This window comes from Pseudomonas sp. SWRI51 (assembly GCF_014268825.1).
Taxonomy (GTDB): Bacteria; Pseudomonadota; Gammaproteobacteria; order Pseudomonadales; family Pseudomonadaceae; genus Aquipseudomonas; species Aquipseudomonas farsensis.
Genome location: NZ_JABWRG010000032.1, coordinates 1 through 45294, shown reverse-complemented (window position 1 = coordinate 45294; position 45294 = coordinate 1). Strand labels below are relative to the sequence as shown.

At 65.3% G+C, this 45294-nt stretch carries 34 protein-coding genes and 1 pseudogene; 17 read left to right on the top strand and 18 right to left on the bottom strand.

Features of this window, described 5'->3' with window-relative positions:
- Positions 1 to 112 precede the first annotated feature (112 nt).
- From HU720_RS12200 to cpaB, 8 genes are read right to left on the bottom strand one after another with little or no spacing between them, the layout of a single operon-like run.
- Entirely contained in the window at positions 113 to 367 is a 255-nt protein-coding gene (locus HU720_RS12200; protein WP_186520182.1) for a DUF3613 domain-containing protein, read from the bottom strand.
- A 12-nt stretch (positions 368 to 379) separates the two neighbouring features.
- Complete coding sequence (locus tag HU720_RS12195) at positions 380 to 1081, bottom strand: tetratricopeptide repeat protein (RefSeq protein WP_186520181.1); 702 nt, start codon at positions 1079 to 1081, stop codon at positions 380 to 382.
- Positions 1082 to 1092: 11 nt separating this feature from the next.
- On the bottom strand, positions 1093 to 1980 hold the full coding sequence (locus HU720_RS12190) for a type II secretion system F family protein (protein WP_186520184.1): 888 nt from the start codon (positions 1978 to 1980) through the stop codon (positions 1093 to 1095).
- Between the two features lie 2 nt (positions 1981 to 1982).
- Positions 1983 to 2864: a type II secretion system F family protein gene (locus HU720_RS12185; RefSeq protein WP_186520183.1), complete on the bottom strand. Its 882-nt coding sequence runs from the start codon at positions 2862 to 2864 to the stop codon at positions 1983 to 1985.
- Positions 2861 to 4117 (bottom strand): CpaF family protein, encoded by a 1257-nt coding sequence (locus HU720_RS12180; protein ID WP_186520180.1) that lies wholly within the window; start codon positions 4115 to 4117, stop codon positions 2861 to 2863. The genes HU720_RS12185 and HU720_RS12180 overlap by 4 nt, the downstream gene beginning before the upstream one ends.
- Positions 4114 to 5304, bottom strand: a complete 1191-nt coding sequence (locus HU720_RS12175; RefSeq protein ID WP_186520179.1) for a pilus assembly protein — start codon at positions 5302 to 5304, stop codon at positions 4114 to 4116. Before HU720_RS12175 ends, HU720_RS12180 begins: the two co-directional genes overlap by 4 nt.
- Positions 5301 to 6542, bottom strand: coding sequence for a type II and III secretion system protein family protein (locus HU720_RS12170; RefSeq protein ID WP_186520178.1), 1242 nt, complete (start codon positions 6540 to 6542; stop codon positions 5301 to 5303). The genes HU720_RS12175 and HU720_RS12170 overlap by 4 nt, the downstream gene beginning before the upstream one ends.
- A gap of 18 nt (positions 6543 to 6560) precedes the next feature.
- The gene (gene cpaB, locus HU720_RS12165; protein WP_186520177.1) at positions 6561 to 7508 is read right to left on the bottom strand and encodes a Flp pilus assembly protein CpaB; all 948 of its coding nucleotides are present in this window, start codon (positions 7506 to 7508) and stop codon (positions 6561 to 6563) included.
- Between the two features lie 286 nt (positions 7509 to 7794).
- On the opposite strand from cpaB, the gene HU720_RS12160 reads away from it, so the two are divergent.
- Positions 7795 to 7977 (top strand): Flp family type IVb pilin, encoded by a 183-nt coding sequence (locus HU720_RS12160; protein WP_186520176.1) that lies wholly within the window; start codon positions 7795 to 7797, stop codon positions 7975 to 7977.
- Positions 7978 to 8001: 24 nt separating this feature from the next.
- Positions 8002 to 8403, top strand: coding sequence for a response regulator (locus HU720_RS12155; RefSeq protein WP_186520175.1), 402 nt, complete (start codon positions 8002 to 8004; stop codon positions 8401 to 8403).
- Between the two features lie 261 nt (positions 8404 to 8664).
- Here HU720_RS12155 and HU720_RS12150 read toward each other — a convergent pair whose 3' ends face one another.
- From HU720_RS12150 to pbpC, 3 genes are all read right to left on the bottom strand, one after another.
- Positions 8665 to 10335 carry a ShlB/FhaC/HecB family hemolysin secretion/activation protein gene (locus HU720_RS12150; protein WP_186520174.1) on the bottom strand — a complete coding sequence of 557 codons (1671 nt, stop codon included), beginning with the start codon at positions 10333 to 10335 and terminating at the stop codon, positions 8665 to 8667.
- 90 nt (positions 10336 to 10425) lie between these two features.
- Entirely contained in the window at positions 10426 to 11877 is a 1452-nt protein-coding gene (locus HU720_RS12145; protein WP_186520173.1) for a collagen-like triple helix repeat-containing protein, read from the bottom strand.
- A 233-nt stretch (positions 11878 to 12110) separates the two neighbouring features.
- Positions 12111 to 14459: a peptidoglycan glycosyltransferase PbpC gene (gene pbpC, locus HU720_RS12140; RefSeq protein ID WP_186520172.1), complete on the bottom strand. Its 2349-nt coding sequence runs from the start codon at positions 14457 to 14459 to the stop codon at positions 12111 to 12113.
- A gap of 59 nt (positions 14460 to 14518) precedes the next feature.
- Between pbpC and HU720_RS12135 the strand changes: the two genes are divergently transcribed.
- Positions 14519 to 14812: a hypothetical protein gene (locus HU720_RS12135; protein ID WP_186520171.1), complete on the top strand. Its 294-nt coding sequence runs from the start codon at positions 14519 to 14521 to the stop codon at positions 14810 to 14812.
- A 51-nt stretch (positions 14813 to 14863) separates the two neighbouring features.
- Here the strand turns inward: HU720_RS12135 and HU720_RS12130 are convergent, their stop codons facing one another.
- Complete coding sequence (locus HU720_RS12130; RefSeq protein WP_186520170.1) at positions 14864 to 19768, bottom strand: alpha-2-macroglobulin; 4905 nt, start codon at positions 19766 to 19768, stop codon at positions 14864 to 14866.
- A 305-nt stretch (positions 19769 to 20073) separates the two neighbouring features.
- Between HU720_RS12130 and HU720_RS12125 the strand changes: the two genes are divergently transcribed.
- Complete coding sequence (locus HU720_RS12125) at positions 20074 to 21411, top strand: MATE family efflux transporter (RefSeq protein WP_186520169.1); 1338 nt, start codon at positions 20074 to 20076, stop codon at positions 21409 to 21411.
- 288 nt (positions 21412 to 21699) lie between these two features.
- Here HU720_RS12125 and HU720_RS24320 read toward each other — a convergent pair.
- The 5 genes and pseudogenes from HU720_RS24320 to HU720_RS12105 form a co-directional block, all read right to left on the bottom strand.
- Positions 21700 to 22155 (bottom strand): annotated as a pseudogene (locus HU720_RS24320) (transposase).
- Positions 22156 to 22319: 164 nt separating this feature from the next.
- Positions 22320 to 24233, bottom strand: coding sequence for an arginine decarboxylase (speA, locus tag HU720_RS12120; RefSeq protein ID WP_186520168.1), 1914 nt, complete (start codon positions 24231 to 24233; stop codon positions 22320 to 22322).
- A gap of 150 nt (positions 24234 to 24383) precedes the next feature.
- Positions 24384 to 24755, bottom strand: a complete 372-nt coding sequence (locus HU720_RS12115) for a translation initiation factor Sui1 (RefSeq protein WP_186520167.1) — start codon at positions 24753 to 24755, stop codon at positions 24384 to 24386.
- Positions 24756 to 24966: 211 nt separating this feature from the next.
- Positions 24967 to 25509, bottom strand: a complete 543-nt coding sequence (locus tag HU720_RS12110; RefSeq protein ID WP_186520166.1) for an NUDIX hydrolase — start codon at positions 25507 to 25509, stop codon at positions 24967 to 24969.
- Position 25510: 1 nt separating this feature from the next.
- On the bottom strand, positions 25511 to 26578 hold the full coding sequence (locus HU720_RS12105) for a DUF2333 family protein (RefSeq protein WP_186520165.1): 1068 nt from the start codon (positions 26576 to 26578) through the stop codon (positions 25511 to 25513).
- A gap of 249 nt (positions 26579 to 26827) precedes the next feature.
- Between HU720_RS12105 and HU720_RS12100 the strand changes: the two genes are divergently transcribed.
- From HU720_RS12100 to accC, 6 genes are all read left to right on the top strand, one after another.
- Entirely contained in the window at positions 26828 to 28444 is a 1617-nt protein-coding gene (locus HU720_RS12100; RefSeq protein WP_186520164.1) for a PleD family two-component system response regulator, read from the top strand.
- Between the two features lie 172 nt (positions 28445 to 28616).
- Positions 28617 to 30581 carry a methyl-accepting chemotaxis protein gene (locus tag HU720_RS12095; RefSeq protein ID WP_186520163.1) on the top strand — a complete coding sequence of 655 codons (1965 nt, stop codon included), beginning with the start codon at positions 28617 to 28619 and terminating at the stop codon, positions 30579 to 30581.
- 187 nt (positions 30582 to 30768) lie between these two features.
- Positions 30769 to 32520: a protein-disulfide reductase DsbD gene (locus tag HU720_RS12090; RefSeq protein ID WP_186520162.1), complete on the top strand. Its 1752-nt coding sequence runs from the start codon at positions 30769 to 30771 to the stop codon at positions 32518 to 32520.
- A 175-nt stretch (positions 32521 to 32695) separates the two neighbouring features.
- A complete protein-coding gene (gene aroQ, locus HU720_RS12085; protein ID WP_011535870.1) occupies positions 32696 to 33148 on the top strand; it encodes a type II 3-dehydroquinate dehydratase in 453 nt (150 codons plus the stop codon).
- 100 nt (positions 33149 to 33248) lie between these two features.
- The gene (gene accB / locus HU720_RS12080; protein WP_186520161.1) at positions 33249 to 33707 is read left to right on the top strand and encodes an acetyl-CoA carboxylase biotin carboxyl carrier protein; all 459 of its coding nucleotides are present in this window, start codon (positions 33249 to 33251) and stop codon (positions 33705 to 33707) included.
- Between the two features lie 17 nt (positions 33708 to 33724).
- The gene (gene accC / locus HU720_RS12075) at positions 33725 to 35080 is read left to right on the top strand and encodes an acetyl-CoA carboxylase biotin carboxylase subunit (RefSeq protein WP_186520160.1); all 1356 of its coding nucleotides are present in this window, start codon (positions 33725 to 33727) and stop codon (positions 35078 to 35080) included.
- 65 nt (positions 35081 to 35145) lie between these two features.
- Here accC and HU720_RS12070 read toward each other — a convergent pair whose 3' ends face one another.
- Positions 35146 to 36996 (bottom strand): sigma-54-dependent Fis family transcriptional regulator, encoded by a 1851-nt coding sequence (locus HU720_RS12070; RefSeq protein WP_186520159.1) that lies wholly within the window; start codon positions 36994 to 36996, stop codon positions 35146 to 35148.
- A 280-nt stretch (positions 36997 to 37276) separates the two neighbouring features.
- Between HU720_RS12070 and HU720_RS12065 the strand changes: the two genes are divergently transcribed.
- The 7 genes from HU720_RS12065 to HU720_RS12035 all read left to right on the top strand — a co-directional run bounded on the left by HU720_RS12065 (position 37277) and on the right by HU720_RS12035 (position 45096).
- Positions 37277 to 38332, top strand: coding sequence for an NAD(+)/NADH kinase (locus HU720_RS12065; RefSeq protein WP_186520158.1), 1056 nt, complete (start codon positions 37277 to 37279; stop codon positions 38330 to 38332).
- A gap of 22 nt (positions 38333 to 38354) precedes the next feature.
- Positions 38355 to 39332, top strand: coding sequence for a thiamine pyrophosphate-dependent dehydrogenase E1 component subunit alpha (locus HU720_RS12060; RefSeq protein ID WP_186520157.1), 978 nt, complete (start codon positions 38355 to 38357; stop codon positions 39330 to 39332).
- Positions 39333 to 39365: 33 nt separating this feature from the next.
- On the top strand, positions 39366 to 40388 hold the full coding sequence (locus HU720_RS12055; RefSeq protein ID WP_186520156.1) for an alpha-ketoacid dehydrogenase subunit beta: 1023 nt from the start codon (positions 39366 to 39368) through the stop codon (positions 40386 to 40388).
- Positions 40385 to 41491, top strand: coding sequence for an acetoin dehydrogenase dihydrolipoyllysine-residue acetyltransferase subunit (locus HU720_RS12050; protein WP_186520155.1), 1107 nt, complete (start codon positions 40385 to 40387; stop codon positions 41489 to 41491). Before HU720_RS12055 ends, HU720_RS12050 begins: the two co-directional genes overlap by 4 nt.
- Positions 41492 to 41547: 56 nt before the next feature.
- On the top strand, positions 41548 to 42612 hold the full coding sequence (locus HU720_RS12045; protein ID WP_225917318.1) for a 2,3-butanediol dehydrogenase: 1065 nt from the start codon (positions 41548 to 41550) through the stop codon (positions 42610 to 42612).
- A 231-nt stretch (positions 42613 to 42843) separates the two neighbouring features.
- Positions 42844 to 43728 carry a 50S ribosomal protein L11 methyltransferase gene (gene prmA / locus HU720_RS12040; protein WP_186520153.1) on the top strand — a complete coding sequence of 295 codons (885 nt, stop codon included), beginning with the start codon at positions 42844 to 42846 and terminating at the stop codon, positions 43726 to 43728.
- Positions 43729 to 43764: 36 nt separating this feature from the next.
- Positions 43765 to 45096, top strand: coding sequence for a DUF3426 domain-containing protein (locus HU720_RS12035; protein WP_186520152.1), 1332 nt, complete (start codon positions 43765 to 43767; stop codon positions 45094 to 45096).
- The last annotated feature ends 198 nt before the right edge of the window (positions 45097 to 45294 follow it).

Sequence of the window (45294 nt, the reverse complement as noted above, 5' to 3'; positions counted from 1 at the left end):
ACACAAGGCCGCTCCTACAGACGAACGCGACCTCCTGTAGGAGCGGCCTTGTGTCGCGAAAGGGGTGCGAAGCGCCCCCGGCGATCTAGCAGGACATAGCCAATACCAACCCTCAGTTGTTCGACGAATTAACCTTGGTCCACCGGTAAAAATCCGGTATCGCATACTTGTAGCTGTCCAACCAGCGCTGCATCGCCTGATCGCGCTCTTTATCGGTTTGCACCTGCGGCACAGGCGATGCCTGGCGATTGCTCGCCTGTACCTTCAGCCACGCCTCGGTGGCCGTTTCAGCCGGCCGCTCCGGCTCCTGCGCCAACACCATCAGCGGCACCACCACACAAGCCAGCACACCCCAGCGTCTGTTCATGCCCACCCCCTTTCAGTTAACCAGCGCCGCCGGCTGCGCTGCGGCGGCCAGCGGGCCACGTGCGCCAGCCTTGAGCCGGGCTGCCCGCGCCTGAGCCTCGGCAAACTGCGCAGCGCCCAGATGCAGGCGCCGCACCAGGTCCTCGGCCTGGTTCCAGTTGTCCTGCACCAGCAGCAGCGTCACCAGGTTGATCGCCGGTAGCGGGTTGTCATCCTTGAGCTCGATGGCGGTCAGAAACTCAAAGCGTGCCTGGGCATGCTGACCAAGGTTCATCTGCACCACGCCCAGGTCGTTGCGCACTTTTTCATCGGTGGGCGCCAGGCGCACGGCGCGCTGCAAGTGGCGCAGCGCCTGCTGGTCGTCGCCGCGCGCCGAGGCAATCTGCCCCAGGCCATGTTCGCCCTCGGCTGCCAGGCAGCCACCGAGCAAGCTGCGGTACAGCGGCTCGGCCTCGTTGCGCCCCAGCAGGCGCAGCACTTTTGCCTTGCGCAGGCGCACCTGATCCAGGCGCTCGGGCAATTGCTCAAGGTGGGCAAGCCCGGCATGCGGGCGGCCTTCGTTGATCATCTGGTCGGCCATGTCCAGGCTCAGTTGCTGGTCGGCATCGGGCTTGCTGCAACTGCCACCACCGAGCAGGCGGCTCAAGCCATCGGGCTGCTGGCCGGCACACCCTCCCAGCAGCAACAGGCCGGTGAACATCAAGATTGCTCGCATCGCGTTCTCCTTCACGACCCCAATGCCCGCGCCAGCGCGGAAAACCCAGGCCCGGCCAGCACAATCAGCAAGGCCGGAAACAGAAACACCATCATCACCGCCGACATTTTTGCCGACATTTTCGACACCCGCTCCTGCAAGCCGGTAAGCCGCCGGTCATCGAGCAGGTCCTTGAGCGCCTGCAGCGACTTCATCGAGCCACTGCCCTGCACCAGCAACTGCTGCAGGATCACGCAGGTATCGACGAACTCGTCCACCGCCAGCAGCCGCGCGGCCTTTTCCAGCTCGGGGCCGAGTGCCAGGCCCGAGTCGACGCGCTGCAACACCAGGCGCAATTCGGCACTGATGTGCGGCACCAGCGTGCGCCCCTCGTGCGCCAGCACCCGCAGGGCCTGCTCCACCGCAAGCCCAGTCTCGAACAGAATGCGCAGCAGCGGGATCAGCAACCCCACTTCAGCGCTGATGGTGCGTTGGCGCCGGGCAGCGGCCGCTGCCAGCAGGCGCTTGGGCAGCAGGTAACCGGCGCCCAGCGCGCACAGCACCATCACGCCCCAGCGCGCGCTGCGCTCACCGGGCAGGCCATGCACCAGCAGCAATGCCGCCCCGGTCGCCAGCAACGGCAGGCCCAGTTGCACCGCCGCAAACAGCGCCCGCTGGCGGGTGCGGCGCCAACCCAGGCGGTCGAGCAGGGTTTGGGTTTCGCTGTCCAGCCGTTGCAGGCGCAGGCCCAGCGGGCTGCTGCCCAGCCAGTGCAGCCAGTCACCGAGGCGCTCATCGCGGCCCAGGCGGCCCTGCAAACGCCGCGTCACCCGTTGCCGCGCCCGCCACTGCCGCGCCCCCTGCAGCGCCAGCAGGGCAAAGCCTGCCAACAGGCATAGCGCGCAGGCCAGCAAGGCGATGTTCACAGGCTTCTCATCATGCGCCACAACACCACGCAGCCAACGGCTTGCAGGGCGAAGGCGAACAGCAGCATGGTCTGGCCATGGCGGTCTTGCCACATGGCCAGCAGATAACCGGGGTTGGCGAACATGAAGTAGCCGACCATGGCCAACGGCAAGGCGCCAAGAATCCATGCGGTGATGCGCGTTTCACCGGTCATCGCTCGCAACTGGCGGCCGCCCTGCTCGCGCTCGCGGATCAGCTTGATAAGGTTTTCCAGCAGCTCGCTGGCGTTGCCGCCATGGCGCTGGTTGATACGCAGGCCCAAGGCAAACAGGCGCAGTTCATCCTGGCGATACAGCTCGGCCAGTTCATTGACCGCAACGTCCAGCGCCACGCCCAGTTGCACATTGCGCCGCACCCGCAGCATGGCCGAGCGCAGCGGCTCGCGGGTGCTGTCGATGCCGCCGAGCACCGCATCGTTGAGGGTGCGCCCGGCCTTGAGGCTGCGCACGCTGTAATCCAGCAGGCCGGGCAACTGCTGGATGATCTGCCGCAACCGCCGCCGGCAGCGCCAGATCAACCCGAGCCAGGCCAGCACCGGCACGCCAAGCAGCGCCAGCAGCCCACCGGCCGCACCTGCGCCCACGGCGGCCAGCAGCACCAGCCCCAACCAGGCGAACACCCAAGGGCGCAACTTCAACTCGCCCTGGGCGAAGCCTGCACGCAGCAGCATAGGGTCGAGCCAGTCGCGGCGAACCGCGACACTGCGCACCGCCAGGTAGGCGCTGCCCAACCGCTGCACGATGCGCTCCTGGCCCCGCTTGAGCAGGCCCAGGCGCACCAGCAGCAGCGCAACGCCCAGCAGCAGCGGCGCCAGTGCCAGCAGCAGCGGGCCCATCAGCGCAGGCCCTCGTGGCGCAGTTTTTCACCGGCAGGGTTCGGCGCTTCGCGCAGGAAGCCCTCGCCGCCACGCCGGTCGAGGCGAAACAGCACGTTGGTGACGTAGACATCGTCACGCACCCCGACCACTTCGAGAATTTCACTGACACAGCGCCGGCCATCGGCCAGGCGGGTCAGCTGGATGACTACATCGAGCGCTGCGCAGACCATCTGCCGCAAGGTCTTTTCGGCCACCTGGCGCCCGGTCAGGCCCACCAGGGTTTCCAGCCGCAGCAAGGCGTCCTGAGCACTGTTGGCGTGCACGGTACTCATCGAGCCGTCGTGCCCGGTGTTCATCGCCGTCAGCACATCGACCACCTCGGCCCCGCGAATCTCGCCAAGGATGATGCGGTCCGGGCGCATGCGCAGGGCGTTGCGGATCAGCTCGCTGGCTTTGATTTCGCCATTGCCCTCAGCGTTCGGCGGACGGGTTTCCAGGCGCACCACATGGGGGTGGTTAAGCTGCAGCTCGGCAACATCCTCAATGGTCACCAGGCGCTCCTGGGGGGCGATCATCTGGCTGAGAATATTCAACAGCGTGGTCTTGCCGGTACCGGTGCCGCCACTGACCAGTACATTGCAGCGCTGGCTGACGGCCAGTTCAAGGAAGTCGAAAATCGCTTGGTCGATCGCCCGCGTGGCCAGCAGGTCGGCGCTCTTGAGCATGTCCTGGCGGAACTTGCGGATCGACAGGCACGGCCCGTCCAGGGCCACGGGCGGGATGATCGCATTGACCCGGCTGCCGTCGGGCATGCGCGCATCGACCATCGGCGACGACTCATCCAGGCGCCGCCCCAGGGGCGCCAGAATGCGCTGCATCACCCGCTCCACATGGTGCGCATCGATGAAGCGCAGGTCGGTCTGTTGCAGCAGCCCGCCGCGCTCGATGAACACCCGGTACGGGCCGTTGACCAGAATCTCGGTGACACTGGGGTCGCGCAGCAGCACCTCCAGCGGGCCATAGCCGGTCAGCTCATCGACGATTTCCTCGCCCAGGCGCTCCATTTCGTAGCGCGACAGGGCCAGGCGCAGGCGCCCGACATAGTCGCCAACCTGTTCCAGCACGAACTGCGCCAGCGCTGGCCGCGCGCCTTCGAGCAGGTTGCGCCCGCTGTCTTCAATGGCATCGATCACATGGCGGTGCAGTGCTCGCTTGAGCACCTGCGGGTCGTTGCCGGCGTGGCGGGTACCGCCAAAAGGTTGCTCTTGGCTCATCGGCTACCCCACAAACGGCGCAGCCAGGTGGTGCTGGGCGGGGCCAGGTTTTCCGAGCGCCGCGCCAGGCGCTCGCCGAGGCTGCGCAGGGCTTGGGTGAGGCTTTCGCGCGGGGCCAGCTCGAACAGGCTCAAGCCCTGGTTCTTGGCGTTCAAGCGCACTTCAGGGCTGTACGGCAGCACCCGCAGCAGCGGCAGGCCGTAGCGCTTGGCCAGGGCTTCGGCGTCCGGGGCAACCTGGCGCAGGAAGCGGTCGACCAACAGGCTGGCGTGCTCAAGCTTGATGCCACGGTCGCGCCACTGTTCAAGTACATCAAGGTTGCGCCGGCAGTCGATGATGTTCTGGTCGGTGTAGATGATCAGCTTGTCGCAGTGGCTGACGATGGTGCGCAGTGCCTCGCTGTCGGCCTGCCCGGTCAGGTTGACCACGATGTGCTGGAAATGCTGGCGCAAAGCGCTGAGCAGCATGTACAGCTCGGCGGCGCTGGTCTGCGTGAGCGCCTCGTCGGTGCCGGCATAGGCGAGGATGCGCAGGCCGCCTTTGTCGCCGGTGAAGGCACTGTCGATCAAGGTTGCATCAAGCCTGCGCAAATGGCGCAGCGCGTCACCGAAATGGAACGAGGCTTCCAGGCCCAGCAGCGCCAGGCTGTCGCCACGGGGCAGGCCCAGGTCGAGCAGCAAGGTCTGCTGGCCGCTTTCTTGTACTACCCGCGCCAGATGGGTGGTCAGCAAGGCGCCGTCGGCACTGCGCTGGGCGCCGTAGAGCACGGTCAGGCCGCCCAGGCTCGGGCTGTTGGCCACCGTCGGCAGGCGCTTGCCCAGGCGCCGCACCAGCCCGGCCACTTCGCTGGCCCGCGAGCCGTAGGCGACGAAGTCGCGGGCGCCGGCGCGCATCGCGTGCAGCACCAGCTGGTTATCCATGCCATCGCCCAAGGCAACGATAGCCAGCATCGGCTTGGCTTCCAGCATGCCTTCGATCAGCGCGCACTGGCCCACCAGTTGCTCGCGGTCCAGGCCGATGAACACCAGGTTGCTGAAGGTCATGTCGACCAGCGCCAGCAGCTCATCAAGGCTGCCGCCGCTGGCGCCGATCACTTGGCCAAGCGGCGCCAGGGCGCCCTGCAGCCATTGCAGGTCGTCCTCGTTGCGGGTCAGTGCCAGGTAGGTGTGGTTCAGGCTTTCAGTCATTGGGATAACCCGCCACGGCCTTCGAAGTTGCCGTTTTCCAGAAAGAACAGCCGCCCCCAACTGGGGTCGTAGGTGCGCAGCGCCTCGCCGGGCAGCTCGGGCAGGCGCGCATTGGCCGCCAGCGGTTGCACCAGGTGCGGGGTGACGATCATCAGCAGTTCGGTTTCCTCACGGTTGAGGCTGGACTGGCGGAAGAACGCACCGATGATCGGCAGGTTGCCCAGGCCCGGCAGCTTGTCGACGCTGGAGCGCACGTTGCTGCTGATCAGGCCGCTGATGATGAAGCTCTCGCCATCGGCCAGGGAAATACTGGTATCGGTGCGCCGTACGTTGAGCGCCGGGACCCGCGTGCCAGCGATGGTCACCGCGTTGTTGTAGTCCAGCTCGCTGACCTCGGGCGCCACCTTGAGGGTGATGCGGTTGCCGCTGACCACGGTCGGGGTCAGGGCCAGGCGCACGCCGAACTCCTTGTACTCGATGGACACGTTGTCGCTGCCGCTGCTGGGCACCGGGATCGGCACCTCGCCGCCGGCCAGAAAACTTGCGGTGAGGCCGCTGAGCACGGTCAGGCTGGGGCGGGCCAGGGTGTAGGCGAAACCGCTGTTCTCAAGGGCGTTGATCATCGCCAGAAAGCGGCTGCTGCCGCCGCCCCAGACAATGTTGAAGGCGTTGTCGTCAAGGGGGATGCTGCCCTGCACCAGCGGCACGTCGCCGGGACGTACCGTGGTGCCGGGCACAGTACCGGGTGAGCCGACCAGGCTGTTGTTGGAGCCTTTGAAAAACAACCTGGCGCCGGCCTCCTTGTACTTGACCCGGCGTACCTCGACGAAGCGGATGTCGGCCTGCACCTGGGTCGGCAGCTCGGCCTGGCCTGCGGGCAATGCAGCCACCTCGGCCATGTCGGCACTGGCGCGGCCCTTGACGAACAGCATGGCGCGGTGCGGCGCTGCGCTGCAGGCGGTCCACAGCATCAGGCTGGTGCTGCCCTGCCCCACCGCCGTCAGCAGCACGGCCTGGGTGCCGCTGGCCTGCACGTCGGCGACCCTGGGCTCGCCGACGGCGGCGCGGGTGATTGCCACCGGCAAGCGCAGTTCCTGCTGCAAGCCTTGGTCGAGCTCGATCACCGAGGGCAGCCGGGTAAAGTCGGCGCAGCCCTTGCTCGCCGCCTGCGCCGTCGGCAGCAGGGCAAGGCACAAGACAGTCCAGAGCGGCACAAGACGACGCAACGTACGACGCATAAGTGCATCCTTGCTCGGTCAGGGTGTGGGGGTGGCAGCGCCCGCCTGGGCACCGCGGATAATCTGCATGGCCGGCGCGCCTGAAGGTGCGGCGGCGCCGGCCACCGGCACCTGGGACAGCTGGCTGAAGCGGTACAGGTCACGGCTGGCGGCAAGCACTTGGGTATCGGCCTGCTGGCCTGCCCAGTAGCGCGCCAGCAATTGCTCATCGGCGCTGCGCACCGCCAGGCGCAAGGTGCCGGCCTGGGCCGCCAGCATCAAGCGGCTGGCCAGCGCGGCGGGCACAGCCAGGCCGACGGTGCGCGTGGCAGCCCCGCTCATCGACTGCTGCTCGCGGCGTGCTTTCACGTCTTCGGCGCTTTGCGCAGGCCGGCCATCATTGGCCAGGCCCGTCTGCGAGTCGACGCTAAGCACGCGCAGCGCCGGCAGCACCACTTGCGCCGAGGCCTGCGGGTTGCTGTTCTCTTCGCGCAGAAACAACAACACGTCCACGTAATCGCCAGGGCGCAGTTGCCCGGCGGCGCCAATCACGTCATCAACCGCGACCGCCACGGCGCGCTCGTGGGGGCGGATCATCCGTGCCAGCGGGCCGCCGGCGTGGAAGTTCGACTCCTCAAGCCAAGTGCCAGCAGACAGCGGGCGGGGGCTGCTGCGGCCAAGCACCTGCTCGGGGCTGTGGAACGCTTCGCCCGGCACCACCTGCAGTTGCTCAACCAGCACATCATCGGCCGTGATCGGGGTATTGGCAGCGACCGCCTTGCGCAGCACCACGATGGGCGAGCGTGCAGGCTCCGGCGGTGCGGCGGGTGTGGGCGCTTGCTGCGGCGCCGCAGCACTGGCATCCACAGTTGGCGAGGGCACAGCAACCGGTTCGGCCAAGCGGCTCAGACGCAGCCCCCAGTAACCGGCGAGCAGCGCGGCGACGAGGAAAAAGCCAGCCAGAATCATGGTCAAGCGACTGCTCATTTACGCCCTCCCTGAGCCCGGCCGAATACTGGCAATAAGTAACTATTTGGCTATTTCACCGTAGCGCAGGCCTGCCAATTCGCCATTAAGTGGCCAGCGTTTTTCAAGCCAGTAAATTGACAGTTCGAGAAAACAGGAACTTACGGACGCTGACCCAAACCACTACTTTTGCACTAATACCTTCTTACATTTGCAGCCTTCCCCAAGCCAGCGATGCTCTGATGGCAAAGGGGCAGTACTGACCTGGCCCCACGAGCGGCGCCCTCAAGTGCGCAAGGAGCAAACCATGCTGCTGCAACAAGTGATCTGCTACTGCAAAACATTCCTGCAACGCGAGGACGGTGCTTCGGGTATTGAATACGCGGTCATTGCGGCGATGGTCGCAGTGGTGCTCGCAGGCTTCGTGACGCCCATCTCGACCGAGGTGAGCGCCATCATGACAACCATCAAGAACGCTATCACCCAGTGACCTTCAAGCTTGAGGTAGCCGTCCATGCAGACCCTGCGTCAACAGATACTGCTGGTCGACGATGAGCAAGAGGCGCTGGAGGAGCTGGCAGAAATGCTCGAAAGCCAGGGTTTCTGCTGCCATACGGCAAGTTCGGTGAAGGCCGCCTTGCAGCAGCTCACCCGCCACCCTGATGTGGCGCTGGTGATCACTGACCTGCGCATGCCCGAAGAAAGTGGCATAGGCCTGATACAGCGCCTGCGTGACCATACAGCGCGCCAGCACCTGCCGGTGATCGTGATGTCGGGGCACGCGGATATGGACGATGTCAGCGACCTGCTGCGGTTGCAGGTACTGGACCTGTTTCGCAAGCCGATCTATCACGCGCGGTTGCTGGAAACCTTGGATAACCTGTTCCCGCGGGTGTTGTTGCAGGCGGTGAAGTAGCGCGTTCGGAGTTCGGGGGGCAGACCCGCATACGAAGGCCGCGCCGGGCATCATTGTCGCGTGTGGGCGCCATTCTCTGTAGGAGCGGCCTTGTGTCGCGAAAGGGCTGCATAGCAGCCCCGCCGATATCAGCGTGGGGCAGAAATTATGGGGGCGCTTCGCACCCCTTTCGCGACACAAGGCCGCTCCTACGGAGAACGCGCACAGCCGCGGTATTGAACCCTGGCCCGATTCCAGTTCGCGCCAACAACGACCTTTACTTCACAGCTGATAACTAAAACTCAGGTTCACCCGCGGCCGTCGATTGAAGCTGTCCAACGCGATGTCGGACATAGGCTTGGCCACCTCCACGGCGATGTTGTAATAGCGCATGTCGCCCAAGCGCAGGCCAACCGCTGCCGACGACATGCGCGCCTTCTGCACGTCCAGCTCGTTGAACCACGCCCGCGCCGCATCCAGCACCACATAGGGCTGCAGCACCTTCACCCAGTCGCCTTCGCGGCGCAGGCTGTAGTTGATCTCGTAGGCCACCCCCCAACCTTTGTCGCCGGAGGCCTGGTCGCTGGGGTAGCCCCGCCCGAACGTCTGCCCGCCAAATACAGCGCGTTCGCTGTCAGGCAGGCTGTCGTTGCTCCAGTACCCCGCCGCCGAGGCTACGCCCTGCCACTGCTCGGTGAAGTTGTCGCTCTGCATGCCGGCAACCCGCAAGCGCAGAAAGTCCAGGTCGAGGTCGGCGTTGCTGCGGGCGCCGAGCCGGTCAAGGCCTTGGTAAACCCCGGCACTGAGGATGCGCAGGCGACGGGCTTCGGCCTTGCGCCAGTCCGCTTCGAACGACAGTGCGCGGATGTCGGTCTGGCTGTCGAATTGCAGCGGCGCATTGGCCACCTGGTAATCGATGCGATCGTTCACGGCATAGAACCGCCCGAGCACCTCGAACCATTCATTGGGTGAGGCAATCAGCACTTGGCTCAGGCCAATGGCGTAGCGCTCGTTCTCGCGGTGCTGGCTGAGCTGGTTACCATCTGCGAGGAGGATGCGCGCCCGCGGGTCACTGCGGTAGCGCGCCGCTGACAGTTGCAACCGCGAGCCTTCGTCATCGATGAACTGGCTGTAGTCGACCCGAAGGTAGTGCTCTTTGTCCTCGCCCGGCGGCACCAGCACGTTGGCGCTGAGCTGCTCGCCATAGCGGGTCTGCGCATTGCTGCTGGCGCCCAGCAGCGCCTGCAGGTCGTCGCGGCTGCTTTCGTTGAGGCTGAGGGTCGTGGTGAACGGCTTGCGCGCAGCCACCGCCACCAAGCGGGTGGCGCCATCGGTGGTGCCGGGTGGCGGCACCTCGGCACCGAAGGTCACGCCCGGTATGCGCGTCACCAGGCTGGTGTAGCGTTCGAAGGTCTTGCGGGTAAGGGGGCGCTCGGCCTTGAGCTTGTTCAGCAGCCGGTCGAGGTAGGCGCGCGACGAACCAATATCGCCCTCCACCTGCACGTCGCGAACGTAGCCCTCCACCAGCACCACCCGCACCCGGCCATCGGCGAAGTCCTGGGGCGGCAGATACGCGTAGGAAAGCAGGTAGCCGTCATCCTGATAACGCTGGGTGAGGCGTCGGGTCAGCTCGATCAGGTCGGCCAACGGGATCTCGCGGCCGATGACCGGCTGATAGTGGTCGCGCAGATCACCAAGGGGGTAAACGGTGCCGCCCTCGAAGCGCACCTTGCGCACCTGCACCCGCGTGCTCATCAGCAACGTCTGTTGCGCTGCGCTGGCTGGGGCTGGCACCTGCAAACCCGCCGCGCCTGGGCGGTAGGCATCTACGGGCAGGTTGTTGCTGGGTAGCCGGCGCTCGGTGTCGTTACTGTTGAGAAAACCCGGCAGGGGTTCGGCCCAGGCCAGCTCGGCCCCGGCCAGCATCAATAAGGTCACGGCCATTCGGCGCATGCGGACACTCCATGATCCGGTTGAAGCAGGGACGCCCCCCGGCGTCCCTGGCACTGTTGCAAGCGTAGGTGCTGAGCTGGCTTACGGCCACTAGCGAGAAGCGCCAAGCAGACCACCCAGTCCGCCTAGCCCTTGGCCAGAGGCGCCGCCATTGACCAAGCTGCCGGCCTGGCCAACGGTGCCGCCCAGCGCGCCCACGGTGGTGCCGAGCTGGCTGACAACCGGGTTGCTGCTGGCGCCGCCCAATTGCGTGCCGACATGACCCACCGCTCCGCCGACCTGGTTCAGCACACCGGCCACTGGCGTACCGAGCCCGGTGCTGGCGCCGACTTGGCGGGTGACGCTGGCGACACCGCCGACCACCGGATTGAGGCCACCGCCCACTTGCTGGGTGAGCGCCGCAACCGGGGCGCCAGCGGCGTTGTTGGTCACGCCATTGCCGCCAAGCACGGTGCCCAACCGAGCGACAGTGTTGCCCACTTGCACGGTGCTGCCGGCGGCGCTGGCCACTGCGCTGTTGCTGGTGCCGAGGCCAAGCCCGCTGCCCGCCCCTGCCACTACACCGCCGACGGTTTCCAGCAGGCCGGTACGCGCCTGGCCACCGGTCGGAGAAAGGCCCGCACTGGTGCCGACCAAAGCGCCGAGGTTACTGACCAGTTGCCCCGTGGTGTCGGTCACAGGGTTGCCGTTACCGGCGCCCGCAACCTGCTGGCCGGCCTGGCCGAGGGCATTGCCTACGCCATCGAGGGCCTGGTTGAGCGGGCCGGCAAGGCCGGTCTGGCGCGTGGCGTTGGCGGTGGTGTTTTCTACCAGCGAGACCACCGGCACCAACGCATCGCTCACGCCTTGGGTAGCACCAGAAAACGGCCCACTGGTGCCGATTGGGGTCAGCGTGTCGCCCAGCATGGTCACCGCCTGGCCCACCTGGTCAACGCCTTGCCCCGCGCCTGCGACCACCTGGTTGACCAGTGGCACCTGCTCGACCGGCGAGCCGCTGGCCAATGCCTGCAAGCCTTGGCCGAGCCCGGAAACACCGGTGCCGAGGTCGCCGGTGGCTGCGCCGACAACGCCCACCGTGGTGCCGACTGCGTTGTTGCCGCTACCGAGTTGGCCAAGGCCATCGCTCAGCCCGCTGCCAACCGTGTTCAGCGCAGTGCCCGTAGAGGACACCAACGCCCCCACCCCGCCCGTCAATGCCGTGCTGCCGGCGATGGGCAGGGCGCCGATGGCCTGGCCCAGATTGCTTACACCATCGCCGAGCCCCGACACCGTGGTGCCGGCCTGGTCAACGATCTGCGCGGTTACCAGGCCGCCACCAGTTCCTCCACCGACACTGCCATTGCCGCCGCCAGCGCCTGGCCCGCCGCCGGTTCCGCCACCGCCACCGCCCCTGCCACCACCACTGCCGCCGCCAGAGCTTCCCGAGGACGAGCCGTCCACCGCGCTGTGGCTGCCACCGCCGCCGCTACTGCATCCTCCAAGGCCCAGCGCCATGACTATCGTCAGCGCCGTAGCCGCCTTCATCCACGGTTGGTTGTTCATGGGAAGACTCCTGCTGCTACGTTGTTGTTGGAAAGCGCGGCGCTTGATTGCGCCGACTTATCCCTACAGTCAGCAGTGAAGTCCCCGAGGTTCGAAACCGATAGGTCCCAACTTGGTATTAACCCTTGCGTTGGGTGCCTGTACAGGGTGCAAAAAGGTTGGTGTTTCAGACGCTTACAAAACGCAGGTCAGGGCCTACCACCAAGGGTGTAGGCCCAAGCGACTAGTCACCTTCACTCGCTGACCTGAAACTCAACGCGGGCCGTCTCGCCGCTCTCGTCCAGGGCGCTCAGTTCGATGCGGCCGGCCTGCTCGAAGTGCACCAGCAGGCTGTCCTGGCCCTGGGTCTCCCCCAATGGCTGCCCGTTGAGGAACCACCAGCGCCGGCCATTGCCACCCAGCGCCGAGACGTGCAATTGCAGCGGTTCGCTGGCACTGGCCGGGCGGCGCAGGTTGTCGCCGCTGCGCACGCCGACAATCGCCAGCGGCGGCGCGCTGCCGGTAAGTTGCGGCGGGCAAGCAGGGTCAAGCGCAGGCAGGCGCGCACTGCGCCGTTCTGCCTTGGGCAGCCAGGGCTCAAGGGGCGCCGGCCACAGGGCGATGTCACGGGCAACGGCGCCTGGGCAACTGGCATCGACCCGCAACCCCTGCGCATTGACGTAGACCGTATCGCGCAGGCCAAGCCCAAGCGGCTGGTCGGCAGCCTGCAGGGTTGGCGGCGTGGTGCCGTCCAGCGTCCAGGCAAACCGCTGGCGCCGGCAGTTGGGGTCCTGGCGGTTCATGGGCTGGCCCAATGGCCAACAGATCGCCGCTACCCCGACCGAAGCCGGCACCGGTTCCACCGGCACCCGGATGCCACGCTGGGCATCGCGGTTGCTGAGCAGGTCGTGCACCTGCAGCATCAATGGCGCCGCCGAAGCCAGGCCGAATTGCCCCGGTACCGGCGTGCCGTCCGGGCGGCCGATCCACACGCCAATCAAGTAACGCGGCCCGACGCCCACCGACCAGGCATCGCGAAAGCCGTAGCTGGTGCCGGTCTTCCAGGCCAGTTGCGGGCGCTGCACCAGCTCGGCATTGGGGTCACGGTCCGGGCGCGCCTGGCCGCTGAGAATGCGCCGGGTAATCCACGCCGAGCCCGGCGACAGCAGGCGTTGCTCAACCAGAGGGTCCTGCGGTTGCAGGCGAATTCTGGCGCTGCGCCCTTCGCGGGCCAGGGCTGCGTAGCCGCCAACCAGTTCGTCCAGCCGGCTGCCGGCCCCGCCCAGAATCAACGAAAGGTTGGGTTCGGCCAGCGGCGGCAGGATCAACGGCACCCCGCCCATGCGCATCTGCGCGGCAAACCGCTTGGGCCCATAGGCTTCGAGCAGTTGCACAGCCGGCAGGTTGAGCGACAGCGCCAGCGCGGAACTGGCCGACACCGGGCCGCTGAAGCCCATCGAAAAGTTGCCCGGCCGGTAGTCGCCATAACGCCTTGGCACATCCTGCAGCAGCGACTCGGAGTGGATCAGACCTTCGTCCATGGCCATGGCATACAGGAACGGCTTGAGCGTCGAGCCCGGCGAACGCAGCGCGTGGACCATGTCGACATGGCCAAAGCGGCGTTCATCGGCAAGGTCGATGGAACCCAGGTAAGCGCGCACCGCCATGTTCTGCGTCTCGACCACCAACAGCGCCGCCGAGGTGCGCTCAGGCAGGCGCGCGCGCCAGCCCAGCAGCAGGTCCTCCAGGCGCCGCTGCAACGCAGCATCGATGGTGGTGCGAATCAGGGGTGGGCTATTGGCGCTGTTCAAGCGCCGCGCCAGCAAAGGCGCCAGCGCCGGTTCCTGGCGCGGAGCCAGCAGCAGCGGTTCTTCGCGGGCCTCGGCGATGCGCGCAGCTGGCCACACGTGGTATTCCTCCAGGCGTTGCAGCACCTTGTCGCGTGCACGCTGGGCGCGCTCGGGGTGGCGGTCCGGGCGCAGCCGGCTCGGGGCCTGTGGCAATACCGCAAGCAGCGCAGCTTCCGATGGCGTAAGGTGCATCGGCGACTTGCCCAGGTACGCCCAACTGGCAGCGGCCACCCCCTGCAAGGTGCCACCGAATGGCGCGCGATCAAGGTACAGCTGCAGAATCTCGCGCTTGGACAGGTGCCACTCCAACTGCGCGGTACGCCACAACTGGCGCAGCTTGCCGGCCAAGGTGCGGTCGTGCGGGTCGAGCAGGCGTGCCACCTGCATCGACAGTGTGCTGCCCCCCGACACCACGCGCCCGCCCCGCAGGTTCAGCCACGCCGCACGCGCCAGGGCCATCGGGTTGACCCCGGGGTGCTGGTAGAACCAGCGGTCCTCGTACGCCAACAACGCCTCCAGGTACAACGGCGACACGTTCTCCTGGGTGACCGGATAGCGCCACACACCCTCGGCATCGGCAAAGCGCCACAACGGCGTACCGTCCTCGGCAAGCACCACGCGGGCAAGATCATCGCCGGGCATCGGCAACGGCCAGATACGGTCCGCGGCCCATAGCAGCCCCACCGCCAGCAAGGCGCCGATGGCGATACGCCGGAGCATTCTTTTAACCTGCGGGCGGGCTAAGCTTGGCATCGGGAACTGACCGGGCCGGGTAATGGCCAAAGGCTTGAAGTGATCATCAGGAAGCGACTATGCACGTAGAAGGGTTTTTCGATTGGCTGGGCCAGGTGCTGGGGTCGGTGATCCGTTTCATCGTCGACGGCCTGAGCGGGCTGTTCAACCTGCTGGCCAATGCCGGCGGCAATTTCATCGATGGCCTGGCGCGGGCGCTGGGGATGGATACTTCGCTGGTCAGCATCCTGGCGTTGATCGTCGGGCTGCTGTTGCTGTATTCGGCGGTGCGCGCGTTCATGCGCGCATCGATCATCCTGGGCATCATCTGGGCGGTGCTTGGGTTGTGGGTGTTGAGCTGGGTGGTGCATTGATAGCCCGGGGGCGGTACTGCGCCGCCCCCGAGCAAGGTTGATACACGCCCGTTAACGGCCGCGCACCACCATCTCACCCTGGCTGCTGCCCACCGCTTGCAGGTTAGGCCGATACATCGACTCCACCTGCGGCGGCGGAATGCGGTAGCTGCCAGGGGTCACGGCACGGGCCAGGTACAGCAGGTGCGTGGTGCTGTAGCCGTCCAGTTTCAGCGCCGCGACGTAACGGTCATCGCGGTACTCCTGGTGCACCACGCTTGCGTTCTGCATCGAGTCGCGCCACTCCTTCACCGCCGAGCTGGCGTTGTCCAGGCTGGCAGCGCTTTGCGCAAGGTTCTGGTTTTCAAGCTCAAGGCCGGCCGGCAGCAGGTCGACCACCAGCGCGTCTGGCACGCTGTCCTGCGAACGCAGTGCAAGGTGCACCAGCACCAGGTCGCCGCTACGCAGGTTACGCACATCCAGTGCCTGGCCGTTCATGCCCAGGTACTCGCGGCGGATCTCCATGCCATTGCCACTGGCAGGCGGGGCCTGGCGTGGGTAGCCAGAGACGGTCAGTTGCTGGTAGATGGTGTCGCTGCCTTGGTTCTGTACGGTCAGCGGCGAGGCCAGCAACGGGCCTTCAAGCTTCATGCCCGAATCGGCATTGTCGAAATCGCGCACTTCACCGGCGCTGTCCAGGCGCGCTTTCCAGCTGCTTTCAGGCTTGCCCAGCAGGCCACGGCCAGCGAGGAACAGCGCGTTACGCTCCTGGGTCGACAACCAGCGGTTGGCGGCCAGCTCATCGGACAACGCGAACAGGCGCTGGTCGACCTGATTGGCCGCCAGGTTGTTTTCTTGCAGCAGCGCCAGAATCAGCGCCTGGTCACGCAGGGCGCTGCCATAGTCGGACAGCCAGCCTTTGCTGCGGCTGGCGGCAAGGCCGGCCTGCAGCGCCTGCTGCGCACGTGGTTTGTCGCCCATCTTGTCCAGGGCCACCGCCAGTTGCACCAGCGGCAGGCCCGACCGGGCGTCGGCGCGACGCTCGAACAGGCTGCGCAGCGCACCCAGCGGCGCCTGCTGACTACGCGCCAGCACCAGCGCCGCATAGGCCTGCACGGCAAAACGGCTGTGGTCGGCGTTCTGGGTGTAGCTCAACTCGATCAGGTTGCGCTCCTGCACATAACGCAGCAGGCGCTCGTTGGCCTTTTTCAGCGCATCGGCGGGTACGCCGTAGCCCTGCTCACGGGCGCGCATCAGGAAGTCGGTGACATAGGCCGTCAGCCAGTATTCCTCTTCGCTGTCCGAGCTCCACAGGCCAAAGCTGCCGTTGTAGCGCTGCATGCCCAACAGGTGCTCGATGCCCATCTCGATCTTGCGCTTGCGCACATCGGCCGGCTCGCCCTTGATGCCCAGGCGTTTGAGGCTGTCGGCGTCGGCGTACAGCGACGGGTACAGGCCGCTGGTGGTTTGTTCCAGGCAGCCGTACGGGTAGGCCTCAAGCGCGCGGATCTGCTCGGCAAGGTTCAGCGGTGGGCGGCTCGACAGCGCCAGGCTGGCTTCAAGGCCCGCCGGCTCGAACTCGGCCAGGTCGCTTTCCGGCAGGGTCCAGGGTTGGTCTTTGAGCGCCACGCGGTAGTGCTTGAGCATGGCCGGGTAGGCCGGGCGGATGCCCAGGGTCCACTCGCGCTCGAAGGCTGTCGCGGTTTCGCCTGGCAGTTGCAGGCCGCTGACCTGCACCCGCACCTTGCCTTGGCCGAGGCCGCCCTGGGCCTGTACCGGGATCATCAGCGTGCTGCGCTGGCCTTCGGCCAGGCTGATGGTCTGCTGGGTGCTGCCGGTGAGGCTCAATTGGCCTTCGGTGAGCAACTGCACAGTCAATTGCTGAGCACGCCCGGACAGGTTGGACAGGTCCAGCGCCAGGTTGGTGCGGTCGCCGCCGGCCAGGAAGCGCGGCGCCGACAGCTCGGCAATCAGCGGTGCCGCGACCACGGTCTTGCCCTCGGCCATGCCGAAGTGCTCGTCGGTCCAGGCCTGGGCCATCAGGCGCAGCTCACCGTTGAAGTCAGGGATATCGACCGTTGCCTGGCCTTCACCCTTGTCGTTCAGCGTAACCGGCAGGCTCTGCTGGGCCACGATGGTGACCGTGGTGTTGGGGCGCTTGCCGCCTTTGGCCATCGCCGCATCACCACCGAAGGCAAGGCTGGCCAGACGGCCTTGGCCGGCCTCGATCAGCTGGCCGTAGATGTCCAGTTGGTCGGCGCCATAAGCTTTGCGGCCGAACAGGCTGGCGAACGGGTCAGGGGTCTTGAAGTCGGTGATGTTGAGAATGCCCACATCCACTGCCGACAACAGCACGTGGATCTGCTTGGGCACGCTGCCGTCAGCATTGGCGGCCTTGAACTTCACCGTCAGCGGCTGTTTGGGGCGCATTTTTTCTGGCGCCTGCAGGCTCAGGGCAAGCTTGCGCTCGGCGCGGTCCAGCGGCAGGTGCAGCAAGCCGACCGCGCGTTTCGGCGTGGCGTTGGCCTTGCGCTCGCCCGGGCGGATCACCAGCGCGCTGATGTACAGGTCATGGCGGGTCCATTTCTTGTCGATGTCGACTTCGAAGGTTTTACCTTCGACCGGTACGTCGATTTCCTGCCACCACAGCGGGCCATCGGCGGACTCGACCATCAGGTAGCCACTGCCTGCGGCAGGCGGGGTGATGGTGACTTTGGCGCTGCCGCCTTCTTTGTAGGAAGGTTTGTCCAGGGCGATCTTGACCTGGTCAGGGCGCACGGCGCCGCCTTCGGCGTTGTCCTGGGCGCGCCAGCCAGCCCAGAAGCGCTCGCTGGAAACCAGCCCGGTCTGTGGGTCTTCAACCTCGACGCGGTACGGGCCCCACTCCACCTGGAAGCTCAGCTTGGCAGTGGAGCCGGCCTTGACGCTGAGGGTCTGCTCGTCCTGGGTGAGGAATTTCTCGTTGTAGTTGTAGCTCCAGCCGTCGCTCTGCGAGTAGTTCCAGTAGTAGTCGCGGCGCTCACGGATCAGGCGCACCTTGAGGTTGTTGGCGGCAAGCTTGTTGCCATCACGGTCGGCGACCAGAAACTCGAATTCGACCAGGCCGTTGCTGTCGGTCTCTTCGCCATCGAACAGGCCGCGCAGGCCCGGCAGGCGCTCGGCAGGCCAGATCGGCTGCTCGAGGCGGCGAGTGATCGGGCGGCCACCGGACTCTTGCAGGCTGGCCTGCACGCTCAGTTGCAGCGGCGAGCGGGCCTCGCTCCAGCGGCTTTCGATGTCGATACGTGCCTTGCCGGCCTGGTCGAGGGTCACTTCGTCCAGTTCCAGGTCCTGGTTCAGCTCGGTTTCGGTAATTGCACCGAACTGGTAGCCCGGCAGCGCCTTGACCGCTTCACGCAGCGGGCGCACATAGGCCTGGCCGCTCAGGCGGTTGCCGGCAGCCGGGGCGCCATACAGATAGCGGCCGTTGACCTGGATGGTGGCGGTCTGTTCAGGCGACAGCGGCTTGCTGCTGCCTTTGAGTTCCAGCGCCAGGCGCTCGGGCAAGAAGTCCTCGACGAGGAATTCGTACACCTGCTTGCGCCCGCCGCCGAGGTCGAGCAGCAACTGCCAGCGGCCGGTCGGGGCCTCGGTGGCCAGTTGCAGTTGGTACTGGAACAGGCCGTTGGCATCGGCTTCCCAGACGAACTTGCGGCTGACCTGCTCGTCGGGGCGACGTACTTCGACGTTGACCGGCTGGGCTTTGACCGGCTTGCCATCCTGGTCACGCAGCAAGCCATTGAGCAGCACCGTCTCGCCTGGGCGATAGAGGTCTCGTGGGCCGAAGATGAAGAACTGCAACGGGTTGGCTTGCGGGCCGGTGATGTCGAACTCGGCCAGGTCCAGCGCTGCGGTGTTCAGGCGCAGCAGCGTGGTATGCACGCCCTGGGTTGCAATCAGGGTATCGGCCTTGGCCGTGATCGGCAGTTGCGCATGGCCGTCACTGTCGGTCTTGGCCTGGGCCAGCAGCTTGCCTTTGTCGTCGTGCAGTTCCAAGGTGACGCCGTTCAGCGCCTTGCCGCCTTCCAGCGCCTGGGCGAACACGTCGAGGCGGTCACGGTAGCGGTGCGCCGAGACGCCGATATCACTCAGGGTGAACAGCGTCGCTGGCTGCGAATAGTCGTAGGTCCCCGAGGCGCGCATCACAGCCAGGTATACGCCTGGCTCCTGCAATTGCTTGATGCCGGCAATCGGCAGCAGCACGGTCTCGCGGGTGTTGCGTGCAGGGTTGAGGTCGAAGCGGCCGCCGTAGACCAGCTCGGCCATGTCCAGCAGTTCCTTGGACTGGTAGTAGTACAGGCTGCTGCTGCGCCCCCAGTTGGCCAGGAAGCTGGAGAGCATGTCCGGCTTGACCCGGAAGAACTCGACATCGACCTTGTCGACGTTCAGCGCGATCACCGGCAGGCCTTCGGCCACGCGGGTAGGCAGCAACGAACCGCGGCTGGCGAAGCCGATGGTGGCTTGCATGTCACGGGTTTCAAAACGGCTGACCGACTCGTTCTGCAGGCTGTTGCCGTTGACCGACAGCAGGCCTTTGTCGATGGTCAGGACCATCTTGCGCTGCGGCTCAAGGTGGCGCAGGCGCAGTTCCATCTGGTTTTCGGAGAGTTCCCAGGCGCCGTCGACCTTGCCTTTGACGGTGTCGACCAAGTGCAGCTTGGCGGCAAAGTCCTGGTTGGCATCGAGCGGCGCAGAAACGCTGACCGACAGCGTACTGGCGCCGTCCAGTTGCACTTCCGAGACGTCCAGCACGCTGAGCTCGCGGCCGGCATAACGCTTGGCCAGCACCGCCGGGTCTTCGCGTTTGGCCTGCGGTTTTTCTGCAGGTGCGGCGGCGGCGGGCGTGTCTACGGGGGCCGGCTGCTTGTCCGGCGTGGAGGAATCACAGGCACTAAGCAGGGCCAGCGCACAGGCCAGCAACAATCCTTTGTTGAGCATTTGAGAGAGAACTCTTCGGCAGCGTGTTTTGAGGGCAGCACTATAGCGCAACAACGGCAGGGTTTCCTGCTGATGCGCGGCGATTGAGACCGTGTTCGCGCTGATTGGTTGCCTGGCCGGTACACTGTGTCGGCCATTGCTCGATACGCCTGATCCAGCCCCATCGCAGGCTGGCGCCAGCGCCCACAGGCTGGGAGCCGGCGAAACCTGCGATGGGGCCGGAGAAGGCTGACTGCAAACCCTGAAACGTCCCACATCACCTGTGCGCCCGTGATCGCACAACACACCTTTACGCTGGAGCCCGCATGTCTGCACTGTCCGCCGCCTGGCGCCACCGCCCGACCCACCGCAGGGTCTGGGGCCTGGCCGCACCGATGATCCTGTCGAACGTTTCGGTACCACTGGTGGCGCTGGTCGACAGCACGGTCATCGGCCACCTGCCCCATGCTCACCAGCTGGGCGCTGTGGCGGTGGGGGCGATGATGTTTACCTTCATGGTCGGGCTGATGGGGTTCCTGCGCATGGGTTCCACCGGCTTCGCAGCCCAGGCCGCCGGGCGCGCCGATGGCGCCGCGCTGCGCAAGGTGCTGGTGCAAGGGCTGCTGCTGGCGTTGGGCCTGGCCATGTTGATCGGCTTGCTGGCCATACCCTTCAGCCAGCTCGCGCTCAAGGCCATGCAGCCAAGCGAGGCGTTGCACACCGCCACCGAAGCCTTCTTCCATACCCGCTTGCTCGGTTTGCCCGCGGCGCTGGCCAGCTATGCACTGGTCGGCTGGTTCCTCGGCACGCAGAACGCCCGGGCGCCGCTGGCAATCCTGTTGAGCACCAACCTGCTCAACATCGCCCTTAACCTGTGGTTCGTACTTGGCCTGGACTGGGGCGTGGTGGGTTCAGCGCGGGCCTCGGTGATCGCCGAGTGGAGCGGCGCCTTGCTGGGTCTTGCCCTCACCCGCCCGGCGCTGCGCGCCTACCCAGGGCACATCGCCTGGGCGGCGCTCAAGCGCTGGCAGGCCTGGCGGCCGTTGCTGGCGGTGAACCGCGATATCTTTCTGCGCAGCCTGGCGTTGCAGGTGGTGTTTCTGTTGCTCACCGTGCAGGGCGCGCGGCTGGGCGAGGCCACGGTGGCGGCCAATGCGCTGCTGCTCAACGGCCTGTTGTTGACCGCTTATGCGCTGGACGGCCTGGCCCACGCGGTCGAAGCGCTGTGCGGCCACGCCATCGGCGCCCGCGACCGCCAGGCGCTGGTCCGCTCGCTGGTGGTGGCCTGCGCCTGGTCGCTGATTGTCAGCCTGGGGTTTGGCGGGGCGTTTCTGTTTGGCGGGCATCTGTTCATCGACCTGCAGACCGATATCGCCAGCGTGCGCGCGGCGGCCTACCCGTACTTGCCGTACCTGGCCGTGCTGCCGTTGATTGCGGTGTGGAGCTATCTGCTGGACGGGCTGTTCATCGGCGCCACGCGAGCCCGTGAAATGCGCAACGCGATGCTCGCCTCGGTGCTGATCGCCCTGCCCTTCGCGCTGGCGCTGAAGGGGCTCGGCAACCACGGGCTGTGGCTGGCGTTTCTGGGGTTCATGGCGCTGCGGGCGGTGACATTGGGGTGGATGGGGTGGCGGTTGCAGCGGTGTGGGGGATGGGTGCGTTGAAGCTGGCCGGTAACCCGCCTTCAGGTAGGAGCGGCCTCGTGTCGCGAATGAAGGCAAAGCCCTCACCTGCAGACTCATATCCACAGTGCCTCAACAGTAAATTCGCAATCCAGGCGAGCCGACGTTAGTTCAGTCACGGATACACCCTAGGTGAGGGCTTCGCCCTCATTTCGCGACACAAGGCCGCTCCTACAACAGCAGGCTTGGTACTGACATCGCCGTATCACGCCCACGCGTGTAGGAGCGGCCTTGTGTCGCGAAATGAGGGCAAAGCCCTCACCGGCAGACTCACAGCCACACACAATCCCAATGTGGATAATCCCTGACCTTGCTGACCAATCCGGCACGCAACGGGTTAGCAATGATGTACCGCGCTGCCGCCCTGATATCCTCCTCACGGCGCAAAGCGCGGTCATGAAACCCAGGCTGCCAAATGTGCTGCCGGTCTGCACCGGCACGATACAGCGCACAACTGCTCCGGGATTTAAAAAGCGCACATCAAGCTACTCAGGCTGCCTTGCCCGAGCTCAATCAACCAGTGCAGATGATCGGGCATTAGTACCCAGGCCAATGATCGGCACTCTCCCTCTTCATCGCTCTTACGCAATTCCAGACAACCGCTCTGGCGAAGACGAAATCAGTGAACAGCGGGACGCGTTGACGAGTGATGGTGGTGAGCAGGTATAGACGGCCTAATTCTGACGTCCGACCAATTCGCAGGCGGTGATTACCTTGGCGGTCCATGTTGCACTCCCTTGAATATTGCATTCAAAGGTAGCTGTGAGGCCGAGGCTGGGCGGGATTAGTTCGTTTCTGGATGTGCAGTCGGTGAGGGCTTTGCCCTCATTTCGCGACACAAGGCCGCTCCTGCAAAGGTCGCATTACCTTCGCAGGAGCGGCACGGCCATTTACGAAGACAAATACGAAGACCGGGTCAACCCCAGGCGCAGCGCATCGAGGTACTGGGTGCGCTCGCGGGCGGTGATCTTGGCGCTGGCGACCTTGTCACGGTAATGCGTCATCAACTCCTCCGGCGACAGGTGCACATAGCGCAGCATGTCTTCGATGGTGTCGTGGGTCTCGATGCCGGCGTGGTGCACGCTGCCATCGGCGCTCTGGTAGATGTTCACCGAATCGGTATCACCGAACAGGTTGTGCATGTCGCCCAGAATTTCCTGGTAGGCCCCCACCAGGAACACACCCAGCAGGTAGTCTTCGCCCGCCTTGATCGAATGCACCGGCATGCTGGTCTCGATGCTCTGCTCGTCGACGTACTGGTTGATCTTGCCGTCGGAGTCGCAGGTCAGGTCCTGCAGCACCGCGCGGCGCATCGGCTCTTCGTCCAGGCGGTGCAGCGGAATGATCGGCAGCACCTGGCCAATCGCCCAGGTGTCCGGCAGGCTCTGGAATACCGAGAAATTGCAGATGTACTTGTCGGCCAGCTTGTCGTTGAGCTCGTCCAGCACCTGGCGGTGCGAGCGCTGGCGGGCTTTGAGCGAGTTGTGCAGGCGACGGCACACGGCAAAGTAGCATTGCTCGGCCAGGGCTTTTTCTGCCAGGGTGAGCTTGCCATCGGCATACTGCGCCGCCACGTCACCCATGTAGTGGGTGGCGCGCCAGTAGGTCTCGGTGACCATCTCGATATCGGTCGGGCCAAGCAGGTCGGCCAACCATTGCACGGTCTCGGGCAGCGCCTCTTTGTTCTCGATCACCGGCATCTCGTCGTTATGGCTCTCGACGTCGGTCACCTGGATAACCAGAATCGCGTGGTGGGCGGTCAGCGAACGGCCGCTTTCAGAGAAAATGTGCGGGTGCGGCAGGCCCTGCGCGTCGCAGAACTCCTTGAGCATGCCGACCACAACACCTGCGTAGTCGTCCATGTCGTAGTTGATCGAGCTGGCGTTGCGCGAGTGGGTACCGTCGTAGTCCACACCCAGGCCGCCGCCGACGTCGATATGGTCGACCGGCAGGCCCAGCGCGCGCAATTCGCCGTAATAGCGAATGGCTTCTTTGAAACCGTGCTGGTAGTCGGCCAGGTTGGCGATCTGCGAGCCCATATGGAAGTGCAGCAGGCGGATGCCCTGGTCCAGGCCTGCGTCACGGAAGCGCTCGACCACCGAAATCAGCTGCGCCGCCGACAGCCCGAACTTGGACTTCTCGCCACCGGTGTCGGCCCACTTGCTCGACGCCAGCGACGACAGGCGCACACGCAAGCCAACCTGCGGCTTGACCTTGAGCTCGGCTGCTTCTTCGATCACCAGCGCCACTTCGGACTCTTTCTCGATGACGATGAATACGTTATGGCCAAGTTTCTGGCCCATCAGCGCCAGGCGGATGAACTCGCGGTCCTTGTAGCCATTGCAGACGATGGTGCCGCCCTTCGGTGCCAGTGCCAGCACCGCCAGCAGCTCAGGCTTGGAGCCGGCTTCAAGGCCAATGGAGACGTTCTGCGTGGCGATGATGTTTTCTACCACCGCCTCCTGCTGGTTGACCTTGATCGGGTACAGGGCGGTGTACTGGCTCTGGTACTCAAGGCGCGCAATGTTGGCATCGAAGGCGCCGGTCAGTTGGCGCACGCGGTCTTGCAGGATGTCCGGGAAGCGTACCAGCAGCGGCAGCGAAAGGCCGCTCTGGCGCAGCTCTTCGACCTGTTCGAACAGGTCGATGGGCGAACTGTCCGGGCCGTTGGGGCGCACTTCGACGCGCCCGGCTTCATTGATGGCGAAATAACCCGCGCCCCAATGGCGGATGCCATAAACACTGCGGCTGTCGGCCACGGTCCACTGGCTACCATCGTCTTTGCGTGTGCGTCGTACGGACATTCAAGTCCCCCATAGATAAGTCGAAGACACTGCCCCACAAGGGGCGGGCGCAGTGTAGAAGCTGAAAATGACGATTCGTCCATGCCAGGGGTAGACCCTGCACACGCAACCGAGTTTAGAAAGCGCTGGTCAAAAAAACCCGTTGCAGCCTCAGCCGCCGGACTTTTTCGCCTTGAAGCCTTGTTTGATCAGCTCACCGAGCAACAGCTCGACGTGGTCGCCTTGAATCTCGATGACCCCGTCCTTGAGCGCGCCCCCGGTGCCGCAGCGGCGCTTGAGCGACGCGGCGAGCGCCTTGAGCGGCTCAGCGGCCAGCGGCACGCCGCTGATGGTGGTTACGGTCTTGCCACCACGGCCTTTGCTTTCGCGGCGCACACGGGCGATGCCATCCCCCTCGGGAATGGCCTGCTGGCTACAGATGCAGGCGTCCACGGGTTTGCCACAGTCAGGGCAGTGCCGACCGGCATCGGTGGAATATACGAGGCCGCCAAGGGCGGCGAGGGAAGAAGCTTTCTTGGCCACTTTTGTTCCTCGGTGCTGAGGACAAAAACTGGTCGACGGGAGCCGACCGCGAGGCCCCACTCTGGCAGGGGCGGCGCTACTGGCGCAACATCTGCGACAGCCCGAAAAGGGCGCGCAGTGTAACGATAAATCTGACAGTTGCTAAGTACCGGATTGCGCCATTTTGCGAATGTTTTGCGACCCCCAAGCGGGCTTGCCCCGCGATGAAGCGCTACACGGTGCCCAGGCCAGCCTTGTAGCGCTGCAATGCCGCCAGCGAGTCCGGGCAATACGGCAAGGTCGCGCTATCGCGTTCGGCCTGCGCAACCGTGACAAAACGGGCCTCGATCACCTCTTCAGGCTGCAAGCGCAACGCCCCGTCCCACACCGCCGAAAACACCGCGCACCACATGCGGTTGTCTGGCTGGTCGAAGTAGAACCGTTCGTGAAAGCGCAGCGGCACGCCGCTCACGCCCAGCTCTTCTTCCAGTTCACGGGCCGCAGATTCGGCATAGCTTTCATCAGCACCGACCATGCCCCCGGCGGCGACATCCCAGAACCCGGGGTACAGCGCCTTGCTCAGGGTGCGGCGATGCACGCAGAGCAAGCCTTGGCTATTGAACAACAGGATGAACGTGCAGCGGCCGATCAGGCCGCGCTCGCGCAGGTCGGCCCGCGGCAAGGCGCCGAGGGGCTGGTCGTGCTCGTCCACCCAGACGACCAGCTCGGCATCCGAGGCCGCGCGATGTGCGACCTCGGCGGGGCTGATGGGCACCTCAGCCCTGCGACAGCAGTTGGCGAAGGTCAATCACCGCCGCGTTGGCACGGGAGATGTAGTTGGCCATGACCAGCGAGTGGTTGGCCCACATGCCGAAGCCGCTGCCGTTCAGCACCATCGGGCTCCACAGCGCTTCCTGCGAGGCTTCGAGCTCACGGATGATCTGCCGCACGCTGACCGTGGCGTTCTTCTTGGCCAGCACGTCGGCAAAGTCGACTTCGATGGCGCGCAGCAGGTGCGACAGCGCCCAGGCCTGGCCACGGGCTTCGTAGAACACGTTGTCGATCTGCATCCACGGGGTTTCGACCACTTCCTCGTCAACCTGCGGCGCCTGGCCGGCGATCACGGTGTCAGTCTTGGCGTTGGCGTTGAGCTTGACCCGGCCGACACTTGCCGACAGCCGCTGCGACAGCGAGCCCAGGCGGGTGGCGACATCGCCCAGCCAGTTGTTCAAGTTATCGGCACGGGTATAGAAGATCGCGCCCTGGTCGCCGCTGGCCAGGCGCGCCTGGTAGCGGTTAAGCGACTTGATGCCCTCTTCGAATTCCGATTCGCTGGAAGGCAGGATCCAGCTCTTGTGGTCGAAGTTGAAACGCGGCTCGGCCTTGGCCAGGTCGGCGTCTTCAGTGGACTGCGACTGCGAACGGGCGAAGTCCTTGCGCAGCGCCCGCGACAGGTCGCGCACCTGCACCAGCACGCCGTATTCCCAGCTCGGCATGTTGTCCATCCACAGGCCTGGCGGGAAGCGGTCGTTGGCGATGTAGCCGCCCGGCTTGTCGAGCAAGGTGCCAGCGACGGTCTTGAGGGTTTCGATGGTGGTGTAGCCGATGACCATTTTCTGGCCGTTGCGCTCGGCCGCAGCCTGGGCGTTCTGCTGAACCGGGAACAGGTCGGGTTCCTCGCTCCAGTACCAGCCCAGGCCTATGCAGACCACGAAATAAACCCCCACCAGCACACCCAGGCCACGGCCCCAGAGGCCACCAAGGTAGCGACGGGAAGCAGTTTTGCGCGGTTCGGCCCGCTCACGGGGCGCGCTTTTGGCCTCGCGGTTTTTCCAGTCCAGCATGGCATTGTCCTTAATCAGTCACGACGGTTCAGAGGCTTTGACCACCAACAGTTGTCAGGGTGCCACGGCAAGCCCGAGTGCCAGCACTATAAAGCAGACGCCGCCGTTCGTATAAGCGACCAACGGGTCAGCAACTGAATATTCGGCCCTGAACACTTTGTTGATACGTGGCACTCGCTTGTAGGAAAAGCAGTGCTAGCATAGAGCCATCATCGAACCTGCAATCCTCCTCTAACAAGTAGCCAGGACATGACCCAACCAGCCGAGCCGAGCCACGAGCGCCTCAAGCAGCACTTTGCCCAACGGGTCATCCATCAAGCTCGGCAGATGCTGGAAATATGGCAGCGCCTGCACCGCGGCGAATGGTCGAGTGCCGACCTTGGCGAATTGCACGAGGCCAACCTGCGCCTGCAGCGCTATGCCGAGCGCTTCGAACAGCCCGAACACAGCAGCCTGTCGCAGGCCATCACCCAGACCTTGGGCGCTATCGAGGCCAACAGCGCCCGGCTCAACTCGGCGTTGATCGGCGAACTCAACAACCTCATGCAGCGCCTGTCGCGCACGGGCCTGCGCCGTGGCGACCAACTCGACAACGTGCCCCTGCCGCCGCTGCGCAAGCCGGTGTACATCGTGCTGCAGGACCACGAGCGCGCCGAGCGCCTGGCCCAGCAACTGGAATTCTTTGGCCTGACCGTGCAGGCGCTGTGCAGTGGCGAGGCGTTTCAGGCGTCGATGAGCGAGCGCCTGCCCTCGGCCATCGTCATGGATGTGGACTTCACCGGCCCCGGCATCGGCCTGCAGTTGGCCAGCCAGGCGCAGCAAGGCCTGGAACAGCCAATCCCGCTGCTGTTCTTCAGCCTGCACGACACCGATACCCGCACGCGCCTGGCGGCTGTGCGCGCAGGCGGCCAAGAGTTTCTAACCGGCACCCTGGAGGCGTCCAGCCTGCTTGAGAAGCTCGAACTGCTGACCAGCGCGACCCAGTACGACCCGTTCCGGGTGCTGGTAATCGACGATTCCCGCGCCCAGGCGCTGAACACCGAGCGCCTGCTCAACAGCGCCGGCATCATCACCCGCAGCCTGACCGAGCCGACTCGCACCATGAGCGAGCTGGCTGACTTCCAGCCAGACCTTGTGATTCTCGATATGTACATGCCGGACTGCACCGGCGTGGAGTTGGCCAAGGTGATCCGCCACAACGACCGTTACGTCAGCGTGCCGATCATTTACCTGTCGGCAGAGGACGACCTGGACAAGCAGCTCGATGCCATGAGCGAGGGCGGCGATGATTTTCTGACCAAGCCGATCCGCGCCCGCCACCTGATCACCACTGTGCGCAACCGCGCCGCTCGCGCCCGCCATCTTAAGGCACGCATGGTGCGCGACAGCCTCACCGGCCTGTACAACCACACGCACATTCTGCAACTGCTCGAAGATTGCAGCTTCCGCGCACGCCGCGAGGGGCAGCCGTTGAGCTTCGCCATGCTGGATATCGACCACTTCAAGAAGATCAACGACCGCCACGGCCACCCCATGGGCGACCGGGTGATCAAGAGCCTGGCGTTGTTTCTCAAGCAGCGGCTGCGCAAGACCGACTACATCGGCCGGTATGGCGGCGAAGAATTCGCCCTGGTGATGCCCGACACCTCGCTGGAAGCGGCGTACAAGGTGCTGGACGAAATCCGCCGGCGCTTTGCCGAGATTCACTACCCCGCGCAGCCCCATGACCTGCAGTGCACGTTCAGCGCAGGGGTGGTGCAACTGGATGAACACCTCGATGCACCGACCATGGCCAGCGCCGCCGATGAGGCGCTGTACCGGGCCAAACATGCCGGGCGCAACTGCGTGGTACGGGTCGACCGGTAACGTCAGCATCCCAGGCGCTGCGGCCCGTGCAGGAGCGGCCGCGTGAAGCCTGCGCCAATACAGGCACAGTGCCACTTTTTTTCTGGCGCCAACCCCCCGCCGTCATCACCACGTCACAAAACAGCAATAACTTCAGGCACTTACTTCTCCCCTCCGCAGGAAGTTCGCGGCTATGCGCCTGAAGTGGCTGACCAATTTCAATACCTTGTTGCTGGTAACCGTCTGCATCGCCCTGGGCGCAACCCTGTGGTGGTCGCAGCGCGCATTGGAACGCCCCTATCAACTGATGGAGCGCTACCTGGGCCTGTCGCAGCAATTTCAGAACGACGCGGCGCGCAATACCCAGGCCTACCTGAGCAGCGGTGATGCCCTACGCCACGCGGCCGCCATGCAAGCCAATGAGCGCCTGCAAGCGGCACTCGTCGACTGGCCCGAGGCGCTGGCTGACAAGCTGCGGCCAAGCCTTGGAGACCTGCACGCCTTTACCGCCAACGAACTGCTCGCCGCCGGCAAGCTGGCAGGCGACCCGCAGGCGCTGTTGCTGCAAGCCGAGCGCGAACTGGGCGCCAACTTCGAGCAACTGGCCAACTATGCCCGTGACAGCCGCAGCGCCGATGCCGGCCGCTATCTCGCCCCGCTGCTGGACGCCGCGTTACACCTGGGCCGCCTGTCACTGGCACGCGACAAGCTGGTCAGCAGCGGCCGTGCGGAACTGGCCGGCGAGGTGGACCGCGAGCTGCGACTGATCGCCGCCCAGGCGCAACTCATCGATGCCCTGCCGCTGCTGGGGGTAACCCGCGCCAGCGAATCCGGCGCCGATGACTTTGCCGCAATGATGGGCCTGGCGTCCGAGGCCAGCAGCGCGCAGGAAGACGTGGCCGTGGGCCTGAAACGCGAGCTGCAGAGCCTGGTAAAACGCTACCCCGGCGAGCTGCAACGCACCCGCGAGCAGATCGAACGGCGCACCGCGCTGGCCGCCAGCACCCACCAGCGCCTCGACGCTGTGCAGCAGGCCATCGCCGGCCTTGAGCCCGAGGTGCGCGGCCAACACGCGATTATCGCCGCCGAAGTGCGCATCATCCAGGGCCTGATGATCGGCCTGATCCTACTGATTGCGCTGCTCATCGACACCTTGCAGCGGCGCCTGGCCCGCACCCTCACCAGCCTCGCCCCGGCATTGTCGCGCTGGGCCGAAGGCGATTTTGCCCAGCCCATTGCCTTGGGCAAGACCAACCGTGAATTGCACGACATTCAAGAGTCGCTCAACCGCCTGCGCCAGTACCTGGTGGAACTGGTCGGCACCCTCCGCCACAACGCCGAGCAAGTGGCAGGCAGCAGCCACGCCCTGGCAGGCATGAGCAGCGCGCTGCACGATGGCGCCGAGCGCCAGGCCGGCGACACAGCGCAGATTCGCGATGCCTTGGGCGAGCTTGAGGCGACCATCCAACAGGTGGCCGGCGATGCCAGCGCTGCCGCCGACGCCAGCCGCCACGCAGGCCTGGCTGTGCAACAGGGCCAGGCGGTGATCGGCCAGAGCCTGTCGGGCCTGCGCGCGCTTGTGGATGAGGTGCAAGGCAACGCGCAGATGATCGAGCAACTGGCTGAAGAGTCGGCCACCATTGGCGGGGTGCTGACGGTGATTCGCTCGATTGCCGAACAGACCAACCTGCTGGCATTGAATGCCGCCATCGAGGCGGCTCGGGCGGGCGAGATGGGGCGCGGCTTTGCGGTGGTTGCCGACGAGGTGCGCTCGCTGGCCAAGCGCACCACGGGCGCTACAGGCGAAATCCAGGCGCTGATCGACCGCTTGCAACTGGCAGCGCGGGATTCGGTCGAGGGCATGCGCACGCAGCTTGAACACGCCGAAGCCACCGCTGAGCAGGCGCAGTCCGCCGATGGTGCGCTGGATGAGATCGTCGCGGCCATCCGCACCATTGCCGAGACAGCGGTGCGCATTGCCGATGTGACGGCGCAGCAGACGGGCGCAGTAAGCGAGATTCGCGATCACAGCGAGCGGATTCATGCGCTGGGCGGAGAGAACCTGCAACGTATCGGTGAAGGGCGCGAGCAGGGTGAGCAGTTGTTGCAGCTGGGCGGGGAGCTGAATACGGCGGTGCGGGCGTTCAGGCTTTCATAGCGGGCAGACCCGTTTGTATCAGAACTTCGCGCGCCCCTTGTAGGAGCGGCCCCGATATCTCGGCCTTTTGCAAAGTCGTCGGGGCTGCTGTGCAGCCCTTTCGCGACACAAGGCCGCTCCTACGGGCAAACACCTGGCAGCCTTACCCAGTTATCATCCCCGCCAGGTTCCACCTAGCGAGTTGATCATGCGCCGCCTGTTTTTCCTGCTGCTTCTGCTGCTCTCCAGCCCCACGTTTGCCAACAGCCTGCTCGACAACCGCCCCAGCGCCAGCCTCGGCGCTGCCTCGCTGTCCAACAACGCTGACTTTCTCCCGGTCAACGAAGCGTTCGAACTGAGCCTGGCGCAGGCCGATGCCCACAGCATCAAGTTGCGCCTGGTCGCTACCGACGGCTATTACCTGTACCGCCACCGCTTGCAGTTTCACACCGAGCCTGCCGACATCAAGCTCGATGCCGCGCGCCTGCCCGAGGGCGAAGCCAAGCACGATGAATTCTTCGGCGATGTCCAGGTGTACCTCGGCGTGCTCGACATCGAACTGCCACGCAACGACCCGCGTGCCTTCACCCTGCAGGTGGGCTACCAGGGCTGCGCGGAAAAAGGCCTGTGCTACCCGCCGCAAACCGCAAAACTCAGCATCGACGGCAGTGCAGCGCCCAACACCCATGACTGGAGCTGGAAATCCCTGCTGTTGTTCTTCATTGCCGGCGTCGGCCTGAGTTTCACCCCCTGCGTGCTGCCGATGCTGCCGATCCTCTCGGGCGTGGTGCTGCGCGGGCAGGTCGGAGGGCTGCGCGGGTTCTCGCTGTCGCTCGCCTATGTGCTGCCGATGGCTGCCAGCTTTGCCGCACTTGGCGCGCTGATGGGTATATTCGGCGCCGGGCTCAACCTGCAGGCACGCCTGCAATCGGCCTGGGTGCTGGTGCCGTTTGCGGCGTTCTTCGTGGTGTTTGCCCTGGCCATGTTCGGCCTGTTCGAGCTGAAACTGCCGCAGGCCTTGAGCAACCGCCTGGACCAGGTCGCCAACCGCACCCAGGGCGGTTCGCTACTGGGGGCTGCAGTGCTCGGCGTGGTCTCCAGCCTGCTGGTTTCGCCTTGCGTTTCCGCGCCATTGGCCGGTGCTCTGCTTTATATAAGTGCCAGCGGCGATGCCTTGGGCGGCGCGCTGAAGCTGTTCGCCCTGGGCCTGGGCATGGGCGCGCCACTGCTGCTGGTGGCCACGGGTGGTGCTGCCTGGCTGCCGAAAAGCGGGCCATGGCTGAACACGGTCAAGAACGCCATCGGCGTAATGCTGCTGGGGGTCGCCATAGGCTTGCTCAGCCGGGTACTGCCGGGGCCGGTCACGCTGCTGCTGATCGGTTTTCAGGCAGCAGGCGTGGCGATCTTCCTCGGCGCCCTGGAGTGGGTGGTGAAAACCCCGCGCCAGCGCCTGGCGCAGTTGCTGGGCCTGGCATTGCTGGTATACGCCCTGGCCTGCTGGTACGGCGCCCTCAGCGGCCAGGGCGACCCGCTGCGCCCGCTGCCGCCAGCGCAAGCCGCAAGCACGGCGGCCAGCACCCAGGCCGATGCCTGGCAGACCGTGACCAGCCCCGCCGCACTCGATGCCGCACTGGCCCAGGCCAAGGCCGCCGGGCAACCGGTGCTGCTCGACTGGTATGCAGACTGGTGCATCAGTTGCAAAGTGATCGAGCACGAAGTACTCGAAGCCCCGCAGATCAAGCCGCAACTGGCAGCGTTCAAACTGCTGCGGCTGGACATCACCCAGAGCAACGCCGAACAACGCGCGCTGCTCGACCGCTACCGGCTATTCGGCCCGCCAGCGCTGATGTTCTTTGCAGGCAATGGCAGCGAACTGCGCGCTGAAAGGGTGGTTGGCGAGATAAACGCCGGCGAATTTGCCCAGGTGCTGGCGCGCGTTGGCGGCCAACTGCGTCTATAACTTCCTGCGGGCGGGGAAAACCCGTTGCAAGTGACCAAAATTAATCATCCGGTCACATACTTTGCGTGAATCTCGGGCATCGTGCTGGCTATTGCCGGGAACTGGACACTCAGCGCCGGTTCCGGCATAGTCGCCGCGCTACGTCGAATTGCCCTACAAAACCAAGGAATCACAGATGGCAACACTACTGGTGCTGCACGGCCCCAACCTGAACCTGCTCGGCACTCGCGAGCCTGGCCACTATGGCGCGGCAACCCTGGCGCAGATCAATCAGGACCTGGAGCAGCGCGCTCGCGCCGCAGGCCACCATCTGCAATACCTGCAGAGCAATGCCGAGTACGAATTGATCGACCGTATCCACGCCGCGCGCAACGAAGGCGTGGACTTCATCCTGATCAATCCGGCCGCATTCACACACACCAGCGTCGCATTACGTGACGCGTTGCTTGCGGTGAGCATCCCATTCATCGAAGTGCACCTCTCCAACGTGCACAAGCGCGAACCGTTCCGTCACCACTCCTACTTCTCCGATGTAGCCGTGGGGGTGATCTGCGGCCTGGGCGCCACCGGTTACCGGCTGGCCCTGGAGTCTGCACTGGAACACCTGGCTGCCAACGCACAGCCCTGATGACACAAGGCCTTGGCCCCTGCGGGCCGAGGCCTGAAAGAAACGTTTTCGATACGTTTACAACTTACATCCCTGACCGAACCTTGGGAGTTGCTGATTAATGGATATCCGTAAAGTCAAGAAGCTGATCGAACTGCTGGAAGAGTCCGGCATCGACGAACTGGAAATCAAGGAAGGCGAAGAGTCCGTTCGCATCAGCCGTAACAGCAAGAACGCCGCTCCTCAGCAGTTCTACGCACCCGCCCCGATGGCCGCACCTGTTGCAGCTCCAGTGGCCGCTGCCGCTGCTGCGCCAGTTGCCGAAGCTGCAGCCCCAGCCCTCAAAGGCACCGTGGTTCGTTCGCCAATGGTCGGTACCTTCTACCGCAAGCCATCGCCGACCTCGCCGAACTTCGCTGAAGTTGGCCAGAGCGTGAAGAAAGGCGACACCCTGTGCATCGTCGAAGCCATGAAGATGATGAACCACATCGAAGCCGAGTTCGGCGGTGTGATCGACGCCATCCTCGTGGAAGACGGCCAGCCGGTTGAGTTCGACCAGCCGCTGTTCACCATCGTTTGAACCGCGGAGAGTCAACGATGTCTGGGAAGCTCGAAAAAGTTCTGATCGCCAACCGCGGGGAAATTGCCCTGCGGATCCTGCGTGCCTGCAAAGAGCTGGGCATCAAGACCGTCGCCGTGCATTCCACGGCTGACCGCGAACTGATGCACCTTGGCCTGGCAGACGAATCGGTCTGCATCGGCCCTGCGCCATCCAAAGGTTCTTACCTGCACATCCCGGCAATCATCGCTGCCGCCGAAGTGACAGGCGCTACCGCCATCCACCCAGGCTACGGCTTCCTCGCGGAAAACGCCGATTTTGCCGAACAGGTGGAAAAGTCCGGTTTCGCCTTCATCGGCCCGAAAGCCGACACCATTCGCCTGATGGGCGACAAGGTTTCGGCCAAGGACGCCATGATCAAGACCGGCGTACCGACCGTACCGGGCTCCGACGGCCCGCTGCCGGAAGACGAAGCAGAAGCACTGGCCATTGCCCGTAAAGTGGGCTACCCGGTGATCATCAAGGCCGCCGGTGGTGGTGGTGGTCGCGGCATGCGCGTGGTGCACAAGGAAGAGGACCTGATTTCCTCGGCCAAGCTCACCCGTACCGAAGCCGGTGCAGCCTTCGGCAACCCGATGGTGTACCTGGAGAAGTTCCTGACCAACCCACGTCACGTGGAAGTTCAGGTGCTGTCCGACGGCCAGGGCAATGCCGTTCACCTGGGTGACCGCGACTGCTCGCTGCAGCGCCGCCACCAGAAGGTACTCGAAGAAGCGCCGGCCCCGGGCATCGACGAGAAGGCCCGCCAGGAAGTCTTCAAGCGTTGCGTCGATGCGTGCATCGAAATCGGCTACCGCGGTGCCGGCACGTTCGAGTTCCTGTACGAGAACGGCAGCTTCTACTTCATCGAGATGAACACCCGCGTCCAGGTCGAGCACCCGGTCTCGGAAATGGTCACTGGCATCGACATCGTCAAGGAGATGCTCAGCATCGCCGCTGGCAACAAGCTGTCGTTCCGCCAGGAAGACGTGGTGATTCGTGGTCACTCGCTGGAGTGCCGGATCAACGCCGAAGACCCGAAGAAGTTCATCCCGAGCCCAGGCAAGGTCAAGCATTTCCATGCCCCAGGTGGCAACGGCGTTCGCGTCGATTCGCACCTGTACAGCGGTTACTCGGTTCCGCCGAACTATGACTCGCTGATCGGCAAGCTGATCACCTACGGCAAGGACCGCGACGAAGCCATGGCGCGTATGCGCAATGCCCTGGACGAGATCGTCGTCGACGGCATCAAGACCAACATCCCGCTGCACCGCGACCTGGTGCGTGATGAAGGTTTCTGCAAAGGCGGCGTCAACATTCACTACCTCGAGCACAAACTGGCCAACCAGGAGTGATCGCTGTAGCTGCATGAATAAACCCCGGCCTGGTGCCGGGGTTTTTTATTGCCTGCAATTCATGCTCAAGGCTTCATGCGCGGCATGTCGATACAGTGCTCATGCACCCGCCGATACAAGGTCGCCCGCGAAATCCCCAGCGCCCGCGCGGCATCGGCGGGTTTCCAGCGGTGGCGAATCAGCGCATCGAGCAGCATCTGCCGCGCCGGGCTGGAAACACCCTGCGCAGCCGGTGCGCAATTGGCCCGCAATTCCTCCGGCAAATCCTCAAGGCGCACCTGCCCGCCCTCGCTGACCGCGCAGGCGTAGCGCAGCACCTGGCGCATCTGCCGCAGGTTGCCCGGCCAGCGGTACACCAGCAGCGCCTCCAGCGCGGCATCGGCCAGCACCACCTCGACCCCGCAGGCTGCCGCCTCCTCGCCCAGCATCTGCTGGATCAACGCCAGGCGATCTTCACGCTCGCGCAACGGCGGCAGCTCGAAACGGGCGTTGGCCAGCCGAAAATACAGATCCTCACGAAAACGCCCCTCGCTGACCATCGCCGCCAGGTCGCGGTGGGTGGCGCAGATCACCTGGATATCCACACGCTGGCGCCGCGCTGCGCCCAGCGGCGCCACCTCGCCCTCGGCCAGCACCCGCAGCAGGCGGGTTTGCAGGTTAAGCGGCATATCGCCGATCTCGTCGAGAAACAGCGTGCCGCCATCGGCCTGCTGCAACAGGCCCTGCATGCCCTTGCTCGACGCCCCGGTGAAGGCCCCGGCGACATAACCGAACAGCTCGCTTTCGATCAGGTTCTCGGGGATGGCCGCGCAGTTGAGGGTGACGAAGGGCCCGTCGCCCCGCAGGCTTTGCCGATGCAACTGGCGGGCAAATACCTCTTTACCGGCCCCGGTTTCACCCTGCACCAGTACCGCCAGGTTGCAGTCCTTGACGCGGATGGCCAGGCGCAACTGCTGCTCGATACGCCCATCCTGCGCAAGCTTGAGCGGCCGCGCCGGAGCACGCCGCTGCGGGGCGCTGACCCGGCCATACAAGCCGCCCCAACCGGCCAGGCGCTGGGCCGAAGCATCGTGGGCGCGGCGCAACTGGTCGGGGTCGAACAGCTCGCCGATATGCCCAGGCAAACGCCCGTCGCGCTGCATCAGGTGCTGACGGGCCAGGCTGTTCAGCGCCAGCAGGCGGCCATCCCCGTCCCAGGCCAGCAGGTAGTCCGGCTGGCTCTCCACGTAGCCCGGCGTGCCATGGGCGCGCATCACCCAATGGCCTTGGGCGCTGTGCATGAAAAAGGCGTTTTCGATCTCGCGCGCGGTCTGCTCCACCAGTTGCCGGATCAGGTGCTGGCTACGCCGGTCGTCGGGCGACTGCAAGGCCGACACATCCACCACCCCGAGCAGCTCGCCGGTCGGGTCGAACACCGGCGCGGCGCTGCAAGTCAGGCCGATGAAGGCGGCGCGAAAGTGATCACGCTTGTGCACCGTCACCGGCGCCTTGCTGGTCAGCACCGCAGCCACGCCACAGGTGCCCTCCTCGCCTTCCGACCAGCAGGTGCCCAGGTAAAGGCCGGCCTTGCGGCAGTCGTTGCGGATAGAGGATTCCACCCGGTAGTCGATGGTGCGGCCCTGGGCGTCGGTCAGCAACACGCAGTAGTCGGCGCCACGCACCCGCTCATGCAGGCGCGCCACAGCATCGCTGGCAATACGCAGGAACAGTTCGGCGCGTTCGCGGCACTCGTTGAGCAGGCTTTGCGAAAGGATGCGCGGCCCCTGCTGGGAAGCAGGGTCGAGGCGATAAAGCTCCACCGAACGGCGCCAGGAGTCGAGGATCAGCGGCGGCACGGGAACCTGCGGCTGACGATCGACGTTTTTCAGCACCCGGCTGACGCAGTCGACATGGGCTCGGGAGTTCGCGGCAAGCATTGGGGCCCTCCGGTTCTCATTGTTCTTGTCGTTGTGCAGCCATTAAGCGCCAGGGCAATTGCCCCGACAAGTACTGCGTGATTACCGGCTGGCTTGAGACGCTGCGTCTCAGCGTCTCGCCGCCGGCAGGCCATGGCCGACACCCAGCGTCTCGCAGGGGGGCTGAGCCACGCAGGCCATCGTCACCTTAAAAAGCTCTAGCACGGGCTTTACGAGCGTTATCAGCAAAGCTGGCACCGCGCTTGCTCAAGCCCTGACAAACAACAATTCGAGGTGCGCCATGCCGCAACCCGCCCCGACCGTCGGCATCATCGCCAACCCCGCCTCCGGTCGAGACCTGCGCCGCCTGACCGCAAGCGCCGGCCTTTACTCCAGTACCGACAAGGCCTCTGCCATCCAACGCCTGCTCGCAGCCTTCGGCGCCACCGGGGTCGAGCGGGTACTGATGCCCACCGACATGACCGGTATCGCCGCTGCGGTGCTCAAGGCCTGCGCCGGCCCCAACGCCCGCCAGCAGCACTGGCCGAAGCTGCAACTGCTTGACCTGCCGCTGACCCAGACGGTCGCCGACACGCGCCTTGCCACCCGCCGCATGGTGGAGGCCGGGGTCGCGCTGATTGCCGTGCTGGGCGGCGATGGCACGCACAAGGCGGTGGCCGCCGAAGCCGCTGGCACGCCGCTGCTGACGCTGTCTACCGGCACCAACAATGCCTTCCCGGAACTGCGTGAGGCCACCAGCGCCGGGCTTGCCGGCGGCCTGCTGGCCTGCGGCCGGGTGCCGAGCAGCCTGGGCCTGCGCCGCAACAAACGGCTGCTGGTGGAGGTGCCCGAACAGCAACTGAGCGAATGGGCCTTGGTGGAAGTCGCGGTTTCGCCGCAGCGCTTCATCGGCGCCCGCGCCCTTAGCCACAGTGACGACCTGGTCGAAGTCTTCGCCTGCTTCGCCGAGCCCCACGCCATTGGCCTGTCGGCGCTGCTCGGCTTGTGGAACCCGGTGTCGCGCCAGGCACAGCATGGCGCCTGGATACGCCTGAACCCCGGTGCCGAGCAGGCCCTGCTGGCGCCGGTTGCCCCTGGCCTGGTGCAAGGCTGCGGCATCACCGCCAGCGGCATCCTCAACCCCGGCGTGCCCCATCGCCTGAGCCTGGCCTGCGGCACCTTGGCGCTGGATGGCGAGCGCGAGATCGAGTTCGCCGCCTGCGACACCCCGACCATCACCCTCGATACCTGCGGCCCGCTGACCGTGGACGTCGAGGCGGTGCTTGCGCATGCCGCCCGTCATCACCTGCTGGCGGTCCCCCGGGGCCACCGGCTGCACCCCGCAACCCCGTGTTGAGACAACCCTGGAGAACAACAAGATGTCCACTCACCTGAGCCCTGAACAGCTCCTGCATGCCTATGAAGTGATGCGCACCATCCGCGTCTTCGAGGAGCGCCTGCACGTGGAGTTCGCCACTGGCGAGATCCCCGGTTTCGTCCACCTGTATGCCGGCGAAGAGGCCAGCGCTGCCGGGGTCATGGCGCACCTGCGCCACAGCGACTGCATTGCCTCCAACCACCGTGGCCACGGCCACTGCATTGCCAAGGGCGTCGATGTGTACGGGATGATGGCCGAGATCTACGGCAAGAAGACCGGCGTGTGTGGCGGCAAAGGCGGCTCGATGCATATCGCCGACCTGGAAAAAGGCATGCTCGGCGCCAACGGCATCGTCGGCGCCGGCGCGCCTCTGGTGGCCGGCGCTGCGCTGGCGGCCAAGATCAAGGGCACCGACGACGTCGCCATCGTCTTCTTCGGCGACGGCGGTTCCAACGAGGGCGCGGTGTTCGAGGCGATGAACCTGGCCTCGGTGATGAACCTGCCGTGCATCTTCGTCGCCGAGAACAACGGCTACGCCGAAGCCACGGCCTCCAACTGGTCAGTGGCCTGCGACCACATCGCCGACCGCGCCGCCGGCTTCGGCATGCCGGGGGTGACCATCGACGGCTTCGATTACTTCGCCGTGCACGAAGCCGCAGGCGCTGCCATCGAACGCGCCCGCAGCGGCCAAGGCCCGTCGCTGATCGAGGTCAAGCTCAGCCGCTACTACGGCCACTTCGAAGGCGACGCCCAAACCTACCGCGCCCCGGACGAGGTGAAGAACCTTCGCGAGCAGCGCGACTGCCTGATGCAGTTCCGCAACAAGACCACCCGCGCAGGCCTGCTCAGCCCCGAGCAGCTCGATGCTATCGACGCCCGCGTGGCCGACCTGATCGAGGATGCCGTGGTCCGCGCCAAGGCCGCGCCCAAGCCGCAGCCCGCCGACCTGCTCAGCGACGTCTACGTCAGCTACCCCTGAGCCACAACAACAAGAACAAGCAGGAGAATCATCATGGCAAGAAAGATCAGCTACCAGCAGGCCATCAACGAAGCCCTGGCCCAGGAAATGCGCCGCGACAGCACGGTGTTCATCATCGGTGAAGACGTCGCCGGCGGTGCCGGTGCGCCTGGCGAGGACGACGCCTGGGGGGGCGTACTCGGCGTGACCAAAGGCCTGTACCACCAGTTCCCCGGCCGCGTGCTCGATGCACCGCTTTCAGAGATCGGCTACGTCGGCGCGGCCGTGGGCGCTGCAACCCAGGGCCTGCGCCCGGTATGCGAACTGATGTTCGTCGACTTCGCCGGCTGCTGCCTGGACCAGATCCTCAACCAGGCCGCCAAGTTTCGCTACATGTTCGGCGGCAAGGCCGTCACCCCGCTGGTGATGCGCACCATGTACGGCGCTGGCCTGCGCGCCGCCGCCCAGCACTCGCAGATGCTCACCTCGCTGTGGACGCACATCCCGGGCCTGAAAGTGGTCTGCCCGGCAACCCCCTACGACGCCAAGGGCCTGTTGATCCAGGCCATCCGTGACAACGACCCGGTGATCTTCTGCGAGCACAAGCTGCTCTACAGCATGCAGGGCGAGGTGCCCGAAGAGGTTTACACCGTGCCCTTCGGCGAAGCCAACTTCGTGCGCGATGGCGACGACATCACCTTGGTGACCTACGGGCGCATGGTCCACGTAGCGCTGGAAGCGGCCAACAACCTGGCGCGCCAAGGCATCGACTGCGAGGTACTGGACCTGCGCACCACCAGCCCGCTGGATGAAGACAGCATCCTGGAAAGCGTGGAAAAAACCGGCCGGTTGGTGGTGATCGACGAAGCCAACCCGCGCTGTTCGATGGCCACCGATATCAGCGCGCTGGTCGCGCAAAAAGCCTTCGCCGCCCTCAAGGGGCCGATTGAAATGGTCACCGCGCCGCATACTCCGGTGCCGTTCTCCGACGCCCTCGAAGACCTGTACATACCTGACGCGGCGAAGATCGAAGCAGCCGTGCGCAAAGTGATCGAAGGCACAAGGAGCGCCGCATGAGCCAGATTCTGACCCTGACCATGCCCAAGTGGGGGCTGTCGATGACCGAAGGCCGGGTCGATACCTGGCTGCGCCAGGAGGGCGATGAGATCAATACCGGCGACGAGATCCTCGACGTCGAGACCGACAAGATCAACGGCACGGTAGAGGCGCCGTTCAGCGGCACCTTGCGCCGCCTGGTCGCCCAACCTGACGAAACCCTGCCGGTGGGCGCGTTGCTGGCTGTGGTGGTGCAAGGCGAAGCCGATGAGGCCGAGATCGACGCCGTGGTGCAACGCTTCCAGGCCGAATTCGTCGCCGCCGAAGGCAGTGAGCAGGCCACGGGGCCGGCACCGCAAAAAGCCGACGTAGGCGGGCGCCTGCTGCGCTGGTTCGAGCTGGGCGAAGGCGGCACGCCACTGGTGCTGGTGCATGGCTTTGCCGGCGACCTCAACAATTGGCTGTTCAACCACCCGGCCCTGGCAGCCGAGCGCCGGGTGATCGCCCTCGACCTGCCAGGCCATGGCGAATCGGCCAAGGCCCTGCAACGCGGCGACCTGGATGAACTCAGCCAGGCCGTGCTGGCGCTGCTCGACCACCTCGACATCACCCGCGCGCACCTGGCCGGCCATTCCATGGGCGGCGCGGTGTGCCTGAACCTGGCGCGCCTGGCGCCGCAACGGGTGGCCAGCCTGGGCCTGGTGGCCAGCGTCGGGCTTGGCGAAACCATCAACGGCCAATACCTGCAAAGCTTCGTCGCCGCCGCCAACCGCAATGCCTTGAAAGCACCGATGACCCAGCTGTTTGCCGACCCTGGCCTGGTGACCCGGCAGATGCTCGAAGACATGCTGCGCTTCAAGCGCCTTGAGGGCGTGCAACAGGCGCTGGAGCAACTGTCGGCCGCGCTGGCAGAAGGCGACCGCCAGCGCCACGACCTGCGCGCCGTGCTCGGCCAGCACCCGGCACTGGTGGTGTGGGGCAGCGAAGACGCGATCATCCCCGCCGGCCACAGCGACGGCCTGGACGCCGAAGTGCTGCTGGTCCCTGGGGCTGGCCACATGGTGCAGATGGAGGCTGCCGAGCAGGTCAACCAACGCCTTGCCGAGTTCTTGCGCAAACACTGAGGGTTTTCTTCGTGAGCCTGGAGACAACAACAATGAACGACCTGAGCCACACCCACATGCGCGCCGCCGTCTGGCACGGGCGCAACGATATCCGCGTCGAACAGGTGCCACTGCCCGCCGACCCACCGCCTGGCTGGGTGCAGATCAAAGTGGACTGGTGCGGCATTTGCGGCTCGGACCTGCACGAATATGTCGCAGGCCCGGTCTTCATTCCGGTAGAAGCGCCGCACCCGCTGACCGGCATTCAAGGCCAATGCATCCTCGGCCATGAGTTCTGCGGCGAAATCGTCCAGCTTGGCGAAGGCGTGCAGGGCTATGCGCTCGGCGACCCGGTGGCCGCCGACGCCTGCCAGCACTGCGGCACCTGCTACTACTGCACCCATGGCCTGTACAACATCTGCGAGAAGCTGGCCTTTACCGGGCTGATGAACAACGGCGCCTTTGCCGAGCGCGTCAACGTGCCGGCCAACTTGCTGTACAAACTGCCCGAAGGCTTCCCGCGCGAGGCCGGCGCGCTGATCGAGCCGCTGGCGGTAGGCATGCATGCGGTGAAGAAGGCCGGCAGCCTGCTGGGCCAGAACGTGGTGGTGGTCGGCGCCGGCACCATCGGCTTGTGCACCATCATGTGCGCCAAGGCTGCCGGCGCGGCCCAGGTGATCGCCCTGGAAATGGCCACGGCGCGCAAGGACAAGGCCCTGGAAGTCGGGGCAACGGCGGTGCTCGACCCAAGCCAATGCGACGCCTTGGCCGAAATCCGCAAGCTGACGGGCGGGCTTGGGGCTGATGTGAGCTTTGAGTGCATCGGCAACAAGAACACCGCCAAGCTTGCCATCGACGCCCTGCGCAAGGCCGGCAAATGCGTGCTGGTGGGGATTTTCGAGGAGCCGAGCTCGTTCAACTTCTTCGAACTGGTCTCGACCGAGAAGCAGGTGCTTGGGGCGCTGGCGTACAACGGCGAGTTCGCCGATGTGATTGCCTTCATCAACGACGGGCGCCTGGATATACGGCCGTTGGTAACCGGGCGTATCGGGCTTGAGCAGATCGTCGAGTTGGGCTTTGAAGAGCTGGTCAACAACAAGGAGCACAACGTGAAGATCATCGTGTCGCCTGGCGGCGCCTGACAGCACGATCCCCTGCAGGAGCAGCCTTGTGCCGCGAAAGGGGTGCGCAGCGCCCCCGGCGATGTCTGCGCGATGCAGAATCCGGGGGTGCTACGCCCCCCTTTCGCGGCACAAGGCCGCTCCTGCAAGAGCGCGTGCGGCTTCACTCCCTTTTAACGCCTGCGTGGCGTAAACTGGCGGCCTTTCGCGCAGCCTTGGGCTGCCCCTGTCGATTTACCTAAGGTGCCCGCCATGCCCTGGCTGCAAGTACGCCTGGCCATCAGCCCGGAACAAGCCGAAACCTACGAAGACGCCCTGCTTGAAGTGGGTGCGGTATCGGTAACCTTCATGGACGCCGAAGACCAGCCGATCTTCGAACCAGACCTCAACACCACGCCGCTGTGGTCGAACACCCACCTGCTGGCGCTGTTCGAGGCCGATGCCCAGCCTGAGGCGGTATTCGCCCACCTGCGCCTGCTGACCAGCGCCGAGCTGCCCGAGCACCAGGCCGAGGTCATCGAAGACCAGGACTGGGAGCGCAGCTGGATGGACAACTTCCAGCCCATGCGCTTCGGCCAGCGCCTGTGGATCGTCCCAAGCTGGCACGAGGCCCCGGAGAAAGACGCAGTCAACCTGCTGCTCGACCCGGGCCTGGCGTTCGGCACCGGCACCCACCCCACCACCGCACTGTGCCTGGAATGGCTCGACGGCCAGCAGCTCGACGGCACCCAGGTGCTGGATTTCGGCTGCGGTTCGGGCATTCTGGCCATCGCTGCGCTGCTGCTGGGCGCCGCTAAAGCGGTCGGTACCGACATCGACGTGCAGGCCATCGAAGCCTCCCGTGACAATGCCCAGCGCAACGGTATCGCCGACGACACGTTCGACCTCTACCTGCCTGAGCAGATGCCCGCCATGCAGGCCGACGTGCTGGTCGCCAATATTCTGGCCGGCCCGTTGGTCTCTCTGGCACCGCAGCTGTCCGGCCTGGTCCGCCCAGGTGGCCTGCTGGCGCTGTCGGGCATCCTTGCCGAACAAGGCGAAGAAGTGGCAGCCGCCTACACCGCCGACTTTGACCTGGACCCGATTGTCGTGCGCGACGGCTGGGTACGGATCAGTGGCCGTCGTCGCCAGGCCTGACTAGACTCAACTTCTGCACAACCCCCGGATCGCCGCATGACCGACAGTTTCGTCACCCAGTGCCCGCATTGCCAGACCAGCTTTCGCGTCACCCACCATCAGTTGAGCGTGGCGCGCGGCGTTGTGCGCTGCGGCAACTGCTTGCAGGTGTTCAATGCGGCCAAGCAGTTGCTCGAGCAAAACCGCGCAGCCGCAGGCGTTGCGCCCGAAGCACCGCTGCCACCGGCCGAAACGCCGCAGGCCAAGGCGCCGGTCGTGCCTGTGGCACCGCCTGGGGACTGGGCGAACACGGCCAACGCGCTCGATGGCCTGGACCTCGACCAGGAACTGGCGCGCCTTGAGCGGCGCAGCCCCGGCGACCGTCGCGCGCCCACGCCCAGTGCCAAGCTGCACGCCCGGCGTGACGAGCACGGCAGCGACGAGCAGGACGACACACCGTTCGGCAACGCCACCGACGATCACCTCGAACCGGTAGAGCAGGTGCTGCAGGCCCCGGTGCTGGTTGAACAGCCAGAGCCTGAGCCTGAGCCGGAACCCGAGCCGGTTGTCGAAACGCGCACCGAGCCGACCTTCGGCGCCGTCGACATCGACCTCGACGACGAGCCGCCGCTGCGCTCGCAGCCGCTGGACGACGATCTCGACCTGCCGCCTGAGCGCGTGGCCAGCGATGACGAGCCGCCACCGGTCAGCGGGCTGTCGGCGTTGGACGACGAAGTCCGCAGTGAGCGCCTGTCGGCACGTGATGACGACGACCATCTGGATGAGCCTGGCGACAATGACCGCCTGGAACCCAGCCTTGCCAGCAAGCCCGAGCGGGTGCGCAAGGAGCCGCTGGTCGACGTGGTCGACGACCCGCTGCAACTGGGCTGGGAAAAACCCGCGCCAAACTGGGGCAAGCGCCTGCTGTGGGGGGCGCTGACGTTGTTGGCGGCAGGCCTGCTGGCCTTCCAATACGTCTGGTATCACTTCGACGAGATGGCCCGCCAGGACCAGTACCGCCCGTGGTTCCAGCAATTGTGCCCGACACTCGGCTGCCAGGTGCCGACCCGCGTCGACATCTCGCGCATCAAAAGCAGTAACCTGGTGGTGCGCAGCCATCCGGACTTCAAGGGCGCGCTGATCGTCGACGCGATCATCTACAACCGCGCACCGTTCGCCCAACCCTTCCCGCTGCTCGAACTGCGCTTTGCCGACCTCAATGGCCAACTGATCGCCAGCCGGCGCTTCAAACCCAGCGAGTACCTGTCGGGCGAACTGGCCGGCCGCGGCGAGATGCCAAGCCAGACGCCGATCCACATCGCCCTGGATATACTCGACCCTGGGCCGAAGGCGGTGAACTACAGCCTGAGCTTCCGTTCGCCGGAATAACCCAAGGCGTAACGCACAGAGCGTGGGAGACTCCAGGTTCAGGGCAAGCTTGTGGTGGCCTCATCGCAGGCTGCCGCCAGCTCTCAAGGAATGTGGCTTGTCGCTATATAGGTGCCGTTTTACGCGGTCAGTGTAGGAGCGGCCTTGTGTCGCGATGGGCTGCGAAGCAGCCCCAGCGATTCTGGTGGGTGCACAGAT

Bases quoted from the DNA above. Each gene is read 5' to 3' on its own strand.
- HU720_RS12200 (WP_186520182.1), bottom strand. From the start codon at position 367: ATGAACAGACGCTGGGGTGTGCTGGCTTGTGTGGTGGTGCCGCTGATG.
- HU720_RS12195 (WP_186520181.1), bottom strand. From the start codon at position 1,081: ATGCGAGCAATCTTGATGTTCACCGGCCTGTTGCTGCTGGGAGGGTGT.
- HU720_RS12180 (WP_186520180.1), bottom strand. From the start codon at position 4,117: ATGAGCCAAGAGCAACCTTTTGGCGGTACCCGCCACGCCGGCAACGAC.
- HU720_RS12175 (WP_186520179.1), bottom strand. From the start codon at position 5,304: ATGACTGAAAGCCTGAACCACACCTACCTGGCACTGACCCGCAACGAG.
- HU720_RS12170 (WP_186520178.1), bottom strand. From the start codon at position 6,542: ATGCGTCGTACGTTGCGTCGTCTTGTGCCGCTCTGGACTGTCTTGTGC.
- cpaB (WP_186520177.1), bottom strand. From the start codon at position 7,508: ATGAGCAGTCGCTTGACCATGATTCTGGCTGGCTTTTTCCTCGTCGCC.
- HU720_RS12160 (WP_186520176.1), top strand. From the start codon at position 7,795: ATGCTGCTGCAACAAGTGATCTGCTACTGCAAAACATTCCTGCAACGC.
- HU720_RS12155 (WP_186520175.1), top strand. From the start codon at position 8,002: ATGCAGACCCTGCGTCAACAGATACTGCTGGTCGACGATGAGCAAGAG.
- HU720_RS12150 (WP_186520174.1), bottom strand. From the start codon at position 10,335: ATGCGCCGAATGGCCGTGACCTTATTGATGCTGGCCGGGGCCGAGCTG.
- HU720_RS12145 (WP_186520173.1), bottom strand. From the start codon at position 11,877: ATGAACAACCAACCGTGGATGAAGGCGGCTACGGCGCTGACGATAGTC.
- pbpC (WP_186520172.1), bottom strand. From the start codon at position 14,459: ATGCCAAGCTTAGCCCGCCCGCAGGTTAAAAGAATGCTCCGGCGTATC.
- HU720_RS12135 (WP_186520171.1), top strand. From the start codon at position 14,519: ATGCACGTAGAAGGGTTTTTCGATTGGCTGGGCCAGGTGCTGGGGTCG.
- HU720_RS12130 (WP_186520170.1), bottom strand. From the start codon at position 19,768: ATGCTCAACAAAGGATTGTTGCTGGCCTGTGCGCTGGCCCTGCTTAGT.
- HU720_RS12125 (WP_186520169.1), top strand. From the start codon at position 20,074: ATGTCTGCACTGTCCGCCGCCTGGCGCCACCGCCCGACCCACCGCAGG.
- speA (WP_186520168.1), bottom strand. From the start codon at position 24,233: ATGTCCGTACGACGCACACGCAAAGACGATGGTAGCCAGTGGACCGTG.
- HU720_RS12105 (WP_186520165.1), bottom strand. From the start codon at position 26,578: ATGCTGGACTGGAAAAACCGCGAGGCCAAAAGCGCGCCCCGTGAGCGG.
- HU720_RS12100 (WP_186520164.1), top strand. From the start codon at position 26,828: ATGACCCAACCAGCCGAGCCGAGCCACGAGCGCCTCAAGCAGCACTTT.
- HU720_RS12095 (WP_186520163.1), top strand. From the start codon at position 28,617: ATGCGCCTGAAGTGGCTGACCAATTTCAATACCTTGTTGCTGGTAACC.
- HU720_RS12090 (WP_186520162.1), top strand. From the start codon at position 30,769: ATGCGCCGCCTGTTTTTCCTGCTGCTTCTGCTGCTCTCCAGCCCCACG.
- aroQ (WP_011535870.1), top strand. From the start codon at position 32,696: ATGGCAACACTACTGGTGCTGCACGGCCCCAACCTGAACCTGCTCGGC.
- accB (WP_186520161.1), top strand. From the start codon at position 33,249: ATGGATATCCGTAAAGTCAAGAAGCTGATCGAACTGCTGGAAGAGTCC.
- accC (WP_186520160.1), top strand. From the start codon at position 33,725: ATGTCTGGGAAGCTCGAAAAAGTTCTGATCGCCAACCGCGGGGAAATT.
- HU720_RS12070 (WP_186520159.1), bottom strand. From the start codon at position 36,996: ATGCTTGCCGCGAACTCCCGAGCCCATGTCGACTGCGTCAGCCGGGTG.
- HU720_RS12065 (WP_186520158.1), top strand. From the start codon at position 37,277: ATGCCGCAACCCGCCCCGACCGTCGGCATCATCGCCAACCCCGCCTCC.
- HU720_RS12060 (WP_186520157.1), top strand. From the start codon at position 38,355: ATGTCCACTCACCTGAGCCCTGAACAGCTCCTGCATGCCTATGAAGTG.
- HU720_RS12055 (WP_186520156.1), top strand. From the start codon at position 39,366: ATGGCAAGAAAGATCAGCTACCAGCAGGCCATCAACGAAGCCCTGGCC.
- HU720_RS12050 (WP_186520155.1), top strand. From the start codon at position 40,385: ATGAGCCAGATTCTGACCCTGACCATGCCCAAGTGGGGGCTGTCGATG.
- HU720_RS12045 (WP_225917318.1), top strand. From the start codon at position 41,548: ATGCGCGCCGCCGTCTGGCACGGGCGCAACGATATCCGCGTCGAACAG.
- prmA (WP_186520153.1), top strand. From the start codon at position 42,844: ATGCCCTGGCTGCAAGTACGCCTGGCCATCAGCCCGGAACAAGCCGAA.
- HU720_RS12035 (WP_186520152.1), top strand. From the start codon at position 43,765: ATGACCGACAGTTTCGTCACCCAGTGCCCGCATTGCCAGACCAGCTTT.